The sequence below is a fragment of the Pseudomonas sp. 58 R 12 genome, from assembly GCF_900005865.1.
In the GTDB taxonomy this organism is placed as follows: Bacteria; Pseudomonadota; Gammaproteobacteria; order Pseudomonadales; family Pseudomonadaceae; genus Aquipseudomonas; species Aquipseudomonas tritici.
The window spans coordinates 167,786-224,043 of sequence record NZ_CVTP01000019.1 but is presented as its reverse complement, the minus strand read 5'-3'; the positions used below and the strand labels follow the sequence as shown (position 1 = coordinate 224,043).

General features: G+C 59.2%; 52 protein-coding genes (2 of these 52 running past the window's edge). 26 read left to right on the top strand and 26 right to left on the bottom strand.

The features are described from left to right. On the bottom strand, positions 1-496 hold the 5' portion of the coding sequence (locus tag BFP95_RS16660; RefSeq protein WP_065910449.1) for a transglycosylase SLT domain-containing protein. 1,433 nt of this gene lie to the left of the window's left edge; the window shows 496 of its 1,929 coding nt (coding positions 1-496); the start codon lies at positions 494-496; its stop codon lies off the left edge, out of view. 213 nt (positions 497-709) lie between these two features. Between BFP95_RS16660 and BFP95_RS16655 the strand changes: the two genes are divergently transcribed. Further along, entirely contained in the window at positions 710-2,629 is a 1,920-nt protein-coding gene (locus tag BFP95_RS16655; protein ID WP_065874831.1) for an ATP-binding cassette domain-containing protein, read from the top strand. 185 nt (positions 2,630-2,814) lie between these two features. Here BFP95_RS16655 and BFP95_RS16650 read toward each other — a convergent pair whose 3' ends face one another. Continuing rightward, entirely contained in the window at positions 2,815-3,255 is a 441-nt protein-coding gene (locus BFP95_RS16650; protein ID WP_065874832.1) for a universal stress protein, read from the bottom strand. Between the two features lie 105 nt (positions 3,256-3,360). On the opposite strand from BFP95_RS16650, the gene BFP95_RS16645 reads away from it, so the two are divergent. From BFP95_RS16645 to BFP95_RS16615, 7 genes are all read left to right on the top strand, one after another. Then, on the top strand, positions 3,361-3,798 hold the full coding sequence (locus BFP95_RS16645) for a hypothetical protein (RefSeq protein ID WP_049709432.1): 438 nt from the start codon (positions 3,361-3,363) through the stop codon (positions 3,796-3,798). Positions 3,799-4,280: 482 nt separating this feature from the next. Further along, positions 4,281-6,428: a fatty acid oxidation complex subunit alpha FadB gene (gene fadB, locus BFP95_RS16640; RefSeq protein ID WP_065874834.1), complete on the top strand. Its 2,148-nt coding sequence runs from the start codon at positions 4,281-4,283 to the stop codon at positions 6,426-6,428. A 29-nt stretch (positions 6,429-6,457) separates the two neighbouring features. Further along, positions 6,458-7,633 carry an acetyl-CoA C-acyltransferase FadA gene (gene fadA / locus BFP95_RS16635; protein ID WP_065874835.1) on the top strand — a complete coding sequence of 392 codons (1,176 nt, stop codon included), beginning with the start codon at positions 6,458-6,460 and terminating at the stop codon, positions 7,631-7,633. Positions 7,634-7,730: 97 nt separating this feature from the next. Then, on the top strand, positions 7,731-7,967 hold the full coding sequence (locus tag BFP95_RS16630; RefSeq protein ID WP_010563748.1) for a DUF1653 domain-containing protein: 237 nt from the start codon (positions 7,731-7,733) through the stop codon (positions 7,965-7,967). A gap of 114 nt (positions 7,968-8,081) precedes the next feature. Further along, a complete protein-coding gene (topA, locus tag BFP95_RS16625) occupies positions 8,082-10,703 on the top strand; it encodes a type I DNA topoisomerase (protein ID WP_065910448.1) in 2,622 nt (873 codons plus the stop codon). Between the two features lie 125 nt (positions 10,704-10,828). Next, positions 10,829-11,350, top strand: a complete 522-nt coding sequence (locus BFP95_RS16620) for a DUF6586 family protein (protein ID WP_065874837.1) — start codon at positions 10,829-10,831, stop codon at positions 11,348-11,350. Positions 11,351-11,526: 176 nt separating this feature from the next. Further along, the gene (locus BFP95_RS16615; RefSeq protein WP_010212068.1) at positions 11,527-11,760 is read left to right on the top strand and encodes a hypothetical protein; all 234 of its coding nucleotides are present in this window, start codon (positions 11,527-11,529) and stop codon (positions 11,758-11,760) included. A gap of 194 nt (positions 11,761-11,954) precedes the next feature. On the opposite strand, the gene sulA is transcribed toward BFP95_RS16615, so the two are convergent. Both sulA and lexA read right to left on the bottom strand, forming a co-directional pair. Beyond that, complete coding sequence (sulA, locus tag BFP95_RS16610; RefSeq protein ID WP_065874838.1) at positions 11,955-12,428, bottom strand: SOS-induced cell division inhibitor SulA; 474 nt, start codon at positions 12,426-12,428, stop codon at positions 11,955-11,957. A 10-nt stretch (positions 12,429-12,438) separates the two neighbouring features. Continuing rightward, on the bottom strand, positions 12,439-13,047 hold the full coding sequence (lexA, locus tag BFP95_RS16605; protein WP_003172575.1) for a transcriptional repressor LexA: 609 nt from the start codon (positions 13,045-13,047) through the stop codon (positions 12,439-12,441). A 263-nt stretch (positions 13,048-13,310) separates the two neighbouring features. Here lexA and BFP95_RS16600 point away from each other — a divergent pair, with 263 nt between their 5' ends. Beyond that, positions 13,311-14,018, top strand: a complete 708-nt coding sequence (locus BFP95_RS16600; RefSeq protein WP_065874839.1) for a TetR/AcrR family transcriptional regulator — start codon at positions 13,311-13,313, stop codon at positions 14,016-14,018. Between the two features lie 144 nt (positions 14,019-14,162). Next, a complete protein-coding gene (gene nagZ / locus BFP95_RS16595) occupies positions 14,163-15,173 on the top strand; it encodes a beta-N-acetylhexosaminidase (RefSeq protein WP_065882183.1) in 1,011 nt (336 codons plus the stop codon). Between the two features lie 93 nt (positions 15,174-15,266). Here nagZ and BFP95_RS16590 read toward each other — a convergent pair whose 3' ends face one another. From BFP95_RS16590 to mfd, 3 genes are read right to left on the bottom strand one after another with little or no spacing between them, the layout of a single operon-like run. Further along, on the bottom strand, positions 15,267-17,957 hold the full coding sequence (locus tag BFP95_RS16590; protein ID WP_065910447.1) for a DEAD/DEAH box helicase: 2,691 nt from the start codon (positions 17,955-17,957) through the stop codon (positions 15,267-15,269). Positions 17,958-17,966: 9 nt separating this feature from the next. Then, a complete protein-coding gene (locus BFP95_RS16585; RefSeq protein WP_065874842.1) occupies positions 17,967-18,533 on the bottom strand; it encodes a CsiV family protein in 567 nt (188 codons plus the stop codon). An 11-nt stretch (positions 18,534-18,544) separates the two neighbouring features. After that, positions 18,545-21,994, bottom strand: a complete 3,450-nt coding sequence (mfd, locus tag BFP95_RS16580; RefSeq protein WP_065874843.1) for a transcription-repair coupling factor — start codon at positions 21,992-21,994, stop codon at positions 18,545-18,547. Between the two features lie 340 nt (positions 21,995-22,334). Here mfd and BFP95_RS16575 point away from each other — a divergent pair, with 340 nt between their 5' ends. After that, positions 22,335-23,798 (top strand): glyceraldehyde-3-phosphate dehydrogenase, encoded by a 1,464-nt coding sequence (locus tag BFP95_RS16575; protein WP_065874844.1) that lies wholly within the window; start codon positions 22,335-22,337, stop codon positions 23,796-23,798. Between the two features lie 221 nt (positions 23,799-24,019). Here the strand turns inward: BFP95_RS16575 and BFP95_RS16570 are convergent, their stop codons facing one another. Further along, the gene (locus BFP95_RS16570) at positions 24,020-24,553 is read right to left on the bottom strand and encodes a chalcone isomerase family protein (RefSeq protein WP_065910446.1); all 534 of its coding nucleotides are present in this window, start codon (positions 24,551-24,553) and stop codon (positions 24,020-24,022) included. A 266-nt stretch (positions 24,554-24,819) separates the two neighbouring features. On the opposite strand from BFP95_RS16570, the gene sthA reads away from it, so the two are divergent. Continuing rightward, positions 24,820-26,214 (top strand): Si-specific NAD(P)(+) transhydrogenase, encoded by a 1,395-nt coding sequence (gene sthA / locus BFP95_RS16565; protein ID WP_049709420.1) that lies wholly within the window; start codon positions 24,820-24,822, stop codon positions 26,212-26,214. A gap of 42 nt (positions 26,215-26,256) precedes the next feature. Here sthA and BFP95_RS16560 read toward each other — a convergent pair whose 3' ends face one another. Together BFP95_RS16560 and BFP95_RS16555 are read right to left on the bottom strand one after the other, a co-directional pair. After that, entirely contained in the window at positions 26,257-26,979 is a 723-nt protein-coding gene (locus BFP95_RS16560; RefSeq protein ID WP_065882185.1) for a glycerophosphodiester phosphodiesterase, read from the bottom strand. Positions 26,980-27,023: 44 nt separating this feature from the next. Beyond that, entirely contained in the window at positions 27,024-27,602 is a 579-nt protein-coding gene (locus BFP95_RS16555; protein ID WP_065882186.1) for a PilZ domain-containing protein, read from the bottom strand. A 94-nt stretch (positions 27,603-27,696) separates the two neighbouring features. Here BFP95_RS16555 and BFP95_RS16550 point away from each other — a divergent pair, with 94 nt between their 5' ends. The 3 genes from BFP95_RS16550 to BFP95_RS16540 are packed head-to-tail and all read left to right on the top strand — an operon-like array spanning position 27,697 to position 30,943. Further along, the gene (locus BFP95_RS16550) at positions 27,697-28,947 is read left to right on the top strand and encodes a lipoprotein-releasing ABC transporter permease subunit (RefSeq protein WP_065882187.1); all 1,251 of its coding nucleotides are present in this window, start codon (positions 27,697-27,699) and stop codon (positions 28,945-28,947) included. Positions 28,948-28,954: 7 nt separating this feature from the next. Continuing rightward, entirely contained in the window at positions 28,955-29,638 is a 684-nt protein-coding gene (lolD, locus tag BFP95_RS16545; RefSeq protein WP_017477213.1) for a lipoprotein-releasing ABC transporter ATP-binding protein LolD, read from the top strand. Between the two features lie 60 nt (positions 29,639-29,698). Further along, positions 29,699-30,943, top strand: a complete 1,245-nt coding sequence (locus BFP95_RS16540; RefSeq protein WP_065874848.1) for a lipoprotein-releasing ABC transporter permease subunit — start codon at positions 29,699-29,701, stop codon at positions 30,941-30,943. Between the two features lie 100 nt (positions 30,944-31,043). On the opposite strand, the gene BFP95_RS16535 is transcribed toward BFP95_RS16540, so the two are convergent. Together BFP95_RS16535 and BFP95_RS16530 are read right to left on the bottom strand one after the other, a co-directional pair. Beyond that, positions 31,044-32,390, bottom strand: a complete 1,347-nt coding sequence (locus BFP95_RS16535) for a heavy metal sensor histidine kinase (protein ID WP_065874849.1) — start codon at positions 32,388-32,390, stop codon at positions 31,044-31,046. Further along, on the bottom strand, positions 32,387-33,067 hold the full coding sequence (locus BFP95_RS16530; RefSeq protein WP_065874850.1) for a heavy metal response regulator transcription factor: 681 nt from the start codon (positions 33,065-33,067) through the stop codon (positions 32,387-32,389). The genes BFP95_RS16535 and BFP95_RS16530 overlap by 4 nt, the downstream gene beginning before the upstream one ends. A gap of 155 nt (positions 33,068-33,222) precedes the next feature. On the opposite strand from BFP95_RS16530, the gene BFP95_RS16525 reads away from it, so the two are divergent. Both BFP95_RS16525 and queF read left to right on the top strand, forming a co-directional pair. Continuing rightward, complete coding sequence (locus BFP95_RS16525) at positions 33,223-33,735, top strand: copper-resistant cuproprotein CopI (protein WP_065910445.1); 513 nt, start codon at positions 33,223-33,225, stop codon at positions 33,733-33,735. 223 nt (positions 33,736-33,958) lie between these two features. Further along, complete coding sequence (gene queF, locus BFP95_RS16520) at positions 33,959-34,789, top strand: NADPH-dependent 7-cyano-7-deazaguanine reductase QueF (RefSeq protein WP_065874852.1); 831 nt, start codon at positions 33,959-33,961, stop codon at positions 34,787-34,789. 136 nt (positions 34,790-34,925) lie between these two features. Here queF and BFP95_RS16515 read toward each other — a convergent pair whose 3' ends face one another. Both BFP95_RS16515 and BFP95_RS16510 read right to left on the bottom strand, forming a co-directional pair. Continuing rightward, positions 34,926-35,192, bottom strand: coding sequence for a DUF4404 family protein (locus tag BFP95_RS16515; protein WP_065910444.1), 267 nt, complete (start codon positions 35,190-35,192; stop codon positions 34,926-34,928). Positions 35,193-35,303: 111 nt separating this feature from the next. Further along, positions 35,304-35,912, bottom strand: coding sequence for a phosphatase (locus BFP95_RS16510; protein ID WP_065882195.1), 609 nt, complete (start codon positions 35,910-35,912; stop codon positions 35,304-35,306). A gap of 195 nt (positions 35,913-36,107) precedes the next feature. Here BFP95_RS16510 and BFP95_RS16505 point away from each other — a divergent pair, with 195 nt between their 5' ends. Further along, positions 36,108-36,797, top strand: a complete 690-nt coding sequence (locus BFP95_RS16505; RefSeq protein ID WP_065882197.1) for an MlaA family lipoprotein — start codon at positions 36,108-36,110, stop codon at positions 36,795-36,797. Positions 36,798-36,857: 60 nt separating this feature from the next. Here the strand turns inward: BFP95_RS16505 and BFP95_RS16500 are convergent, their stop codons facing one another. Continuing rightward, entirely contained in the window at positions 36,858-37,154 is a 297-nt protein-coding gene (locus tag BFP95_RS16500) for a PilZ domain-containing protein (RefSeq protein WP_065882199.1), read from the bottom strand. Positions 37,155-37,430: 276 nt separating this feature from the next. On the opposite strand from BFP95_RS16500, the gene rssB reads away from it, so the two are divergent. Together rssB and rssC are read left to right on the top strand one after the other, a co-directional pair. After that, complete coding sequence (gene rssB, locus BFP95_RS16495; RefSeq protein ID WP_065874857.1) at positions 37,431-38,612, top strand: two-component system response regulator RssB; 1,182 nt, start codon at positions 37,431-37,433, stop codon at positions 38,610-38,612. Continuing rightward, positions 38,612-39,094, top strand: coding sequence for an anti-sigma factor antagonist RssC (rssC, locus tag BFP95_RS16490; protein WP_003172602.1), 483 nt, complete (start codon positions 38,612-38,614; stop codon positions 39,092-39,094). Before rssB ends, rssC begins: the two co-directional genes overlap by 1 nt. A gap of 105 nt (positions 39,095-39,199) precedes the next feature. Here the strand turns inward: rssC and tal are convergent, their stop codons facing one another. Both tal and dusA read right to left on the bottom strand, forming a co-directional pair. After that, positions 39,200-40,126 (bottom strand): transaldolase, encoded by a 927-nt coding sequence (gene tal, locus BFP95_RS16485; RefSeq protein WP_065874858.1) that lies wholly within the window; start codon positions 40,124-40,126, stop codon positions 39,200-39,202. 331 nt (positions 40,127-40,457) lie between these two features. Beyond that, positions 40,458-41,444 carry a tRNA dihydrouridine(20/20a) synthase DusA gene (gene dusA / locus BFP95_RS16480; protein WP_065910443.1) on the bottom strand — a complete coding sequence of 329 codons (987 nt, stop codon included), beginning with the start codon at positions 41,442-41,444 and terminating at the stop codon, positions 40,458-40,460. Positions 41,445-41,716: 272 nt separating this feature from the next. On the opposite strand from dusA, the gene BFP95_RS30060 reads away from it, so the two are divergent. After that, on the top strand, positions 41,717-41,929 hold the full coding sequence (locus tag BFP95_RS30060) for a hypothetical protein (RefSeq protein ID WP_065910442.1): 213 nt from the start codon (positions 41,717-41,719) through the stop codon (positions 41,927-41,929). A 56-nt stretch (positions 41,930-41,985) separates the two neighbouring features. Here the strand turns inward: BFP95_RS30060 and BFP95_RS16470 are convergent, their stop codons facing one another. The 3 genes from BFP95_RS16470 to BFP95_RS16460 all read right to left on the bottom strand — a co-directional run bounded on the left by BFP95_RS16470 (position 41,986) and on the right by BFP95_RS16460 (position 45,209). After that, the gene (locus tag BFP95_RS16470) at positions 41,986-42,825 is read right to left on the bottom strand and encodes a hypothetical protein (RefSeq protein ID WP_065910441.1); all 840 of its coding nucleotides are present in this window, start codon (positions 42,823-42,825) and stop codon (positions 41,986-41,988) included. A gap of 343 nt (positions 42,826-43,168) precedes the next feature. Further along, complete coding sequence (locus BFP95_RS16465; RefSeq protein WP_065910440.1) at positions 43,169-43,825, bottom strand: Wzz/FepE/Etk N-terminal domain-containing protein; 657 nt, start codon at positions 43,823-43,825, stop codon at positions 43,169-43,171. A gap of 196 nt (positions 43,826-44,021) precedes the next feature. Beyond that, the gene (locus BFP95_RS16460; protein ID WP_065910439.1) at positions 44,022-45,209 is read right to left on the bottom strand and encodes an MFS transporter; all 1,188 of its coding nucleotides are present in this window, start codon (positions 45,207-45,209) and stop codon (positions 44,022-44,024) included. Between the two features lie 425 nt (positions 45,210-45,634). On the opposite strand from BFP95_RS16460, the gene mqo reads away from it, so the two are divergent. Next, positions 45,635-47,281 carry a malate dehydrogenase (quinone) gene (gene mqo, locus BFP95_RS16455; protein WP_065874882.1) on the top strand — a complete coding sequence of 549 codons (1,647 nt, stop codon included), beginning with the start codon at positions 45,635-45,637 and terminating at the stop codon, positions 47,279-47,281. 64 nt (positions 47,282-47,345) lie between these two features. On the opposite strand, the gene BFP95_RS16450 is transcribed toward mqo, so the two are convergent. Next, complete coding sequence (locus tag BFP95_RS16450) at positions 47,346-48,017, bottom strand: NADPH-dependent F420 reductase (RefSeq protein WP_065874883.1); 672 nt, start codon at positions 48,015-48,017, stop codon at positions 47,346-47,348. Positions 48,018-48,116: 99 nt separating this feature from the next. Between BFP95_RS16450 and BFP95_RS16445 the strand changes: the two genes are divergently transcribed. Further along, positions 48,117-49,013, top strand: a complete 897-nt coding sequence (locus BFP95_RS16445) for a LysR family transcriptional regulator (protein WP_065874884.1) — start codon at positions 48,117-48,119, stop codon at positions 49,011-49,013. Positions 49,014-49,189: 176 nt separating this feature from the next. Further along, entirely contained in the window at positions 49,190-49,519 is a 330-nt protein-coding gene (locus BFP95_RS16440) for a YXWGXW repeat-containing protein (protein WP_065874885.1), read from the top strand. Positions 49,520-49,646: 127 nt separating this feature from the next. Here BFP95_RS16440 and BFP95_RS16435 read toward each other — a convergent pair whose 3' ends face one another. The 4 genes from BFP95_RS16435 to BFP95_RS16420 form a co-directional block, all read right to left on the bottom strand. Then, positions 49,647-50,042: a PIN domain-containing protein gene (locus BFP95_RS16435; protein WP_065874886.1), complete on the bottom strand. Its 396-nt coding sequence runs from the start codon at positions 50,040-50,042 to the stop codon at positions 49,647-49,649. Beyond that, positions 50,039-50,296: an AbrB/MazE/SpoVT family DNA-binding domain-containing protein gene (locus BFP95_RS16430; RefSeq protein WP_065874887.1), complete on the bottom strand. Its 258-nt coding sequence runs from the start codon at positions 50,294-50,296 to the stop codon at positions 50,039-50,041. Before BFP95_RS16430 ends, BFP95_RS16435 begins: the two co-directional genes overlap by 4 nt. 173 nt (positions 50,297-50,469) lie before the next feature. Continuing rightward, on the bottom strand, positions 50,470-51,843 hold the full coding sequence (gene ppnN, locus BFP95_RS16425; RefSeq protein WP_065874888.1) for a nucleotide 5'-monophosphate nucleosidase PpnN: 1,374 nt from the start codon (positions 51,841-51,843) through the stop codon (positions 50,470-50,472). A gap of 150 nt (positions 51,844-51,993) precedes the next feature. Continuing rightward, positions 51,994-52,818 (bottom strand): aspartyl/asparaginyl beta-hydroxylase domain-containing protein, encoded by an 825-nt coding sequence (locus BFP95_RS16420; protein ID WP_065910438.1) that lies wholly within the window; start codon positions 52,816-52,818, stop codon positions 51,994-51,996. A gap of 309 nt (positions 52,819-53,127) precedes the next feature. Between BFP95_RS16420 and fabV the strand changes: the two genes are divergently transcribed. Next, the gene (gene fabV / locus BFP95_RS16415) at positions 53,128-54,321 is read left to right on the top strand and encodes an enoyl-ACP reductase FabV (RefSeq protein WP_065910437.1); all 1,194 of its coding nucleotides are present in this window, start codon (positions 53,128-53,130) and stop codon (positions 54,319-54,321) included. Positions 54,322-54,384: 63 nt separating this feature from the next. Here the strand turns inward: fabV and BFP95_RS16410 are convergent, their stop codons facing one another. Next, positions 54,385-55,620, bottom strand: coding sequence for an anthrax toxin-like adenylyl cyclase domain-containing protein (locus BFP95_RS16410; protein ID WP_065874892.1), 1,236 nt, complete (start codon positions 55,618-55,620; stop codon positions 54,385-54,387). A gap of 297 nt (positions 55,621-55,917) precedes the next feature. Here BFP95_RS16410 and BFP95_RS16405 point away from each other — a divergent pair, with 297 nt between their 5' ends. Continuing rightward, positions 55,918-56,258, top strand: partial view of an HAD family hydrolase gene (locus BFP95_RS16405; protein WP_065910436.1) — the 5' portion only. The gene runs 283 nt beyond the window's last position; only the first 341 of its 624 coding nucleotides appear in the window; it begins with the start codon at positions 55,918-55,920; its stop codon lies beyond the right edge, outside the window.

Below are 56,258 nucleotides of genomic sequence, written 5' to 3'. Positions count from 1 at the left end.
TGACATCGCAGGCCGCGGGTTGGGACTTGCCGGTCATCCAGAGTTTTTCGGCAGTCTTGTAGCCTTCGGCTTTCAGATTGTGGGTGAGCTGGTACTGGCCGTGCAGGCAGTCCAGTTCGACAAAATTGAGCTTGGCGTCGTAGTACTTTTCAAACGTCTGCCAGTCGCCACGTTCGGCCAACCAACGCAACCAGCGCAGCTTCATCCAGTTGGCCTGGGGCAGGTCGCCGTTTTTGGCAAGGAACTGTTCGATTTCCTGGTTGCTCGCGGTTTTCAGGCGGGCGGTCAGTTCGTCGTAGGCCAGGTACGGCGTCAACGGATAGTCGGCCAGGGCCTGGCTGTATTGCATGTAGGGGCCGGTATCACCCTTGGCCAGGGCGCGTTTGGCTTCATCGTAATATTGACGTTGGGTGGTGAGGTCCACGGCCTGGGCGGATTGAACGGCGGTGGCGGAAAGAAGCAGACAAGATAAAAAGTTGAAAAGGCGACTGCGCATGAGACGTCCGTGCAGAGAAATCACGACTAGCACCGGCATCGCCGACACTGATTGCCCCTAGCTTAGCCTTTTGCCCGCGACCGGTGAAAGCTTTGCCGGCCGGTTGGTTCAAGTTCGTTGGAAATGTCCTACAGAACGTGTCGGCAGCGAAAATGCCAGCCGCATCCCACCCTCAACTCAGGTAGAATGCGCGCCCAGTTTTTGGAGAAGCGTATGACCCTGCTCAAATTCAGCGATGTGTCCCTTGCTTTCGGCGCTATGCCGTTGTTGGACAAGGTGTCCTGGCAGATCGCCCGTGGTGAGCGGGTGTGCATCATCGGCCGCAACGGCACCGGCAAATCCAGCATGATGAAGCTGGTAAAAGGCGACCAGAAGCCCGATGACGGCTCTGTTTGGCGCGCTCCGGGCCTCAAGATTGGCGAATTGCCGCAAGAATTGCCGGTGGCCGACGGACGGACAGTGTTCGACGTGGTTGCCGAAGGCCTGGATGGCGTGGGCGAGTTGCTCGCGCAATACCATCACCTGGCGCAGAACTGTGTCACCGAAGAAGACCTGGACAAGCTGATGCACGTCCAGCAAGACCTCGAAGCCCGTGACGGCTGGCGCTTGCAGCAACTGGTCGACAGCACCTTGAGCCGCCTGCAACTGCCGGCCGACAAGACCCTCGCCGAATTGTCCGGCGGCTGGCGTCGTCGCGTGTTGCTGGCCCAGGCCCTGGTGTCCGAGCCGGACCTGCTGCTGCTCGACGAACCGACCAACCACCTGGACATCGGCGCCATCGCCTGGCTGGAAGAAGCCATCAAGGATTTCCAGGGCGCCGTGCTGTTTATCACGCACGACCGTGCCTTCCTGCAGAGTCTGGCCACGCGCATCCTCGAACTGGACCGTGGCGGCCTGATCGACTGGAACGGCGACTACGCCAGCTTCCTGGTGCACAAAGAGGCCTCTCTGGCGGCTGAAGAAACCGCCAACGCGCTGTTCGACAAAAAACTGGCCCAGGAAGAAGTCTGGATTCGCCAGGGCATCAAGGCGCGCCGCACCCGTAACGAGGGCCGCGTACGCGCCCTCAAAGCCCTGCGCGTTGAGCGCAGCGAGCGTCGTGAGCGCACCGGCAAGGCCAACATCCAGCTGGACACCGCCGACAAGTCGGGCAAGCAGGTAATGGTCCTCGATAACGTGAGCTTCGCGCACCCGGGCGGCCCGTTCCTGATCAAGGACTTCTCGATGGTCCTGGCGCGCGGCGACCGTATCGGTCTGCTGGGTGCCAACGGTACCGGCAAGACCACCTTGCTCAAGTTGATGCTCAATGGTCTGCAGCCGACCAGCGGCAGCGTGGAAGAGGGCACACGCATCGACGTGGCCTACTTCGACCAGTTGCGCCACCAGTTGGACCTGGAAAAAACCGTGATCGACAACGTCGCCGAAGGTCGCGACTTTATCGACATCGACGGCCAGAGCCGCCACGTACTCAGTTACCTGGGCGACTTCCTGTTCAGCCCGCAACGTGCGCGTACGCCGGTGAAAGCCTTGTCCGGTGGTGAGCGTGCGCGCCTGCTGCTTGCCAAGCTGTTCAGCAAGCCGGCCAACCTGCTGGTACTCGACGAACCGACCAACGACCTCGATGTGGAAACCCTCGAACTGTTGGAAGAAGTGCTGCTGACCTTCAACGGCACCGTGCTGATGGTGAGCCACGACCGGGCATTCCTCGACAACGTGGTCACCAGCACCCTGGTCTTCGAAGGTGAAGGCAAGGTGCGTGAATACGTCGGTGGTTACCAGGATTGGCTGCGCCAGGGCGGTTCGCCGCGTCTGTTGGGCGTGACCGAGAGCAAGTCCGGCAAGGCCGACTTGACCTCTGCCGTCGTTGCTCCGGTGGCCGCTGCTGCACCCGCTCAGGAAGCCGCACCGGCTGCCAAGAAAAAGCTCAGCTACAAACTGCAGCGTGAGTTGGAAGCCTTGCCAGCGGATATCGAAGCCAAGGAAAAGCAGATTGCCGCAGTAGAAGCGGAAATGGCTGACGCCGGTTTCTACCTGCGCCCGGCGGCGGAAACTGCCAAGGTCATCGCTTCCCTGGAAACCTTGAACCAAGAGCTGGAGGTGTTGGTCGAGCGTTGGGCTGAGCTGGATGCCTGAGTGATTCCAATGCATTAAAAAACCCGGTGTTCATTTTCATGAGCGCCGGGTTTTTTATATGACAATGCGATCAGAAAATGTGGGAGCGGGCTTGCTCGCGAAAGCGGTAGATCAGTCGACAGATGCGTTAACTGAAAGACTGCTTTCGCGAGCAAGCCCGCTCCCACATTTGATCTGCGTTGTACTTAAGAGGATTTCACCAGTTTCACCGCCAGTACATCGCACGGCGCGCCGTGCAGCACATCATTGGCAGTAGAACCCAGCAGCAACGCCAAACCGTGACGACCATGGCTACCCACCACGATCAAGTCGCAAGCCTTTTCCTTGGCCAAGTGGTGGATTTCCTGGCGCGGTTGGCCGTATGTCAGGTGGCAGTCTTCCTTTTTCAGATGCGGGTATTTGAGAATCAAACGGTCCAGGCGCTCCTTGGCCTGGTCAAATTGTTGTTGCTGCAACTGGGAAAGGTCCATCGGCACGTCACCGCCAAAGGCCATGGCCATGGGCTCGACGATATGCACCAGCGACAGTATGGCGCCATTGGCCAATGCCGATTCCTGCGCGCGCTTGATCACCGGATCGCACTCTTCGGTCAGATCGACAGCGACCAGAATATGTGTGTAGGGCATGAGGCGTTCCTCCAAGGGACTGCAATAAATTCAGTATGGCTGCTTTCAAGCGGATGCGGTTGCGTCAGATCAAATCCGCTCATCTAGAAATTCGGGAGTACACATATGACGGTCTGGATAGTGGTGTCAATCCTTGTGGTGGTTCTGAGCCCTCTGGCATGGCTGCGCCCGTCGCGCCATCAGAGTGGGCGCATGGCCCTGCGCATGGAGGCGCGCCGCATCGGCCTGGCCATGCAACTGTCGCCCCAGGAGTGGCCGCACTGGCTCAAGCATGAGCCACCGAGCCCGTGCGCGCAGTATTGCCGGCCACGGCGCGGCAGCACGCCGGCGCTCTGGAGCTATTGGCAGTTGGAGCCGGGGGTATGGGTAAATCAATGGCGTGAAGTGTGCGTCGATGAAAAGTTGTTGCCGTATTTTGCGACGCTGCCGGACAACGTCTACAAGATCGAGGCCGACAAGCAAATGATCGCCTTGTATTGGGGCGAGAAGGGCGAGGCGAGCGTCCTGAAGGATATCGATACGCTGCTTAGAGCCCTGGCCTGATAAACAGCAGGCCATAAAAAGCCCGACATATCATCGGGCTGGAGTTGGCCAGGCAGGCCGGTAATCTGTGTTTCCCGCGTCGGATGTTCATCCAGACGCGTTACGGTTGTCGCTAGCCTAGCGGCATATCCCGTTCTGTACAGCCTTTTCCCGAATGTTTTCTATTATTGATTCAGTGAATAGCTGAATATTGACGGGTCGCGGGCGTATGACTCGGGTTCTGAAATGACTGGAAAGTCGCGTTTTCCCTAGCCTTTCGAGCGATTGACAATTGCCCGGAATTGGATGAAGGTGGCGTACCCAAATCAAACGGGCGTATGAATTGAGCGTTTGTCTGTCAGACGACTCATACAGAATCCCGACTATCGCATTGGCGGGTGTGCCTGGCGGATTGGCGTGAACATTGACGAAATCATCAATGTCCCACCAGAGGCCAGCGTTCAATGTGTACTGTTCAGCTTCCATATCGTGGAGATCAGTTGATGATTTACGAAGGTAAAGCCATCACGGTTAAGGCTCTTGAAAGTGGCATCGTCGAATTGAAATTCGACCTCAAGGGTGAGTCCGTCAACAAGTTCAACCGTCTAACCCTGAACGAACTGCGTCAGGCCGTAGACGCCATCAAGGCTGATGCATCGATCAAAGGCGTGATCGTCTCCAGCGGCAAGGACGTGTTCATCGTCGGCGCTGACATCACCGAATTCGTCGACAACTTCAAGCTGCCCGATGCCGAGCTGGTGGCTGGCAACCTCGAAGCCAACAAGATTTTCAGCGATTTCGAAGACCTCAATGTACCGACCGTCGCCGCGATCAATGGCATCGCGTTGGGCGGCGGCCTGGAAATGTGCCTGGCCGCGGACTTCCGCGTCATGTCCGCTACCGCCAAAATCGGCCTGCCTGAAGTCAAACTGGGCATTTACCCAGGTTTCGGCGGCACCGTACGCTTGCCGCGCCTGATCGGTGCCGACAACGCCATCGAGTGGATCGCCGCCGGCAAGGAAAACCGTGCTGAAGACGCGCTGAAAGTCGGTGCCGTCGATGCCGTGGTTGCCCCGGACAAACTGGCCGAAGCCGCACTGAACCTGATCAAGGGCGCCATCAGCGGCGAGTTTGACTACAAGGCCAAGCGTCAGCCGAAGCTGGAAAAACTCAAGCTCAACGCCATCGAACAAATGATGTCGTTCGAAACCGCCAAAGGTTTTGTGGCTGGCCAGGCCGGCCCGAACTACCCGGCGCCGGTTGAAGCGATCAAGACCATCCAGAAAGCCGCGAACTTCGGTCGCGACAAAGCCCTGGAAGTGGAAGCCGCTGGCTTCGTCAAACTGGCGAAAACCTCGGCGGCCCAGAGCCTGATCGGCTTGTTCCTGAACGATCAGGAACTGAAGAAAAAGGCCAAGGCCTACGACGAAATCGCCAAGGACGTGAAACAGGCTGCCGTACTCGGCGCCGGTATCATGGGCGGCGGTATCGCCTATCAATCGGCGTCCAAAGGCACGCCGATCCTGATGAAAGACATCAACGAGCACGGCATCGAGCAAGGCCTGGCGGAAGCCGCCAAGCTGCTGGTCGGCCGCGTGGACAAAGGTCGCATGACCGCAGCGAAGATGGCTGAAGTGCTTAACGGCATTCGTCCTACGCTGTCCTACGGCGATTTCGGCCACGTCGACCTGGTGGTCGAAGCCGTTGTCGAGAACCCGAAGGTCAAGCAAGCGGTACTGGCTGAAGTCGAAGCCCACGTTAAGGACGACACTATCCTGGCGTCGAACACCTCGACTATTTCCATCAGCTTGTTGGCCAAGGCCCTCAAGCGTCCGGAAAACTTCGTCGGCATGCACTTCTTCAACCCGGTGCACATGATGCCGCTGGTCGAAGTGATCCGTGGCGAGAAGTCCAGCGAGCAGGCTGTTGCCACCACCGTTGCCTACGCCAAGAAAATGGGCAAGAACCCGATCGTGGTCAATGACTGCCCGGGCTTCCTGGTCAACCGCGTGCTGTTCCCGTACTTCGGCGGTTTCGCCAAGCTGGTCAGCGCCGGGGTGGACTTTGTGCGCATCGACAAAGTCATGGAAAAATTTGGCTGGCCGATGGGTCCGGCGTACCTGATGGACGTGGTCGGTATCGACACCGGCCACCACGGTCGCGACGTCATGGCTGAAGGCTTCCCGGACCGCATGAAAGACGACCGCCGTTCGGCGATCGACGCGCTCTACGAAGCCAAGCGCCTGGGCCAGAAGAACGGCAAGGGCTTCTACGCCTACGAGGCCGACAAGAAGGGCAAGCAGAAGAAAGTGGCCGACCCGTCGGTGCACGAAGTGCTGGCTCCGGTCATCTACGAACAGCGTGAGGTGTCCGACGAAGACATCATCAACTGGATGATGATCGCCCTGTGCCTGGAAACCGTGCGTTGCCTGGAAGATGGCATCGTCGAAACCGCCGCCGAAGCCGATATGGGCCTGGTGTACGGTATTGGTTTCCCTCCATTCCGTGGTGGTGCGCTGCGTTACATCGACTCGATCGGTGTGGCCGAGTTCGTTGCCCTGGCTGATCAATACGCTGATTTGGGCCCGCTGTACCACCCGACCGCGAAGCTGCGTGAAATGGCCAAAAATGGCCAGAGCTTCTTCGGTTAAGCGCCCAGACGACTAGAGCGAGAATATTTATGAGCTTGAATCCAAGAGACGTGGTGATTGTCGACTTCGGTCGCACGCCGATGGGCCGCTCCAAGGGCGGCATGCACCGCAACACCCGTGCCGAAGACATGTCGGCGCACCTGATCAGTAAATTGCTGGAACGTAACGTCAAGGTTGACCCGAGCGAAGTCGAAGACGTGATCTGGGGCTGCGTCAACCAGACCCTGGAGCAGGGCTGGAACATCGCGCGCATGGCGTCGCTGATGACCCAGATCCCGCACACCGCGGCCGGCCAGACCGTGAGCCGCCTGTGTGGCTCGTCGATGAGCGCGCTGCACACTGCCGCCCAGGCAATCATGACCGGCAACGGTGATGTGTTCGTGGTCGGTGGCGTGGAGCACATGGGCCACGTCAGCATGATGCACGGCGTCGACCCTAACCCGCACATGTCGCTGTACGCAGCAAAAGCCTCGGGCATGATGGGTTTGACTGCGGAAATGCTTGGCAAAATGCACGGCATTACCCGTGAAGCCCAGGACGCGTTCGGCCTGCGCTCCCACCAACTCGCCCACAAGGCGACCGTGGAAGGCAAGTTCAAGGATGAAATCATCCCGATGAACGGCTACGACGAGAACGGTTTCCTGAAATTGTTCGACTACGACGAAACCATTCGTCCGGACACCACCCTGGAAAGCCTGGCGGCCCTCAAGCCTGCCTTCAATCCAAAGGGCGGCACCGTGACAGCCGGTACGTCGTCGCAAATCACCGACGGTGCTTCGTGCATGATCGTGATGTCGGCGCAGCGTGCCCAGGACCTGGGTATCCAGCCGCTGGCGGTGATCCGTTCGATGGCAGTGGCGGGTGTGGACCCGGCGATCATGGGCTATGGTCCAGTACCGGCCACACAAAAAGCCTTGAAGCGCGCGGGCCTGACTATCTCCGATATCGACTTCTTCGAGCTCAATGAAGCTTTCGCCGCACAGGCCCTGCCAGTGCTGAAAGATTTGAAAGTGCTCGACAAGATGAACGAGAAGGTTAACCTGCACGGCGGTGCGATTGCCCTGGGCCACCCATTCGGTTGCTCCGGTGCGCGTATCTCCGGCACTTTGCTTAACGTGATGAAGCAAAATGGCGGCAACCTCGGGGTTGCAACCATGTGCATTGGTCTCGGCCAAGGCATTTCGACCGTCTTCGAACGCGTTTAAGCGTTGGGTTGACGGAAGCCGGGGCCCAGTGCCCCGGTTTTTGTTTTTTGGAATTTTTAATATTTTTTTTCAACACATTTTGTAAGAGGGCCAGAGCATGAAAGTCGAACCAGGGCTCTACCAACATTATAAAGGTCCGCAGTACCGTGTTTTTAACGTGGCACGGCATTCTGAGACTGAAGAAGAAGTGGTGTTTTACCAAGCACTGTATGGCGATTACGGCTTTTGGGTGCGCCCATTGAGCATGTTCCTGGAGAGCGTCGAAGTTGACGGCGAGCAGGTCCCGCGCTTTGCTTTGGTCCAGGCCGAACCGAGTCTTTTTTCCGGGCAATAACGGCAGGTCGCGCAGAATGCTGCGCTTGACCTCATCTTGTTGCCACTATATATAGCGTTGCCGCGACAGGCGCCAACTGCCTTTCTCTTCTCGAATTCAGGAATTTTCCGATCCATGGGCAAATCGCTGGTCATTGTGGAATCCCCGGCTAAGGCCAAGACCATCAACAAGTACTTGGGCAACGAGTACGTGGTGAAGTCGAGTATCGGCCATATCCGAGACCTGCCCACCAGCGGTTCGGCTAGCGCCAGCAAGGAGCCTGCCGCCAAGCGCGGCAAGGCGGCCGCGGGCGAAGGTCCGGTGCTCACGCCTAAAGAGAAAGCGCGCAAGCAGCTGGTCTCGCGCATGGGTGTGGACCCGGATCATGGCTGGAAGGCCAAGTACGAAATCCTTCCGGGCAAGGAAAAGGTCATTGAGGAGCTGCGCCGGCTCGCCAAGGATGCTGACACCATCTATCTCGCGACGGACTTGGACCGCGAAGGGGAAGCCATTGCCTGGCACCTGCGGGAAGCCATCGGCGGTGATGACAGCCGCTACAAGCGCGTGGTGTTCAACGAAATCACCAAGAAAGCCATCCAGGAAGCCTTCTCCAAGCCGGGCGAGCTGGATATCGACCGCGTCAACGCCCAGCAAGCGCGTCGTTTCCTCGACCGCGTCGTGGGTTACATGGTCTCGCCGCTGTTGTGGGCCAAGATCGCCCGTGGCTTGTCCGCTGGCCGTGTGCAATCGGTTGCGGTAAAGCTGGTGGTGGAGCGTGAGCGCGAGATCCGTGCGTTCAACCCCGAAGAGTATTGGGAAGTCCACGCCGACCTCGGCACCGCCAAGGGCGCCAATGTGCGCTTTGACGTGGCCCGTGAGAAAGGCGAGGCCTTCAAGCCGCTGAACGAAGCCCAGGCCATGGCCGCGCTGGAAAAGCTCAAGGCTTCCAGCTACAGCATCGTCAAGCGTGAAGACAAACCGACCAGCAGCAAGCCGTCGGCACCGTTCATCACCTCCACCCTGCAGCAGGCCGCGAGCAACCGCCTGGGCTTTGGTGTGAAGAAAACCATGATGATGGCCCAGCGTCTGTACGAAGCCGGCTACATCACTTATATGCGTACGGACTCCACCAACCTGTCGCAAGACGCGGTGGCGATGGCGCGTACTTATATTGAAACGGAGTTCGGCAAGAAGTACCTGCCGGAGAAGCCGAACGTCTATAGCAGCAAGGAAGGCGCACAGGAGGCTCACGAAGCGATTCGTCCTTCCGACGCCAACACTGAGCCAAGCAAGCTGAGCGGCATGGAGCGCGACGCTGAGCGCCTCTACGAGCTGATCTGGCGCCAGTTCCTGGCGTGCCAGATGCTGCCTGCGCAATACCTGTCCACCACCGTGAGCGTGGGCGCTGGTGACTTCGAGCTGCGTGCCAAGGGGCGTATCCTCAAGTTCGACGGCTATACCCGTGTAATGCCGCAGATCGCCAAGCCTGGCGATGACGATGTGCTGCCGGATATGGCTCAGGGCGATACGCTGAAGCTGATCAAGCTCGACCCGTCCCAGCACTTCACCAAGCCGCCGGCGCGTTATTCGGAAGCCAGCCTGGTGAAAGAGATGGAGAAGCGCGGTATCGGTCGTCCTTCGACCTATGCAGCGATCATCTCGACCATCCAGGACCGTGGCTACGTTGCGCTGCATAACCGTCGTTTCTACTCGGAAAAGATGGGCGATATCGTCACTGAGCGCCTGTCCGAGAGCTTCTCGAACCTCATGGACTATGGCTTCACTGCCGGCATGGAAGAGAACCTCGATGACGTGGCCCAGGGCGAGCGCGACTGGAAAAATGTGCTGGACGAGTTTTACGGCGACTTCAAGAAGAAGCTTGAAGTAGCAGAAAGCCCTGAGAGCGGCATGCGCGCCAACCAGCCGGTGATGACCGACATCCCGTGCCTGACCTGCGGCCGCCCGATGCAAATTCGTACGGCGTCCACCGGCGTGTTCCTCGGTTGCTCGGGCTACAGCCTGCCGCCGAAAGAACGCTGCAAGGCCACCGTTAACCTGGTACCAGGTGATGAAATCGCGGCCGACGATGAGGGTGAATCCGAGTCGTTGGTACTGCGTGGCAAGCACCGTTGCCCGATCTGCAGCACGGCGATGGATGCCTACCTGCTGGACGAAAAGCACAAGCTGCACATCTGCGGTAACAACCCGGATTGCAACGGCTACGAGATCGAAGAGGGCACTTACCGCATCAAGGGCTACGAGGGTCCGAGCCTGGAATGCGACAAGTGCGGCAGCGAGATGCAGCTCAAGACCGGCCGTTTCGGCAAGTTCTTCGGTTGCACCAACCCGACCTGTAAGAACACCCGCAAACTGCTGAAAAGCGGTGACGCGGCGCCGCCGAAGATGGACCCGGTGAAGATGCCTGAGCTCAAGTGCGAGAAGGTCAACGACACCTACATCCTGCGTGACGGCGCTTCGGGGCTGTTCCTGGCTGCCAGCCAGTTCCCGAAAAACCGCGAGACCCGTGCGCCGCTGGTGCTGGAGATCGTGCCGCACAAGGATGAGATCGACCCTAAGTACCACTTCCTGTGTGAAGCGCCGAAGAAGGACCCGGATGGTCGCCCAGCCGTGATCCGCTACAGCCGCAAGACCAAGGAGCAGTATGTGCAGTCTGAAGTGGACGGCAAGCCTACCGGCTGGAAAGCGTTCTACGACGGCGGCAAGTGGAAGGTCGAAGACAAGCGCCAGGGCGCTTGATCGACTGATCCGCTAAATACCAAGGCCGCCTGCACAGGCGGCCTTTTTTTGCGCTTGCAGTGCGCTCGGCTGATCCGTAACACTGTTAAGCCAGCATCACGCTTATTCGTTGTGGAGACTGCCGCATGGCCAACGAACTCTATACCCGTACCAATCAGAAAATTTACTTTGCGGGTTTGTCCCTGGAAGCCCTTGGCCGCGCCGAGGAAGGGAAGGAGATGAATGCCATTGCGCTCGTTCAGGCGGGGCGTGAAGCCGCGTTGTTCCACCTGTACGGTGCCTTGTTGGGTCTGTGCCATGAAATCGCCGGGTTTTACCGTCTGCCCCAGGCCGGTTCGCCGCGCGCAGAAATGATCATTAACCGCGACGTGCTCGACACAATGGCGATTCCTGAACTGGCTGAGCTGGTGGAAATGGCGCAAAGCCCCGACAGCTGGATCGCGCGTTTGCTCAAGGCGCATGCCGACATGTTCCAGCCGCCGCGTGTTCCCCACGTGCCCAAGGGTGACGTGACCCAGCCGCTGATCGTGGCAGTGGCGGTTGAAGACGACGAACCCAAGCCGTTGAGCCGGGAAGAGTTGGAAGGCTGGCGCCAGGAGCTGAAAAAACTGGCGCTGCGCTATCGCGAAGGCCTGAACGAGTGCTGAGAGGACGTTGCTGAAGTATGCCGATCAAAATATGGGAGCGTTGAACCGCCGTTCCCACATTCGAATCGAGTCAGCTGCGCACCGTTCATCAAGCCGTAAAGAAACCTGTCCAGATCGTCAGCGGGGTTGGGTGGATGACTGATATAATTCCCGTCTTTCGTGGAGAACAGACTTTTATGCCGACGTCCTTTCTGGAAATTGTTGAGTTGCCTGACGGCCGAATCGAGCTGCGCCGGGCTGAGGACGAAGGTTCTCTGGTTATTCTGGATTTTTCCGAGGACGCCAAGGTGTTCCTGCAGGGCCAGCATGTGGAAGTGGCTAAAGCCATGTTGAGCGTGGGTGTACAGATGGCAGGTCGCTTGGCTGAAGGTGAACCGGAGAAAGAAGATGGGCCGCGGGTGCTTCACTGAGTTGTAGTGAGCGGGCTTGTCGAATCGTCGCACCGCCCGCGCCGGGCTGCGAAGCGGCCCTAACTAGATTGATGCGGTACATCAGGCAAACCACGATGCCTGGTTTTGGGACTGCTTCGCAGCCCAGCCCAGCCCAGCGCGAGCAGGCTCGCTCGCCACAGTAAGCTCGATCTCCACAGGCCAGGCCTGTGGTTTTATCCCAGTCGAATATTCAAGCTCTGCGCATCGCCAACGCGTGCCGCACTGATCAACTGTTGCTTGGCGGTAGCGTTCAACGGATTCAACCAGCTCACCACCGTATGGCTACGGCCCAGGCGCAAGGCTTCGCAGGTCAACTGCTGGGCACTTTGCGCACCGCGCGGTTGCAGTAACAGGATGCGCTCGCGGTTGAGGCCGGCGTCCCGCAACCAGGCCTGGGTCAGGCTGGCCGGCGGAGCGATCAGCGTCAGCCAGCGGGCATCCTGCTCTTCGCTCAATTCGCGCAGGATCGGCGCCAGCAGGCTCAGGCAACTCCCCGCCGCACCGCGCAACGACAATTCACTGAACGCCTCAGGCTCTGCGCTCCAAGGCGCCTCGACCGTTTCCTTGAGGATGGGCGCAAGGGGTTGGGCCATGAAGGCCTCGAACAGCGACAGTTGTGTGTGTTGTGGGGTGTGAATGAGCTGCATGATGCCTCCTTTAGCGGCGAATGACGCCGACGCTCAAGCCTTCAATCACCAGGTCCTGATCTTTCAGGTTCACTTCAATCGGGGCGAACTCAGGGTTCTCGGCCAGGAGCCAGACCTTGCTGCCTTCGCGCTTGAAGCGTTTGACGGTGACTTCATCGCCGATACGGGCGACGACGATCTGGCCATTACGGGCTTCGCGGGTGGTGTGAACGGCCAGCAGATCGCCGTCGAAGATGCCCACGTCCTTCATGCTCATGCCATGGACCCGCAACAGGTAATCGGCGCGAGGATGGAAGAAGGTCGGGTTGATGTTGCAGGATTCCTCGACGTGCTGCTGCGCCAGGATTGGCGCGCCGGCGGCGACGCGACCGATGATCGGCAGGGTCGATTCGTCGGCCTTGGCTTCGAAGCCAGGGATACGAATACCGCGCGAGGCACCGGGGGTCATCTCGATCGCGCCTTTGCGAGCGAGGGCCTTAAGGTGTTCTTCGGCGGCGTTGGGGGACTTGAACCCCAGTTCCAGCGCAATTTCCGCTCGTGTCGGCGGGTAGCCGTTGTCATCGAGGCAGCGCTTGATAAAAGCCAGAATCTCAGCTTGGCGTGGCGTCAGTTTTAGCATGTTGATCGCTCTGTCTTTTTATACAGTGACTGGGATTATATACAGTGGACTGCGCTTGGCAATCATCCTTTTCTATCACTCCGCTGGACGGTCATCGGACATGCTTCCTACAAAGCAGAGATAGCGCTGCCTACAGACCGATAGGGATGTGATTAAATAGCGATGAAAGACATGACTGCCCGGCCGGAAAGCGAACCCGCAGGCTTGACAAGACACAATCTGAAACGTATGTTTCAAACAAGTGTTTGTCAGGCGGAGTAGCCATGGCCCAGTCGGAAACCGTTGAACGCATTCTCGATGCTGCCGAGCAATTGTTCGCGGAAAAAGGATTTGCTGAAACTTCATTGCGGCTGATTACCAGCAAGGCCGGGGTCAACCTCGCTGCAGTGAATTACCATTTCGGCTCGAAAAAGGCCCTGATCCAGGCGGTGTTCTCACGCTTCCTGGGGCCGTTCTGCGCCAGCCTCGACCGTGAGCTGGAGCGCCGCCAGGCCAAGGCTGATCACAAGCCTACCCTCGAAGACCTGCTGGAAATCCTGGTTGAACAAGCCCTGGTGGTTCAACCGCGCAGCGGCAACGACCTGTCGATCTTCATGCGGCTGCTGGGCCTGGCGTTCAGCCAGAGCCAGGGTCACTTGCGGCGTTATCTGGAAGACATGTACGGCAAGGTATTTCGTCGCTATATGTTGCTGGTCAACGAGGCCGCCCCGCGCATTCCGCCCATCGAACTGTTCTGGCGCGTGCACTTCATGCTCGGTGCCGCAGCGTTCAGCATGTCCGGGATCAAGGCATTGCGGGCTATTGCCGAGACCGATTTCGGCGTCAACACCTCCATCGAACAGGTCATGCGCCTGATGGTGCCATTTCTCGCTGCCGGCATGCGTGCCGAAACCGGCGTGACCGACCCGACCATGGCCGCCGCCCAATTGCGTCCGCGCAGTAAAACCACGCCGGCTGTCGCCAAGGTTTGACCGCCCCGGGTGTGCGAGGCCGCTTGCATCCGCTAAGCTAGCCGCCATGCCGATTTCAGCTATTTATTCGCAACCCGTTGTGCTCAACGCGCCATTCGCGCCGCGTGAGGGCAACGGGTTGCGCGCGTTATTTAAGGAAGGTTTATGACTGCTGCCCTGCAAGGTTCTTTGATGGTCGACGTTGCCGGTACCTGGCTGACGGCCGAGGACCGCCACCTGCTGCGCCAGCCTGAAGTGGGCGGCCTGATCATTTTCGCGCGCAATATCGAGCATCCGCGCCAGGTGCGTGAGTTGAGCGAGGCAATTCGTGCCGTGCGCCCGGATCTGCTGCTGGCAGTCGATCAGGAAGGCGGTCGTGTACAGCGCCTGCGCCAGGGTTTTGTGCGCCTGCCGGCCATGCGTGCGTTGGCGGATAACCCGAATGCCGAGTACCTGGCCGAGCAGTGCGGCTGGGTCATGGCGACTGAAGTACTGGCCGTGGGCCTGGACCTGAGCTTCGCCCCGGTGCTCGACCTGGACTACCAACGCAGCGCCGTCGTCGGCACCCGTTCCTTCGAAGGCGACCCCGAGCGCGCCGCCGTGCTGGCCGGTGCCTTTATCCGTGGCATGAACAGCGCCGGCATGGCTGCCACAGGCAAACACTTCCCGGGCCACGGTTGGGCTGAGGCCGATTCACACGTGGCGATTCCCAATGACGAACGTAGCTTGGAAGAGATTCGCGCGAATGACCTAGTGCCGTTCGCGCGCCTGAGCACGCAGTTGGCGGCGGTGATGCCGGCGCATGTTATTTACCCGCAGGTTGACGCTCAGCCAGCTGGCTTTTCGCGTCGATGGTTGCAGGATATTCTGCGCGGTGAATTGCAGTTCGATGGGGTGATTTTCAGCGATGACCTGTCGATGGCCGGTGCACATGTGGTCGGTGACGCGGCCAGCCGGATTGAAGCCGCGTTGACGGCTGGTTGTGATATGGGGCTGGTGTGCAATGATCGGGCGGCGGCTGAGTTGGCACTGACCGCTGCTCAGCGGATGAAGGTCACCCCATCGGCGCGCATTGCGCGGATGCGGGGGCAGGCGATTGCTTCGACGGATTACAAGCAGGATCCGCGGTGGTTGGCGGCGCTTACCGCGTTGCGGGATGCTCAGTTGGTCGGCTGAAAACCGCGTCGCGGCTATCGCAGGCAAGCCAGCTCCCACATGGGAATGCGTTCCAAGGTGGGAGCTGGCTTGCCTGCGATAGCGGTCTAACCGTCAACGCTTCTCTTGCTTATGCGGCAACGGCGCAAACAACGCTTCAATATCCTCATTGCCCAACTGCCAATCCCCGGTCGTGCGCCCATCCAGCACACCCGCCGCCAAGTCTGACTTTTCCTTCTGCAGGTGCTGGATTTTTTCCTCCACCGTACCCCGCGCAATCATCTTGTAGACGAACACCGGCTTCTCCTGCCCGATCCGGTACGCCCGGTCAGTCGCCTGATTCTCCGTAGCCGGGTTCCACCAAGGGTCGTAGTGGATCACCGTGTCGGCTTCGGTCAGATTCAGGCCTACACCGCCGGCCTTCAGGCTGATCAGAAAAATCTGCAGCTTGCCACTCTGGAAGTCCTTTACCGGCGTACGCCGATCGCGGGTCTGGCCGGTCAATAGCGCGTAGGCCACGCCACGCTTTTTAAGCTCCACTTCGATCAGGCTCAGCATCGAGGTGAACTGGGAGAACAGCAAAATTCGCCGCCCTTCGGCAAACAGTTCTTCGAGCATGTCCATCAAGCTATCGAGCTTGCCCGAGCTGCTGCCCCGTGCGGGCAGGGCGGCGTCGTTGACCAAGCGCAAATCGCAGCACACCTGACGTAACTTCAGCAGCGCTTCAAGAATGATGATCTGGCTGCGCGCCACGCCCTTGCGGGTAATCTCGTCGCGCACCTTCTTGTCCATGGCCAGGCGCATGGTTTCGTACACATCGCGCTGCGCCTCGTTGAGGTCGACCCAGTGGATGATCTCGGTCTTGGGTGGCAACTCCGTGGCCACCTGTTCCTTGGTGCGGCGCAGCAGGAAGGGTTTGATCCGACCGTTGAGGTGCTGCAATCGCACTTCGCTGGCGCGCTTTTCGATGGGCACGCGGTAATCGCGGTTGAAACTTTTTACATCGCCCAGCCAGCCCGGCAACAGGAAGTGGAACAGCGACCACAGTTCACCCAGGTGGTTTTCCAGCGGTGTACCACTCAGGCACAAGCGCTGCCGCGCATTCAGCTCACGCGCCGCCTGGGCGGCTTTGCTATTAGGGTTCTTGATGTACTGCGCTTCATCGAGGATCAGCACATGCAAGGGCAAGGCCGCGAGCTGGTCGATGTCCTTGGGCAGCAGGGCGTAGGTGGTCAGCAGCAGGTCATAGTCCTGCAGGTTGGCGAAGTGTTTCTTGCGCGTTGCGCCATACAACGCCAGCACCTTGAGCTGAGGCGTGAAGTGCGCCGCTTCATCAAGCCAGTTGGGAATCAGGCTGGTGGGCATCACCACCATGCACGGCCGGTCCAGGCGCCCGGCGGCTTTCTCGGTGAGAATATGCGCCAGCGTCTGCAGGGTTTTGCCCAGGCCCATGTCATCCGCAAGTATGCCGCCGACATCGAGCTGACGCAGCGACTGCATCCAGCTCAAGCCTTCCAATTGATAAGGCCGCAAGGTCGCGTTCAACCCTTCGGGCGCCACGCAGGTGAAATCCTTGATGTCCCGCAGGCGTTGGGCGAAGTTGCGGATCTTTTCGCCACCTTCCCATTGCAGCGGCAGGTCTTCCAGCGGGTTCAGGCGAATCGCATCGGCCTTGGCCAGGCGCAGCGTGGTGCTGCCGGCTTCCTGCAGGTAGAACTCGCCGAGGGTGGCCAGCACGGGTTTAAGCCGGCCGTAAGGCAGGGCCACTTGCAGCGGACCATGGCCATTGGGCAAGCCGGGAATGTTCACCAGGATCAGCTCATCATCGCGGCGTCGCGCGAGTTTTTCCGGATTCAGGATCTCGGTGTGTGAGCGCATCAGGTTCAGCAGGATCGGCAGCAGGCTCAGCCGTTCGCCATTGACGATAATCCCCAGCTCCAGGTCGAACCAGTCACGTTCCGGCCCTTCATCGACGGTGGCGTACCAATCATCGACGGCGCTCAGGTCGAAACCGAAATCTTCTTCGATCTGCAGCTCCCAACCCTCGGCCCGCAAGGTCGGCGAGGCATTGAGGGTGAAGTTCAGCCAGGCGCTGTCATTGACCAGTTCGAATAGGTCACCGGCGCTTTCCGGCAGGGCTTTGCTCTGACGCGTGGCGATCTTGAAACCGAGCAAGCGAAGTTGCTCGCGATAGGGTTGCTCAAGTTCTGGGTGTCGCTTGATGCGCAGGCTCTGGGTGTCCTGGCGCACGATGATGTCGGCGTTTTTTTGCCCGCTGACATAGTTACCCAAGTAGTTGAACGACAACGCCGCGCGGTGCTGGATGTAGCGCTGCATCTTGCCGTTGCGCGGTTCAAATGCACTGAACTCGACACTGGCCAGCCACAAGCGCGGCACGGGCAGCACGTCCTCCATCACCACCTGCGGCAACGCCACGCGGTTATCCAGTACGGATTGGAGCTTTTCCAGCAACTCGGCATCCTGGGCCGCAGCCGGGTAGGCCAGGGTTTCCTGAACCTTGAGCAGCACCGCCGCGATGTGTTTGCAGTTGGTGTGCACCGGGCAGGTACAGCGGCTGTCCACCAGGATCAGCGTGCCTTTGGCCGATTCGCGCAGCGAGATGGTCTGCCGATAAACGTTGCCGCCCGAGCCTTCGCAACTGGCGACGATGGTGCTGTCGCCGGACTCGACGATGCGCACCCGGTTCTCCAGGGCATAACGTCGCCCGCGCTCCAGGCTCTGCTCTTTGAAGCGATTGGCCCACGAAGGGGCCAGGGGTTTAGTCAGCGACGACGTCAGGGGCATGGCGCTGGATCAGTCCTGGATGTCAGGCGGTGGTGCGCTGGGTGGTTTGGCGGTCAGCGAGGTGATCTTGATCAGCAGCGCCAGATGGCCGCCATCCAGGTAGTTGAGTTGGTTGTTCTTGGTGCGCACGTCGGTCTGGCTCAAGTGTTCGCTGGCGATCACGCTGCCGTTGCTGTCGAACTGGTTGATCCAGAAGTTCGCATCGATATCGGTAAACCGGCCCAGTTGCAGGCTCAATACGCCTTCGATAGGAAACTGACCGAACTGCTCCTGGCCGTCGGAAATGGCGACTTTGACCGGCTGCTCGCCCAGGTTCTGTTCCCACGCCTTGTGTAACAGCACCGTGTAGGTGGAGTCAGCGCGCAGCTTATCGACAATGTTGGACAGCCGCGGCGGGCTCAGTTTATCGCCCAGGCGCGCTGCGCCGGCATCCCAGTTTTCCGGCGCGGCGCGGCTGTTGAGCACCGGCTCCGCGTTCTGGCGCACCAGGATCATTTCCACCTGGTACGGGCTGTCGGCGAATGCCGCAGGTGCCACTACCACCAACAACAAGCTCAAAATGCGGAACAAGCGCATTGGGGCGTCCTTCAAGCAGATTTCGGGATGAGGCGCTCGAACAACGCCTCCAGTGTATTAAAGCGTTCTTCAGCGCGTTCCATCGGCACCATGAACTTGAACAGCGTAGCCCCTTCGAACTTGTAGCGGTTGGGCTGGCCCTGAATCAACTTGATCAGCACCAACGGGTCAACCGGCGTCTGCGCTTCAAATTCGATGCGCCCGCCTTGCGGCCCGGCGTCGACTTTCTTGATGCCCAACTGCTCGGCCTGCAATTTGAGCAAGGTCAGGCGCACCAGGTTCTTGGTCGGTTCCGGCAGCAGGCCGAAGCGGTCGATCATCTCCACCTGCAGGTCCTTGAGGCCTTCTTCGTCGGTGGCCGAGGCGATGCGTTTGTACAGGATCAACCGCGCATGCACGTCCGGCAGATAGTCTTCGGGAATCAACGCCGGCAAGCGCAGGTTGATTTCCGGACCGCCGCCCAGCGGTTGATCGAGGTTCGGTTGCTCGCCCTTGCGGATGGCTTTCACCGCGCGCTCAAGCATCTCCATATACAGGGTGAAGCCCACCGCCTGGATCTGCCCGCTCTGGCCGTCGCCCAGCAGTTCGCCGGCGCCACGGATTTCCAGGTCGTTGGTGGCCAGTACAAAACCGGCGCCCAGGTCCTGAGTGTTGGCGATGGCTTCCAGGCGCTTTTCCGCGTCGGAAGTGATCTGCTGGCGCGGCGGCGTGAGCAAATAGGCATACGCCTGGTGGTGACTGCGACCCACCCGGCCGCGCAGTTGGTGCAACTGCGCCAGGCCGAATTTGTCGGCGCGCTCGATGATGATGGTGTTAGCGCTCGGCACGTCGATACCGGTCTCGATGATGGTCGAGGCGATCAGCACGTTGAAGCGCTTGTGGTAGAAGTCGCTCATCACCTGTTCGAGTTCGCGTTCGCGCATCTGCCCGTGGCCGATGGCGATGCGCGCTTCCGGTACCAATTCGGCGAGGTCGGCAGCGCATTTCTCGATGGTCTTCACATCGTTGTGCAAGTAGTAAACCTGCCCGCCGCGCAGCAATTCCCGTAGCAGTGCTTCCTTGACCGTGCTTTTGTTCTGCTCCATCACAAAGGTGCGTACCGACAAGCGCCGCGCCGGTGGCGTGGCGATGATCGACAGGTCGCGCATGCCCGACACCGCCATGTTCAGCGTGCGCGGAATCGGCGTGGCGGTGAGGGTGAGGATGTCGACTTCGCTGCGCAGGGCCTTGAGTTGTTCCTTCTGACGTACCCCAAAACGGTGTTCTTCGTCGATGATCACCAGGCCGAGGTTCTTGATCTTCACATCGTCCGACAACAGCTTGTGGGTGCCGATCACGATGTCGATCTTGCCTTCCGCCAGGTCAGCGATGGCGGCATTCACTTCCTTGGCCGACTTGAAGCGGCTCATCACTTCCACGGTCACCGGCCAGTCGGCAAAGCGGTCGCGGAAGCTGTTGTAGTGCTGCTGGGCGAGCAGGGTGGTCGGTACCAGGATCGCCACCTGGCGGCCGCCGTGCACGGCGATGAAGGCGGCGCGCATCGCCACTTCGGTCTTGCCGAAGCCCACGTCGCCACACACCAGGCGGTCCATCGGCTTGGGCGCGAGCATGTCGGCGCGCACGGCTTCGATGGTGGTTTGCTGGTCCGGGGTTTCTTCGAAAGCAAAGCCGGCGCTGAAGGTGGCGTAGTCGGCTTTCGGGTCGGCGAACGCGTAACCTTCGCGCGCAGCACGGCGGGCATAGATGTCGAGCAGTTCGGCGGCGACGTCGCGCACTTGCTCGGCGGCCTTGCGCTTGGCTTTCTGCCAGGTCTCGGAACCCAGGCGATGCAACGGCGCCAGGGCGTCGTCGCTGCCGGTGTAACGGGCGATCAAATGCAGGCTGGCCACCGGCACGTAGAGCTTGGCGCCCTCGGCGTATTCCATGGTGAGGAATTCGGCAGCCTGGTTGTCGATTTCCAGGGTTTGCAGGCCGAGGTAGCGGCCGACGCCGTGGTCGATATGCACCACCGGCGCGCCTTCGCGCAACTCGGTGAGGTTTTTGATCACCGCGTCGTTGTTGGCGTCGGCGCGTTTTTCGCGGCGTCGACGTTGCATCACGCGCTGGCCGAACAGCGGGCTCTCGGCGATCAGCGCCAGGGCCGGGTCGTCCAGCAACAGGCCTTCGTCCAGCGGTGCGATGGTGATCGCCAGGCGTTCTTTGCTTTTTAAAAAGTCCGGCCAGCTGTCGACGGTTTTCGGTCGCAGCTTCAGGCGTTCCAACAGCTCCAGCAGGACTTCCCGACGCCCGGCGGACTCTGCGGTAAACAGCACGCGGCCTGGGAAGTCGCCCAGGAAGTTGGACAGCGCTTCCAGCGGTTGTGTGGCTTTGGCCTGGATCGCCAGATCCGGCAGCGTCCCCGCCGGGAAGCGCTCGCGGCCGCTGCCGGCGTCCACATCCTGTTGGCTGGCGACCACGCGGGGCCAGTTTTTAAGACGGGCAAAGCAGTCTTCCACCGGCAGGAACAGCTCGGCGGGCGGCAATAAAGGCCGGGACGGATCAACGCGGCGCTCTTCATAGCGGTTACGCACGTCGTTCCAGAAGTTTTCCGCTGCTTGCTCGATACCCGGCAGCGAGAACACTTGGGTGTCCTGTGGCAGGTAGTCGAACAAGGTAGACGTTTCGTCGAAGAACAGCGGCAGGTAGTACTCGATACCCGCGGGTGTAATCCCGCTGCTCAAGTCCTGAAAGATCGGGCAACGACGGAAGTCGACGTCGAAGCGCTCGCGGAAGCGCGCCTTGAAGCGCGTGACCGCATCTTTCTGTAATGGAAATTCCCGCGCCGGCAGCAGCTTGATCGACTCGACTTTGTCGATGGAACGCTGGTTTTCCGGATCGAAGGTGCGCAGGGTCTCGATTTCGTCATCGAACAGGTCGATGCGATAGGGCAGTTTGCTGCCCATCGGGAACAGGTCGATCAGCGCACCGCGCACCGCAAACTCACCGTGCTCGTACACCGTGTCGACGCAGCGGTAGCCGCTGGCCTCCAGGCGCGTGCGCATCTGTTCCACATCGAGCTTCTGGCCGATATCCAGGACCAGGCTGCTGCCCAGCAGGAACTTGGTCGGTGCCAGGCGATGCAGTGCCGTGGTGATCGGCACCACCAGCACACCGTGGGCCAGTTCCGGCAAGCGGTACAGGCTGGCGATGCGCTGCGAGATGATGTCCTGATGCGGCGAGAACAGGTCGTAGGGCAGGGTTTCCCAATCGGGAAAATGCAGCACCGGCAAATCGGGGGCGAAGAAGCTCAGCTCCTGCTCCAACCGTTCGGCACTTTGGCTGTCGGCGGTGAGCAGCAGGGTAAAGCGCTTGGCTGCGCTGGCAGCTTCGGCGATGGCCAGGCTCAGGGCGGCACCGGGCAGGTTGCCCCAGTGCTGTTTACCTGCCGCGGCAGGGAGAAGCGGTAGACGCAGAACGGGCACGGAAGGTTGAGCTCCAAGCGTTGCGACAAAGTCGGTAATTGTAACGGCCAGAGGTGCCGCCTGTCAGTTTCTGACTGAGCCTATTACGGTTTGTAGGAAATGTAGTGGCTAAGACAAACAATGGCGTGTTTTGACTCAATATGTAGTGCCGAAATGCGCGATTGTTTTGGAGTGTTACGGACAAGTCGGCGTTGTTGCCCATCGGTCGGCCTTCTGGAACCCGCGTATTTACTGGGCTCCAGCGGGGTGGCTTTTTTGCGCAAGGCTTTTTTGTTGTAGGACGCGCATTGCTCCGAGGACAGTCGGGCGGCATAATGTAGCCCCTTTTTTCAGCCCCTACATGTGGAAGGTTACCGTGACTCAGAAGCCCGACCAGTGTCTTGGTGAATGGATCGACCGTGAAGCACTCGCAGAAGCGATGATCCCGCTAATCGGTCAGCTGTACCGCAATAACAATGTGGTGAGCTCGATCTATGGCCGCAGCCTGATCAACCAGTCTGTCATCGCGATTCTCAAAGCCCACCGCTTTGCGCGTCACCGTTCCGCCGACGACAGCGAACTCTCCGTCCACGAAACATTCCCACTGCTCAAGGCCATGAGCGAGCTCAAGCTCGGCGCGGCTTCGGTAGACCTGGGCAAGCTGGCCTATAAATTCCGCAAAGAAGGCGCTGGCCGTACCGCCGAGCAGTTCGTGCGTGAAGAAATGGCCGATGTGGTTGGCCAGCAGAACGCCGCCGCCCGCAAAGGCACCGACGTTGTGCTGTACGGCTTCGGTCGTATCGGCCGCCTGCTGGCGCGCATCCTGATCGAAAAAACCGGTGGTGGCGACGGCCTGCGCCTGCGTGCCATCGTGGTGCGCAAAGGCGCCGAGAACGACCTGACCAAACGCGCCAGCCTGCTGCGCCGCGACTCGGTACACGGTTCGTTCAACGGCACCATCACCATCGACGAAGAAAACAACACGATCACCGCCAACGGTAACCTGATCCAGGTGATCTACGCGAAAAACCCGTCCGAGGTGGATTACACCCAGTACGGCATCAAGGACGCCCTGCTGGTGGACAACACCGGCGTATGGCGTGACGCCGAAGGCCTGGGCCAGCACCTGGCCTGCCCAGGTATCGACCGCGTTGTCCTGACTGCGCCTGGCAAGGGCAAGCTGAAGAACATCGTTCACGGCATCAACCACGCTGAAATCACGGCTGACGACAAGATCGTGTCCGCCGCTTCCTGCACCACCAACGCCATCGTGCCGGTGCTGAAGGCGGTGAATGACAAGTTCGGTATCGTCAATGGCCACGTTGAGACGGTTCACTCGTACACCAACGACCAGAACCTGATCGACAACTTCCACAAGGGCGATCGCCGTGGGCGTAGCGCCGCGTTGAACATGGTGATCACCGAGACCGGTGCTGCCACTGCTGCTGCCAAGGCCCTGCCTGAGCTGGCCGGCAAGCTGACCGGTAACGCGATCCGCGTGCCGACGCCTAACGTGTCGATGGCGATTCTCAACCTGAACCTTGAGAAAGCCGCTACCCGTGAAGAGATGAACGAGTACCTGCGCTACATGGCGCTGCACTCCGATCTGCATAAGCAAATCGACTACGTCAACTCGCAGGAAGTGGTCTCCACTGACTTCGTTGGCTCGCGCCACGCCGGTGTGGTGGATGCTGAGGCGACCATTACCCAGGACAACCGCGTTGTACTGTACGTCTGGTACGACAACGAGTTCGGTTACAGCTGCCAGGTGGTTCGCGTGATGGAAGACATGGCTGGGGTCAACCCGCCTGCGTTTCCGCGCTAAGCATTAGCGGTCAGTGAAAGAGCCCCGACTGGTTCGGGGCTTTTTTGTGGCTGGGTTTTGTGTTGTCTGCAAGGGTCTCATCGCAGCATAGGTATCTACATCTCGTGAGCGAGCCCAGTACGTAGCAGCTGTCGAGCCCCGGCGAGGCTGTGTCAGCGGTGTGTCAGACAGGCCGCCAACGCAGCCTCGCCGGGGCTCGACAGCTGCTACGCACTCCTCCCTCAATTCAGCAATTTGCTGCGCAACTCCTCGGACAACCCCTGGGGCGCCAACCAGATCCCGAGGTAGGCCCTCGCCAGCGCGTCATCGCGACTGTTGAACACCACTTGCCCATTGATCTCGAGGTTCAAGCCACGCCCTGGTCGATAATCCAGGGCATATCGATCACCGGCTTGAATGTTACGAAAGCGGGCATGCAGTTTTTCCAGCTCGGGCTTCAAGCTCGCGCTGGCTTGCTGGCGTTCCAGGGTCGTATTGGCCGCCTTGATCACATCATTACGGTCGATGTCGCGAAAGTAATACAGGGTCAGGCGCAGCGCCTTTTTCTGCTCCCAGGCCTGTTTGGCGCTCACGTCCGAAGGGGTATACAGCGCGGCCGCGTACACGTCCGCCCAGAGGTAGGTGAGCACAGCCTGGTTTTTCAGGGTCAGTTCCTGTGACTGTGTCGGGAAGTTGGCCTGCTTTAGCCGATCCGCCTCATTGGCGTGTGCTGTGATCGACAGCATCAGTAATAAACAGAAAACTATATGCCGCATAATGGCCCGTCCCGAAAAGATGCGTGGCTACAGGGTAATTCATTTTCCGGCAGCGGCAGCGGCAGGGTTCAGGGATAATCTGCGCTGTGTAGTAAAGGCATTACTGGCCTACGACGCGACCAAGGGTTAATGTGCGCGGCGTTACGCCTTATATAGACTGTGCCCCGGTTCACACACTTGAGCCAAATTGTCCTTCATGACCGCTGGCCGCGGCATGATTTAGCCCGGCGTCCAACCGTACGCCTGGCCTGTTCTGAGGAGTACGCATGGCTGTCTACAACTACGACGTGGTGGTACTGGGTTCCGGCCCAGCTGGAGAAGGTGCGGCGATGAACGCCGCGAAGGCAGGGCGCAAGGTGGCGATGGTCGATAGCCGTCGCCAGGTCGGCGGTAACTGCACCCACCTGGGCACCATCCCGTCCAAGGCCTTGCGTCACTCGGTGCGCCAGATCATGCAGTTCAACACCAACCCGATGTTCCGGGCCATTGGTGAGCCGCGTTGGTTCTCGTTTCCGGACGTGCTGAAAAGCGCCGAGAAAGTCATCTCCAAGCAGGTTGCTTCGCGTACGGGCTACTACGCCCGTAACCGTGTCGACCTGTTCTTCGGCACCGGCAGCTTCGCCGACGAGCAAACCGTCGAAGTGGTCTGCCCCAACGGCGTGGTCGAGAAACTGGTGGCCAAGCACATCATCATCGCCACCGGTTCACGCCCGTATCGTCCGGCGGATATCGATTTCCACCACCCGCGTATCTACGATAGCGACACCATCCTGAGCCTGGGTCACACCCCGCGCAAACTGATCATCTACGGCGCCGGCGTGATCGGCTGTGAATACGCCTCGATCTTCAGCGGCCTGGGTGTGCTGGTGGAACTGGTCGACAACCGCGACCAGTTGCTGAGCTTCCTCGACTCGGAAATTTCCCAGGCGTTGAGCTACCACTTCAGCAACAACAACATCACCGTGCGCCATAACGAAGAGTATGAGCGGGTCGAAGGCCTGGATAACGGTGTGATCCTGCACCTCAAATCCGGCAAAAAGATCAAGGCTGACGCTTTGCTGTGGTGCAACGGCCGTACCGGCAACACCGACAAGCTCGGCATGGAAAACATCGGGGTCAAGGTTAACAGCCGTGGCCAGATCGAAGTGGACGAGAACTACCGCACCTGCGTGACCAATATCTACGGCGCCGGTGACGTGATCGGCTGGCCGAGCCTGGCCAGTGCGGCGCATGACCAGGGCCGTTCGGCGGCGGGCAGCATCGTCGACAATGGCAGCTGGCGCTACGTGAATGACGTGCCGACCGGGATCTACACGATTCCCGAGATCAGCTCGATCGGCAAGAACGAGCACGAACTGACCAAGGCCAAGGTGCCTTATGAAGTGGGCAAGGCGTTCTTCAAGAGCATGGCGCGTGCGCAGATCGCCGGTGAGCCGCAAGGCATGCTGAAGATCCTGTTCCACCGTGAAACCCTGGAAGTGCTCGGCGTGCATTGCTTCGGCTACCAGGCGTCGGAGATCGTGCACATCGGCCAGGCGATCATGAACCAGCCGGGTGAACTCAATACCCTCAAGTATTTCGTCAACACCACGTTCAACTACCCGACCATGGCCGAAGCCTATCGGGTAGCTGCTTACGACGGGCTCAACCGGCTTTTTTGAGCGGCTCCGGCCGGTGGCCTGAGCCGGCCGGGGAGACCGATTTCAGTAATTCCCGAGGGTGGCAGTGGCCAAACCGGGAAAGTCTGTAATCAGGCTATCTACGCCGAAGTCGGCGAGCCTGCGCATTAGCGCAGGTTCGTTGACTGTCCACACGGACACGTGCAAACCCTGGCGCTGGGCTTTTTCCAGACGCTCAGGGGTGCACAACGTCCAGTTCAACGCCAGATACTCACAACCGTAGTTTTGCGCGACCTTCAGCGGGTCGAGCCAGGCGTATTCGGCCACCAGGCCGCGTGACAGGTCGGGGGTGAGGTCAACCGCTGCTTTCAACACTTCCCGTGAACTTGAAGTGACGGTGACTTTGTCCATCAGGCCAAAGCGCACGGCCATCTCGCGGATCGCCAGTACCGTGGTGGTGGCGCGGGTGCGTGAGGCGCTTTTGACTTCCAGTTGCCAGTGATCGAAGTCGCACTTTTCGAACAGCTCCTCCAGGCGCGGGATCGGGCACGGCTGAATCCAGCCCGGGCCGCCTTTGCGCGCATCCATCTTCACCAGGTCCGCCGCCGAATACTCGACGACCTTGCCACGCCGGTCGGCGGTGCGTTTGAGGGTCGGGTCGTGGATGACCATCAACTCGCCGTCCATGGACAGGTGCAAGTCCAGTTCGCAACGGCGTACGCCGTGCTTGAGGCACTCCTGAAAGCTGGTCAGGGTGTTTTCCGGTGCTTCGCCTTTGGCACCGCGATGGCCGTAGATCAGGGTCACAGTTGCTCCTTCGCGCCAGGATGACTGGCGTAGTGAATACAAATTCAGATGTCGTCGCTTTGTTCCCGCGCCAGGCGCCGTTCCTGGGCCTGTTTCTGCAGGATGTAGCGCGCCAGCAGTTGGCGTTGGGCATCGGTCATGGATTCGAATTCCGTGCCGACGTCAAAGCCATCGCCTTTGGGATCGCAATGGGTGACCCGCGCGCGCAGCAGCAAGCCGAGCGCCTGGGGCATCAGCACCAGTTTGACCGCGAGGTGTGCGTCAGTCGCCAGGGGAGTGGGGTGTTGGAAGTCGATACCGCCTTCGGAAATGATCACCGGTTGCGGTGCGCCGACCTCATCCAGCAGGCCGCGCGCCATGATCTGGCTGAGCAGGTCCACGCGTTTGTTCTGCACGCGGAGGAAGGCGGCGAGGGTGCGATCCTTCTCGCTGAGCTGACGCAACAGGTGCTGGGCTTCGAATTCACTCAGGTGCAACTCGCTGAGCAGGTTGAACAGCGGCGAATCATCCAGCAACACTTCCTTGCTCGCCGCTTCGGGGGCAGACAGGCTTTTGATTTGGAGTGCGATCATGTCGTCGATACGGTAGTATTCGCGGCGCTCTTCTTCATCTAATGTCGACATGGCGAACCCCAGGTAACGGTAATGGTCTGAGTGTAAAGCTGCTTACCAGACCCCGCCACCGGGACGTCTTCTTTTCCTCCGAACAAGCCCCGACATGTTCAGACCTCTCTTCGTATTTATCGGCACGCGTTATACCCGTGCAAAGCGTCGCAATCATTTTGTGTCGTTCATTTCCCTAACCTCGATGATCGGGCTCGCCTTGGGCGTGGTCGTGATGATCGTGGTGCTTTCGGTGATGAACGGCTTCGATCATGAGATGCGCACCCGCGTGCTGGGCATGGTGCCCCACGCGACCATTGAGGGCGATGCGCCCATCAGTGACTGGCAAAGCCTGGCCGACAAGGTCAAGCAGAACCCCAAGGTACTGGCCGTTGCGCCGTTTACCCAGATGCAGGGGTTGCTGACCAACGACGGCAAGGTGCAGAAGATCCTGCTCAATGCCATCGATCCGACCCAGGAACGCAACGTCTCGATCATCGACAAGTTCATGCTGCAGGGCAAACTCGATGACTTGGCGCCGGGCAGCTTTGGCATCGTGATCGGCGACAAGGCAGCGGCCAAGCTCGGCGTGGGCCTCGGCGACAAGCTGACCTTCGTCGCGCCGGAAGTCACCGTGACCCCGGCCGGCATGTTTCCGCGCATGAAGCGCTTTACCGTGGTGGGCACCTTCCACGTGGGTGCCGGCGAGATCGACGGCTACCTCGGCCTGACCAACCTCACCGACCTGGCTCGCCTGCATCGCTGGCAGCCGGACCAGGTGCAGGGCTTGCGCCTGAAGTTCAACGACCTGTTCGACGCGCCGCGCGGTGCCTGGGAAATCGCCCAGCATTTGGGTGAGAGCCAATACTACGCCCGCGACTGGACCCGTACCCACGGCAACCTGTACCAGGCCATCCGCATGGAAAAAGCCATGATCGGCCTGCTGTTGCTGCTGATCGTCGCCGTGGCGGCCTTCAATATCATCTCCACGCTGGTGATGGTGGTGAATGACAAGAAGGGCGATATCGCCATCCTGCGCACGCTTGGCGCCACGCCGGGGCAGATCATGGCGATCTTCATGGTGCAAGGCACGGTGATTGGCGTGGTCGGCACCTTGATCGGCACCGCCGTCGGGATTCTGGCTGCGTTGAATGTGAGCGCTGCCATTGCCGCACTGGAAAACGTGCTCGGCCACAAGTTTCTCAACGCTGACGTCTACTTCATCGACTACTTGCCGTCCCAGGTGCAGACCCAGGACGTGTTGATGGTGGGCGGCGCTGCGTTGGTCCTGAGTTTCCTTGCCACCCTGTATCCAGCCTGGCGCGCGGCACGTACCCAGCCAGCACAGGCCTTACGTTATGAGTGAATCGGGCATGAGTGAAAAAGCAATCCTGAGCTGCCGGAACCTGGGCAAATCCTACGAGGAGGGCCCGGAATCGGTAGTCGTGTTGTCCAACCTGCAACTTGAGCTGCACCCCGGCGAGCGCGTGGCGATCGTCGGCAGTTCGGGTTCCGGCAAAAGTACCTTGTTGAACCTGCTGGGCGGGCTCGATACGCCGTCCCAGGGCAGCGTGTGGCTGGCCGGCGAAGAGTTGTCGGCCCTCGGTGAAAAGGCCCGTGGGCAACTGCGCAACCGTTCGCTCGGTTTTGTGTACCAGTTCCACCACCTGTTGCCGGAATTCACTGCGCTGGAAAACGTGTGCATGCCGCTGCTGATCGGCAAGACCGCGATCCCGGAAGCCCGCCAGCGCGCCAAGGCCTTGCTGGAGCGCGTCGGCCTCGGCCATCGCCTGGAGCACAAACCGGCCGAACTGTCCGGCGGCGAGCGCCAGCGTGTGGCGATTGCCCGTGCCCTGGTGAACAACCCGGGCCTGGTGATGCTCGACGAGCCCACCGGCAACCTCGACTCCCACACTGCCCAAGGCATCAAGGATTTGATGCTGGAACTGAGCACCCAGATGCGCACCGCGTTCCTCGTGGTGACCCATGACATGAGCATGGCCCGGCAGATGGACCGCGTGTTGCACCTGCAGGAAGGTCATCTGGTCGCCATCTGACCCGTTTCAAGCCCGGCGCCTTAAGCGCTGGGCTTTTTCATTTTTCAACGGTGCCCACGAATGTTCAGACCGTTATCGATTTTCATCGGCACGCGCTATACCCGCGCCAAGCGCCGCAACCGTTTTGTCTCGTTTATCTCGATGACCTCGATGATCGGCCTCGCCCTGGGCGTATTGGCGATGATCGTGGTGCTGTCGGTGATGAACGGCTTCCAGCGCGAAATGAGCTCGCGCATCCTCGGCATGGTGCCTCACGCCACCATCGTCGGTGTGAACCCGATTGACGATTGGCAGCCAGTGGCCGCCGCCGCGATGAAGAATCCGGAAGTGACTGCTGCAGTACCCTTCACGCAGATGGACGGCATGTTCTCCTACAAGGGCGCGATGCAGCCGATCGAGATCAGCGGCGTCGACCCGGCCCAGGAAGGCAAGGTGTCGATCGTGGCCCAGCACATTGTGCGCGGCAAACTGGATGACCTGAAGCCCGGTGAGTTCGGCGTGGTAGTCGGCGAAATCACCGCCCGGCGCTTTCGCTTGAATGTGGGCGACAAGCTGACCCTGATCGTGCCGGAAATCAGCACCGCACCGGGTGGCATCACCCCGCGTATGCAGCGCTTGAACGTTGTGGGCATCTTCAAGGTCGGCGCCGAGCTGGATGGTTCGATGGCCTTGATCCACATGGCCGACGCCGCGGAAATTCAACATTGGCAGCCGAACCAGGTACAGAGCGTGCGCCTGGCGGTGAAAGACCTGTATGCGGCGCCAAAAGTCTCGGCGGATATCGCCGCCAGCCTGGGCGCGGGCTATAAGCCTGATGACTGGACGCACACCCAAGGCAGCCTGTTCAGCGCAATGAAAATGGAAAAGACCATGATCGGCCTGCTGTTGCTGATGATCGTCGCCGTGGCGGCGTTCAACATCATTGCGACCTTGATCATGGTGGTGAACGACAAAGGCGCGGACATTGCGATCCTGCGCACCATCGGCGCCACGCCACGGCAGATCATGGCGATCTTCATGGTGCAGGGCACGGTGATCGGTATCGTCGGCACCTTGATCGGTGGTGTGCTGGGCGTGATTGCGGCGCTGAACGTGAGTGAGCTGGTGGGCTGGGTCGAGCGGGTGACCGGGCAGCATATCTTCAGTTCGGATGTGTACTTTGTCAGCAACTTGCCTTCGGAACTGCAAGGTGGGGATGTGCTGCTGATTTGCACGGCGGGGTTTGTGTTGAGCTTTTTGGCGACGCTGTATCCGGCGTATCGGGCGGCGAAGATTGAGCCGGCGCATGCGCTGAGGTATTCCTAAGCCTTTAGACCGCTATCGCAGGCGAGCCAGCTCCCACATTTGGAATGCATTTCAAAATGTGGGAGCTGGCTTGCCTGCGATAGGGCCGGCCCAGCTTGCATCAATCCCCCTTGGGCAACTCAATCACAAACCGCGTCAACCCGGCCTCAGACTCACAAAAAATCCTCCCCCCATGTGCCCGCACGATCGATTGGGTAATCGCCAACCCTAGCCCCGCATGCTCGCTGCTGCCCTCGTGCCGTGCCGGATCCGCCCGATAGAAGCGGTCAAACAACTTCGGTAACAGCTCCGGTGGAACGCCTTCCCCGGTGTTCTCAACCGTCAACCTCACGCCATCCGTCATCCGTACCCGTACTTCGCCACCCGCTGGCGTAAACCGCAGCGCGTTATCCAGCAAGTTCGACAGGGCGCGACGCAACATGCCGCGATCACCCAGCGTATGGGCAGTACCTTCGCGAATCAGGCTGACTTGGGCGTCTTCCGCCAGCAACGCGAAAAACTCAAGCAAAGCATCCACTTCATCTGCCAGCGCCAAAGGCTCGCGTTTGGGCATGAGCAAGCCATGATCCGCTTTGGCCAGGTACAGCATGTCGTTTACCAGCTGCGCCATCCATTGCAGCTCTTCCAGGTTGCTGTGCAGCGCCTCGCGGTAATCCTCCAGCGGGCGCGGCTGGGTCAGGATGACTTGGGTATGGGTCAGCAGGTTCGACAGCGGCGTACGCAGTTCATGGGCGATATCGGCGGAGAACGCTGAGAGACGCTGGAACGCATCGTCCAGTCGACCCAGCATGGCGTTGAAGGCCTGGGCCAGTTCGGCCAGTTCCACCGGCATGTGTTGCTGGGGCAGGCGCTGGGTCAGGGAGTGCGCGGACACACCTGCGGCCACTTCACCCATGCGTCGCAACGGCCGCAACCCACTGCGCGCGGCCCAGGCGCCGAGCAGGGCGGTGGCCAGGGCCGACAGGCCGACGGTGAGCCAGATCAGGTGCTGCATGCGCTGCAGGAAATGCTGGTGGTGGGTGATGTCGAGCATCAGCGTCAGTTGGGGGGAGTCGGGTGGGTCTGCCCTCAGCGGTGCGTTGTACACCCGATAGTCGGTGCCGGCATTTTGCAGGCTGTGCAGGCCGGGCGCGTCGGGCAAGCTCACGCCTGGCGCATCGTCCAGCCAGCGCTGGCCGGCGGCGGTGATGCGCAGCCTCAGCTCGGGTTGGCGATTGAGTTCGGCACGCAGTTGCGCTTCATGTCTGGCGAATGCGTCTGGCGAATCGACACCCTGCAAGGTGCTGCGCAGCGCCACCAGTTGGCTGTCGAGCTGTTGCTGGTCCAACTCAATGAAGTGCGCCTCGCTGGCGTGGTTGAACAGTACGCCGGCGATCAGCGACACCACCGCCGTGCAGGCGGCAAACAGCAGCGCCAGGCGGCTGGCCAGGGACAGGCGCTTGATCAATTGGCGCGCTCCTCCAGCACGTAACCCATGCCGCGTACGGTGTGGATCAGTTTGGTGGGGAAGTTATCGTCGACTTTCAGGCGCAGGCGGCGGATCGCTACTTCGATGATGTTGGTGTCACTGTCGAAATTCATGTCCCAGACCTGGGAGGCGATCAGCGATTTGGGCAGCACTTCGCCCTGGCGGCGCAGCAGCAGTTCCAACAGGGAGAATTCCTTGGCAGTCAGGTCGATGCGCTGGCCGTGCCGTTCGACGCGACGGCGGATCAGGTCCAGGCGCAGGTCGGCCAGTTGCAGTGCGGTTTCCTGAGGCGAGCTGCTGCCACGGCGCAACAGGCTGCGTACGCGGGCCAGCAGTTCGGAAAAGGCGAAGGGCTTGACCAGGTAATCGTCGGCGCCCAGCTCAAGACCGTGCACTCGGTCTTCCACCGCGTCGCGGGCGGTGAGGAACAGCACCGGGATGTCCAGGCCGGCGCTGCGCACGGCTTGGAGGATTTGCCAGCCATCACGGCCGGGCAGCATCACGTCGAGGATCAGCAAGTCGTAGTCGCCGGTCAGTGCCAGGTGCTGGCCGCTGGTACCGTCGGCCACCAATTCGGTTGTAAAGCCCGCCTCGGCCAGGCCCTGGCGCAGATACTGGCCGGTTTTGGGTTGGTCTTCGACGATCAGCAGTTTCATGGGCGGCTCTTGGCAACGGTTCACGACGGCTTTATACCTTGGGTGCCAGGGCAGGGGGCCAAGCTGACAAAGTTGTAATCTAGCAGTCAGCTGGCTGGCAGCGGCGTCATCTTAGAGTGCTGCCCAAGCTCGTTGCACATTTTTGGAGAATAGACATGGCGTTGCGTACACCCCTGGTGTTGGCGGGTTGCCTGCTGGCGTTGAGTTTCGATGCGGTGGCTGATGCGGCGCACGCCTATGCGTTCGGCCAGGCAGCCCCTGCGAGCAAAGCCACTCGCACCGTGGAAGTGACGCTGCAGGACATTTCCTTTTCGCCCAAGTCCATTGACGTAAAAGCCGGTGAGACGGTGCGCTTTGTACTGGTCAACAAGGGCCAGTTGCTCCACGAATTCAACCTGGGCGATGCAGCGATGCATGCCGAGCATCAGAAGGAAATGTTACAGATGCAGGCCAGTGGCATGCTCACCGCCACCGGTATGAGCGAAATGGACCACAGCGCCATGGGCCATGGCGCGATGAAGCACGATGACCCCAATAGCGTATTGGTTGAACCCGGTAAAACTGCGGAGCTGACTTGGACGTTCACCAAAGCCACGGGCCTGGAGTTTGCCTGCAACCTGCCGGGGCATTATCAAGCGGGGATGGTCGGCAAGCTTAACGTCAACTAATTCGCAGATGGCGTCTTTAAGCTGGTCGGGTGAAGAGCTTGCCTGAGCTTTGCGTAGCAGCTGTCGAGCCTTGGCGAGGCTGCGTTTGCGGAGTTTCAGGCGCACCGCTGACGCAGCCTCGCCAAGGCTCGACAGCTGCTACGGGGCGGGGCGGTGCTGTGTTTCTTAAGGGTAGGAGCAAAGGCTGGTAGACTGGCGCGGTTTATTTAGCCAGGTTTCCGCCATGCATCCCGCAGCCGAACATTCGCCGCTGGGCAAGTCCAGTGAATACATCTCCACCTATACACCTTCGTTGTTGTTCCCGATCCCGCGCGCGGCCAAATGGGCCGAGCTGGGCCTGAGCGCCGAGACCTTGCCTTACAAGGGCGTGGATTTCTGGAACTGCTTCGAACTGTCCTGGCTGCTGCCGTCCGGCAAGCCGGTGGTGGCCATCGGTGAATTCAGCATTCCGGCCGATTCGCCGAACATCATCGAGTCCAAGTCGTTCAAGCTGTACCTCAACTCGTTGAATCAGACCGCGTTCGCCGATACGGCCAGCCTTGAAGCGACCCTGCGTACCGACCTCAGCGCAGCCGCAGGTAAACCTGTGAGCGTGCGCATCCGCAGCTTGGCCGAAATCGAGGCTGAAGGCGTGATGGCGTTGCCGGGTGTGTGCATTGATGAGCTGGATATCAGCGTCAGCAACTACGAGCACCCCCGTCCGGAATTGCTGCGTTGCGATGATTCGCGCACGGTGGAGGAGAGCGTGCACAGCCATCTACTCAAATCCAACTGCCCGGTGACCAGCCAGCCTGACTGGGGCAGTGTGGTGGTGGAGTACCGTGGCTCGGCGCTGGATCACGCCAGTCTGCTGGAATACCTCGTGAGCTTTCGCCAGCACTCGGACTTCCATGAGCAGTGTGTAGAGCGCATCTTTCTCGACCTGCAGCGTTTGCTCAAGCCTGAGAAGTTGACCGTATATGCGCGGTATGTGCGGCGTGGCGGGTTGGATATCAACCCGTATCGCAGCACGGAAGAGGTGGCGTTCCAGAACGTGCGCCTGGCTCGTCAGTAGCCTTCATATAAAGCAAATGTGGGAGCTGGCTGGCTTGCGATGGCGGTGTATCAGTCGACTGAAGAATGACTGAGAGATCGCTATCGCAGGCCAGCCAGCTCCCACATTAGGTTCTGCGTTTGGCTTGGGGCAGGGATCAGATCCCCATGTTGCCCAAGGTGATCATGATATTGCGCAAAGTCCCGGAAATGACCGGGTGTTCGGCGTCGAACTCGATAGCAGCTTGATTCACATCGTCAGAAATACTGGGTGTCTGTGTGGCCGGTTCCAGTTCAAGTTGTAATTCAAACTTGGCAATCAAGGCCTCCAGCGCTTCACGTTTCTCTTCCGACAGCGGCGGTTCCTGTTCCAACTGCCCGCGCAGGATCTCGATCTGTTCTTCCAGTTTTTTGCGATCAGGCATGACATGTTTCCTTTTATTCGATAGGCACTGGCATAGACCGCGGCACGCCGAGAAAGGTCTACGGGCTGACCTGTAGATTAATCCACCGGCGGCGACTGTGCATGATCCGTGTCAGGGCTTCTCGCCTTTGAGCTGGCGCAGGCTGATGTCGGCCAAGCAGGTGCCGAGTTCGCCCAGGTGATCAATGACCGAGTGCACGCCCAACCCGTACAGAGCGACGGTGGCCTTGCCGCGCTTGTGTTCGCGTTCCTGTTCGCTCAGCGCTTGCCATTGTTCCGGTGCCATGCCGCACAGCGAGCCGCAGGAGGCCAGGCCGATGGTCCACAATCCGGCATTGAGCCCAGATTGCAGTAGGCGCGGTTCGCCGCTGACCAACACGCAGCCTCCCAGGCGTTCGATGTTCAGCGCCATCAAGGCTTGCCAGCAGGCATGCGGCGCCGGCCAGCGGATCGAGGAAGGTGGCGTCGCCTTGACCCAGTCTGGCAGCGTGACGGCCAGGGGCGTAGTGACAGAGGGAGGGAGTTCATCCAGCCAGGCGCAGGGGACGCCTTGTTCCTTGAGGCTGCGCAGGATTTTCAGCGCGCCAGGTGTGGCTTGGGAATCGGGGGAGGTCGAATCGGTGCGCGCCCGGGAACCGAAGTCCACCAGGCAGCCACTCAAGCCAAACAAGACGGCAGTCAAGGCGGGAGCACTGGCGATGGCTATTTCAGCGTGAGGCATGTCGACATCCCTGAAATAGCTCTAACGCTATCGAGGCTGGATGACAAGTCGATGACAAGATTGTTAATTGTAGGAATTTTGTCCATTTTGCGTGCGACAGATCCCGGAAGCTGCCTAATTGGACACTTCCGTCATATACTGAACGCCTTATTCAGGGCATAGCGCCCATGACAGACCATTCAAGGAGCAAAAGCTATGCGCTGGAGCCACTACTTCGCTCAGCTGTCGGTGTGTGCCACTGTCTTGCTGGCCCCGTTCGCCGCACACGCGGCGTCGGAAGATGATCCATGGGAAAGTATCAACCGCCCGATCTTCACGTTCAACGACACGGTTGATACTTATGCCCTCAAGCCACTGGCTCAGGGCTATGAGTGGATTACCCCACAATTTGTCGAAGACGGTATCCACAACTTCTTCCGCAATATCGGGGATGTCGGCAACCTGGCCAACAACGTGCTGCAGCTCAAACCTCACAATGCCGGTGTCGACACTGCCCGTTTGCTGGTCAACACCACTTTCGGCGTGCTGGGCTTTATTGATGTGGGCACCAAAATGGGGCTGCAACGCAGCGATGAAGACTTCGGCCAGACCCTCGGCTACTGGGGTGTTGGCAGCGGTCCATACGTAATGATTCCGCTGCTGGGCCCAAGCACACTGCGCGATGCGCCGTCCAAGTACGTGGACAGCTACACGCAGCCGTACCGCTACATGGATGATGTTTCCCTGCGTAACAGTGTCATGGGCCTGGGCATTGTTGACACCCGCGCCAGCCTGCTCGACAGCGAAAAACTGATCACAGGTGACAAGTACACCTTCATCCGCAACGCCTACCTGCAGAATCGCGAGTTCAAGGTCAAGGATGGCAAGGTTGTCGACGACTTCTAAGCTGTGACGTTTTGAAATGAAAAAAGGCGACCCAGCGGTCGCCTTTTTTGTGCGCGTCTTTCAGCGCATCTTCAGGATTTTAAGACCAAGGTGCTGGTCTTCACCTGTGGCTTTGGCCCACACCACCTCGGTATCCGCCTCCAGTCCTTTCAGTGCGGCGTGCTCCGAATCGATGCGCACGGTCAGCAGGTCGCCGACGTTGAACTGGCGAGGTGCCTGTACCTGCATACCAGAGCTGGAAAGGTCCACGCACACCCCCGCAATCTCTTGCCCCGCGTGGATCAGAGACACATCGGCATCCACACGCATGCGGATGAAATCGCGTTTTTCAGCGTAGTCGCGCTCGTGCTCGCTCATAGGTTTCATCCTTACTTTGTGTTGTGGTCGTGCCTGTTCTTATAACTCTCGGTGATTTGCGGTGTAAAGACGTCCGGCGACCATCGGCATGAGCTTGAAACCCCTGTCGGATGGGAGTACCGTCTGCGCCTTAGAAGGGCACCTCTGCTTTACCTTTGTGCATGGGCAAAATCCCAATGCTTTGTAGGACAGAGAGGCTAGAAAGCGAATCCAGTACGTGAGCCCGGCCATTGCCGAGCCGCCTACGCCAACCTAATTCTGGCGCCGTTTGCCCACATGCAAAAAACCAGTGCCACGCTGCTGATAATCGATGACGACGAAGTAGTGCGCGCGAGCCTAGCGGCCTATTTGGAAGACAGTGGCTTCAGCGTCCTGCAGGCCAGTAATGGCCAACAGGGTCTCCAGGTATTCGAGCGCGAACAGCCTGACCTCGTGATCTGCGATCTGCGCATGCCCCAGATGGGCGGCCTCGAGCTGATTCGCCAGGTGACTGAGCTCGCCCCGCAGACGCCGGTGATTGTCGTGTCCGGTGCCGGCGTGATGAACGATGCCGTCGAAGCCCTGCGCCTGGGGGCTGCCGATTACCTGATCAAGCCCCTGGAAGACCTGGCGGTGCTGGAGCACTCGGTGCGCCGTGCCCTGGATCGTGCACGCCTTCTGGTGGAAAACCAGCGCTACCGCGAAAAGCTCGAAACCGCCAACCGCGAACTAGAAGCCAGCCTTAACCTGCTTCAGGAAGACCAGAACGCCGGTCGCCAGGTGCAGATGAACATGCTGCCAGTCAGCCCCTGGACCATCGACGAATTCCAGTTTGCACACCAGATCATCCCTTCGCTGTACCTGTCGGGTGATTTTGTCGATTACTTCCGCGTTGACGAGCGGCGTGTCGCGTTCTACCTGGCCGACGTCTCTGGCCATGGTGCTTCCTCGGCTTTTGTCACCGTGTTGTTGAAGTTCATGACCACACGGCTGCTGTTCGAATCCAAACGCAATGGCACCTTGCCGGAGTTCACCCCCTCCGAGGTGCTGGGCCACATCAACCGGGGCTTGATCAGCTGCAAGCTGGGCAAGCACGTGACGATGGTCGGCGGCGTTATTGACGAAGAAACCGGTCTTTTGACCTACAGCATCGGCGGTCACCTGCCGATGCCAGTGTTATACACTCCGGACAGTGTGCGTTACCTGGAAGGGCGTGGTCTGCCCGTAGGCTTGTTCAATGAAGCCACCTACGAAGACCACATCCTGGAACTGCCGCCGACGTTCAGCCTTACGCTGATGTCCGACGGCATCCTGGACCTCCTTCCAGAGCCTACACTCAAAGAGAAAGAAGCCGCCTTGCCCCAGAAGGTCAAGTCGGCGGGCGGCAGCCTGGATGGCCTGCGGCAGGTTTTTGGATTGGCCACGCTAGGGGAGATGCCGGATGATATCGCCCTATTGGTGTTGAGCAGGAATCTTTGATGAGTACCGGAAGAATCCAATTCGCCGAGCAAGACGGGACCTTCGTCCTGAAATTTGTCGGTGAAGTGCGCCTGACCTTGTGTTCGGCGCTGGATGCGACGATTGAGCGGATTTTCACAGCACTGAATTTCTCGGCGATCGTGATCGATCTGACCGAAACCCGCAGCATCGATAGCACCACCCTTGGGCTGTTGGCCAAGTTATCCATTCTGTCTCGGCAGAAGGTCGGCCTGTTGCCTACGGTCGTCACCACCCACGAAGACATTACCCGGCTGCTGCAGTCCATGGGCTTTGACCAGGTGTTCAACATTGTTGATCGCCCGATCCCCTGCCCGGAATGCCTGACTGACCTGCCGTCGCAGGACCAGTCCGAGGAAGTGGTGCGTGTGAAAGTGCTGGAGGCACACAAGATCCTGATGGGCCTCAACGAGTCCAATCGCGAAGCCTTCCACGACCTCGTCAACGCGCTGGAACGCCACTGATCCCCAATTGCTGAAATACAGTCAAATGTGGGAGCTGGCTTGAGACAGTGGGCACAAAAAAGGGCGGTACCCGCGAGGGTACCGCCCTTTTTGCCGTCGCCGCGTTTACAGCTTGGCCGACAACAGCGCCTCCAGCTTCTCCTGATCCCGAGCAAACTGACGAATCCCTTCCGCCAACTTCTCAGTCGCCATCGCATCCTCGTTGGACTCCCAACGGAACTGCGCTTCAGTCAGGTGCACACGCGCTTCACCGGCATGGCCTGGCGACAATTTACGTTCCAGCTTGCCTTCATCCGCCGCCAGCTTCTCCAGCAGGTCAGGGCTGATGGTCAGGCGATCACACCCAGCCAACTCTTCGATCTGGCTCAGGTTACGGAAGCTCGCACCCATCACCACCGTCTTGTAGCCATTGGCCTTGTAGTAGTTGTAGATACGCGTCACCGACTGCACGCCCGGATCTTCGGAGCCGGTGTAGTCGTTGCCGTTGGCCTTCTTGTACCAATCGTAGATACGGCCCACGAACGGCGAAATCAGGAACACACCAGCCTCTGCACACGCCACGGCCTGGGCGAACGAGAACAGCAGGGTCAGGTTGGTCTGGATGCCTTCTTTTTCCAGCTGTTCGGCGGCGCGGATGCCTTCCCAGGTGGAAGCGATCTTGATCAGCACGCGATCGCGGCCAACGCCAGCTTTGTCGTACAGGTCGATCAGACGGTGCGCACGCTTGAGTACGGCGTCAGTGTCGAACGACAGACGGGCATCCACCTCGGTGGAAATGCGGCCCGGTACCACTTTGAGGATCTCTTGACCCACCGCCACCGCAAAGCGATCGCTGGCCAGGCCCACGTCGCCGTTGCAGTCCTGTACGCACTCATCCAGCAGCTTGGCATAGCCCGGAATCGAGGCCGCCTTGAGCAGCAGGGAAGGGTTGGTGGTGGCGTCTTGCGGCTTGAGCTTGGCGAGGGTAGAAAAATCGCCGGTATCGGCTACGACGGTGGTGAACTGCTTGAGTTGTTCCAGCTTGGAAGTCATGGGCGTGCTCTGTCCTATGGGTCTGATGACATTACCCGAGCGCCGGCAGGCGCTCAAGGGCGCAAATGCGTTCGATCGTTTGCGAGGGCAACAACCTGAAAACAGCCGTTTGAATGGCAGGTCTGGCTGCTAAATAGGAGGGCAAAACGGCCAGCAGGTTCAACCGAAGTAGCGCATGAACACCACGATTAAATGTGGGAGCTGGCTTGCCTGCGATAGCGGCACCACAGCCGCCGATATCTACCAGGGGTACGCTAATCCAGCTGTGGGAGCGGGCTTGCTCGCGAAAGCGCCAGTCCAGTCACCTCCTGCCCCGACTGGCACACCCTCATCACCGTCCTTCCAACAGTTCTCCCGCCTGATCCAACAACGCCAACGGATCACTCGCCTTATGGATATCCACCGACAGCAGCTGCCTGAACCTGCGAGCCCCCGGGAAACCCGTCCCCAAGCCCAACACATGCCGAGTAATGTGATGCATCGTCCCACCCCCGGCCAAATGCTCAGCAATATAAGGCCGCAACTGCGCCAACGCCTCAGCCCTACTGATCACCGGCAGCGTGCTACCAAACAACTGCTGATCCACCTCCGCCAGCAAATAAGGATTGTGATAAGCCTCGCGCCCCAGCATCACCCCATCAAACGTCTGCAGATGCTCATGGCACTGCTCCAACGTCTTGATCCCGCCGTTGAGAATAATCTCTAACTCCGGAAAGTCCTGCTTCAACTGGGCCGCCACGTCATAGCGCAACGGCGGAATGTCGCGATTCTCCTTCGGCGACAACCCTTCGAGAATCGCAATCCGCGCATGCACGGTAAAACTGGTGCAGCCTGCCTCGTTAACCTGGCCGACGAAATCACACAGCTCGGCATAACTGTCCCGCCCGTTGATCCCGATCCGATGCTTCACGGTCACCGGAATCGACACCGCATCGCGCATCGCCTTCACGCAATCGGCTACCAGGGCAGGGTGCGCCATCAAAATCGCCCCAATCATATTGTTCTGCACCCGGTCGCTGGGGCAGCCGACGTTCAGGTTTACTTCGTCGTAGCCCGCGGCTTCGGCCATACGTGCGCAGGCGGCCAGGTCGGCGGGCACGCTACCCCCCAATTGCAGTGCAAGCGGGTGCTCGGCTTCGTTGTGGCGCAGGAAACGGTCGTGATCGCCGTGGAGGATCGCGCCCGTGGTGACCATCTCGGTGTAGAGCAGCGCGTGCTTGGAGAGCAGGCGCAGGAAGAACCGGCAGTGGCGGTCGGTCCAGTCCATCATGGGGGCGACGGAGAAGCGGCGGGAGAGGGGAGCGGTTTGTAGGGGCATTGGGAATCTGAGTCAACGTGGCGAATGGGGCGCAGTTTATCAGGGATGCCTGTCAGCTGTCGGGGATGCTGTTTCCGGAAACAGCGTTTGTCGACAGCCGTTAATTGAGTTCGCATCTGCCGCCTAACATTCTATCTCGCCGCCTTACCTCAAACCGGCAACCTGAACCCACACTGTCACTGCGCAAAGTTTCATCATCCTCTGCGCCCTTGAGGTCTACGATCCTCCTTAAGAGACGACTCCCGCGCCTCCAGCCCACAGGGAATTGAAATATGATCTCGAACCTTGTCAAAGTCGTGATGATTGCTGGCACGTTGCTTTTGGGCGCTTGTTCGTCAGGCGTGAGCAGCGATCCTTGTTTTACCGGGGGCTGCCAAGCGTTCGGCGACCACAGCCCCAACAAGGCCGCCAGAATGAGTTTTGGAGGTGGTGGGCTTGGAAGCAGTTATGGCGAGTACGGTTCGGGGCTACTTCACGACGATTGATGCAGCAATGGTGGTGCTGGGCAGCCCAGCCGGCGCAGCGACTGTCGCCACAAGCGTTAGCTCGTCACGACGGTCCCTTTATGGAAAATTTCGCGCCGTGCTCGGCGGCTGATATTTTCATGTTTGCTTGCCGCGTACACCTCGTCAAAACGCTCCCGATCAACCCCCGCATAGTTGGCCAACTCGTCCACTACCCTCCGGTCGTAATCCTCCTCGATCACAAATCGAAAGATTTCCCGTCGATAAAAGAATGCGAATTGAAAGGCCAGCACCTCGCTCAGGAAATCCGAAGGGGTGAGGAAGCAGTTTTCCAGGTCGATGGCCTTGGCGAGTGTGGGCTGTTCTAAGTTGACCATCACGTTGTTGGCCCAGAAATCCATATGCACCACGCCTTTGTCGTGCAGGCAGTGCAGCAGTTTGAAAGAAGCGCTGATCAGGCTCTGGATGTCGCGCTCTTGCTTGAGCCATTCCAGTCCGTTGAGGTAGCCATCCAGCATCTGGGTGAAGATGAAGAACTCCTGGATCAAACCCAGTGCCGACTTTCTGTAGCCGAAGCCATACAGGCCGGCAACCGGCGCACCGCGTTTCTGTGCGCCGAGGGTGTTGATGACTTCTTCAACTGGCCAATCGAATGTGCCGTCGCGCTTTGAGCGGCCGAACGTCACTCTCAGTTTTGGTTTGAGGCTGTCGAGTGGTTGGGACTTGGCGAACAGATCATTCTCCATCCCTTTCAGAGGAGCGCTGACGCGATCTTTGAGCTGATAGCGAGTGTCGATCAGGTCTTGAATCGCCTGCTGGGCGCTGTCGTCGGCACTCTGCGTAATGAAGATCGTGGCGTTGCGGTGGTTGAGCGTAGAGGGGAAGTTCTGCAGCACGCTGCTGTCGGGAAAGCTCAAAACACGTCCTTGTCATTCATGAATATGACAAGAATGTTACAGGCTGGCGCCATTGGATCCAACCTGAACGTTACCTGAACAGAGTTTAAATGACCGTTGATGCTGGCTTTTTTGCCTTGACGTGCGTTTGTGGGTTGTGAGTTTTTTCGCAGATTCGTCAAGAAATTGTTGTGAAATAAAGCGGGTACGGTGCAATAATGGCTTAAGGCTACTATTCCACTTCCTTGAAGTATCGTTGATGAAAACAACTTTTCCCGCGAAATTGTTTATTGTTTTTATTGCTTCCCTGCTGGTCTGCGCTGTCTATTTCCTGATCGAGGAGTTTCTGCAGTACAGTCTTCCATCAGTTTGACTGCTTGTACTGCCGAATAAAAAACCTGCCGAGTACAAAGACGCTTCCGAGTATCAGCCCTAAAAAGGCACCCAGGAAGGCATACTTCTTGGTGTTCTTAGTGGTGGACGTTTTGATTTCATCCAGGGTATTGAATGCCTTTAGCGTGTTGCCCGCAGCCAATGTCGGCAGGTTCAGCGCTATGGCTTGAGTGTTGGCGTTATCCATGGCGGATTTTAGCTGGGATGAAGCCAGCGCTGCCGTGGTCGCAGTGGTGGAGACGATATACAGAACGGGCTCACTTCCACCTGACTTGGGTGGGGTGTCTTTCAGGGTAATGGAATTGGCTGCCATGACACCCATGGCGGAAAAGAAAATATCGTTTTGTATGGTGCTGTACAGCTTGGTTTCCAGCGACAGCGGGCTTGTTTTGGCTGGAGCGTTCTTTTCGTTCACTTCTTTATATAAATCGTACAAGGATGACTTGGTAATGTAAGTGCTGGCCGTCCATTGTTCAGGTGATGAGGCGTAAAGCGCTAATGAAGCAGCGACGCCCACGAGGGTTGTGGCGATAATCGTAATCTTGCTTGCCCACAATGCTTGGATAAGTGGGATCAAATCAATTTCATCATCGTTGGGACGGTTGTTTGGATGCGTTGGACTGCTCACGAAAAATTCCTTTGTTTACGTTCCGCAATTGTAGAGAAAAAAGCAAAATACGCCCACGAAATAGTATGGCAAACGCAAGATGGGAATGACTCTTGCCTGGCGGGTTCGGAGCGGCGCTACACTGGGTCGCTCCAAGCTGCTGCGACCCTAACCTAAGCTATCGGCCATAGGATCAGCCAAGCTACGAGATCGTTCCTCAATGCCCACCCTGCATGCGTCGCGCAATCAGGTAGATTCCCAGGCCGACCAATGCGGTGACCGCGCCGATATACCCGGTGCTCGTCCACCCCAACCCAGCCGTGATCGCCATCCCACCCAACCACGGCCCCAGCGCATTCGCCAGGTTGAACGCCGCATGGTTGGACGCCGCCGCCAGGCTCGGGGCTTCGTGGGCGATGTCCATCAGGCGGATTTGCAGCGGCGCAGCCAGGGCCACCATGGTGCCGACGAGGCCCATGCTCAGCAGCACGCCCCATAGCGAGGACGCCGCGAAGGGGAAGAACAGCAGCACGGCCATCGACCACACCAATATCAACCCCACCGCCCGGAACTGCATGCGGTCGAACAGCTTGCCGCCGGCGATATTGCCGATAATCCCACCCACGCCAAACGCGGCGAGGCCGAACGGAATCCACTGTGGCGACACCTTGGTCACTTCGAGCATGGTCGGCGCCAGGTAGCTGAACACGCAGAACATCCCGGCAAACCCAATCGCGCCGATGGACAGGGCCATCCACACCTGAGGCTTGGTGAAGGCGCGCAGTTCTTTGCGCGGGTCGCTGCGTTGTTCGTCGTGGCGGTGCGGCACGAACTGCCAGACCAGGGCGATGGTGAAGAGGGCGATCACGCTGACCAGCGCAAACGCCGAGCGCCAGCCCAGGTGTTGGCCGAGGAAGGTGGCGATGGGGTTGCCGAGCAGCATGGCCAGGGTCAGGCCCATCATTACGCGGGCGACTGCGCCGGCGCGTTTGTCGTTGGGCACCATGCTTGAAGCCACCACGGCGGCAATGCCGAAGTAGGCACCGTGGGGCAGGCCGCTGATAAAGCGGAAGGCTACCAGCGAACCAAAGGTGGGGGTAAACGCGGTCGCCAGGTTACCCAGGGCATACAGCCCCATGAGCAACAGCAGCATGTGTTTGCGCAGCAGCTTGGCGCCAAGGATGGCCAGCAACGGCGCGCCGACCATCACGCCGAGGGCGTAGGCGCTGATGGCGTGGCCGACCTGGGGTTCGCTTAGACCCAGGTTCTGGGCGATGTCGGGCATCAGGCCCATGATGGCGAATTCGCCAGTACCGATAGCGAAAGCGCCCACGGCCATGGCCGCTTCCATTTTGGCGGCACTGCGCGCGGGCAGCACGTGCCCGGGTGTTTGCTGGGTAGTCATGGGTAACTCTGTTTGGATGGATCGCACGAAGGACAGCCGCCGATGCTACGCAAGCAGCGACAAAGGTGTCTAGAACAGCCTTTTGCGTGAGAGTTCCTGCCCTGTGACCCCACGTCGCGCCTGCCACGCTTGACACCAGTGCGTTAAAACCCTCGATTTAGAGCCGTCAATTGGCCAAACGGCGCATAAACGCTGTTTGCCGTGATATTCTGCGCGCCGTCTTGGTCTAGTCTTTCCTGGGTACGTACATCCGTATACGTCCCAGCGATTGGCTGTCGCCCAGGTAGCTGAAGCCAATAATGATAAGAAGTCAGCGCAGAAGGGACATAAAAGTGAGGTCGATACGTCGGTCTTGTGTGCCCACCCTGCGGCCTTGAAGATTCAAGGGCGGTAGGGCGGATGGCGTTTTATCATAGGTGCTACTGATGTTTAAAAAAGTAAACACTGCCCTGCTGGGGCTGGCTTTGTCGATGGGGATCACGTCCGTTCACGCGGAAGAGGCAAAGAAAGTCGATGTGCTGCTGATCGGCGGCGGCATCATGAGTGCGACCCTGGGTGTCTGGCTCAATGAGCTGGAGCCGGGCTGGTCGATGGAAATGGTCGAGCGCCTTGATGGCGTTGCCGAAGAAAGCTCCAACGGCTGGAACAACGCCGGTACCGGTCACTCGGCCCTGGCTGAGTTGAACTACACCCCGGAAGACAAGAACGGCAACGTTGAGATCCCTAAAGCGGTCGAGATCAACGAAGCGTTCCAGATCTCCCGTCAGTTCTGGTCCTGGCAGGTCCAGCAGGGTGTGTTGAAGAACCCGCGTTCATTCATCAACTCCACACCGCACATGAGCTTTGTGTGGGGCGATGACAACATCAAATTCCTGAAGAAGCGTTATGAAGCGCTGAAGGCGAGCCCGCTGTTCGCCGGCATGCAGTACTCCGAAGACCCGGCGCAGATCGCCAAGTGGGTTCCGTTGATGATGGAAGGGCGTGACCCAAACCAGAAAATCGCGGCCACCTGGAGCCCGCTGGGTACTGACATGAACTTCGGCGAGATCACCCGCCAGTTCGTCGCTCACCTGCAAACCACCCCTAAGTTCGACCTGAAACTGTCGAGCGAAGTGCAGGACATCACCCGCAACGACGACGGTTCGTGGCGCGTGAGCTACAAAAATCTGAAAGACGGCACCAAGACCGAAACCGACGCCAAGTTCGTGTTCATCGGCGCCGGCGGCGGTGCCCTGCATCTGCTGCAAAAGTCGGGCATTCCTGAAGCCAAGGAATACGCCGGCTTCCCGGTGGGTGGTTCGTTCCTGGTGACCGACAACCCAACTGTCGCCGAGCAGCACCTGGCCAAGGCCTACGGCAAGGCTTCGGTGGGCTCGCCACCGATGTCGGTTCCGCACCTGGACACCCGTGTGCTGGATGGCAAGCGCGTGATCCTGTTTGGCCCATTCGCGACCTTCTCCACCAAGTTCCTCAAAGAAGGCTCGTACCTGGACCTGCTGACCAGCACCACCACCCACAACATCTGGCCGATGACCAAAGTCGGTATTCGTGAATACCCGCTGGTCGAGTACCTCGCTGGTCAACTGATGCTGTCGGATGACGACCGCTTCAAGGCATTGCAAGAGTACTTCCCGAACGCCAAGCAATCCGACTGGCGCCTGTGGCAGGCCGGTCAGCGCGTGCAGATCATCAAGCGTGACGAAGAGCAGGGCGGCGTCCTGAAACTCGGTACCGAAGTGGTCAGCTCCGCCGACAACACCATCGCAGGCCTGTTGGGTGCATCGCCAGGCGCGTCGACCGCGGCTCCGATCATGCTGACCGTGCTGCAAAAAGTGTTCAAGGATAAGGTAGCGACCCCTGAGTGGCAGGCCAAACTGCACCAGATCGTACCGAGCTACGGCACCAAGCTGAACGACAGCCCAGAAGCGGTTGCCAAGGAATGGGCCTACACTGCCGGCGTCCTGCAGCTGCCTACACCGCCTGTGATTCCGCAAGCGGCTGCTCCAAAGGCGACCGAGGCTGCCAAGCCTGCGGCTGAGCCGAGCAAGCCAGCGTCTGACCTGGCGCTGTAAGTAACGGCTAAGAAAAAGCCCGCTGAACCGGTAACGGTCAGCGGGCTTTTTTGTGCGCGGGTGTTTATGCGTGGCTGTGGTTTCGCTCAACGGCCGGCAGTTCAACTGTACGCTCAGCCGCCGCCAACGCTGCTTTCAATCCAGCCTGGTCCAGCGGGACGCAATACGCCGGCTTGGCTCGCTCAAACCGCCAGCTATCGTCCAGCCCACCTGCGTCTACGGCATCGAAACCCAGCTCATCGAGCAACGTGATCACGCGTGCCTTGGCCGTCGCGTCATCTGCTGCCACCGGCAGTGCGCGACGGTCAGGTGCGCCGTGAGGGCGGGCATCCTGCGTCAGGTCTGGCGCGAAGATCGCGTTGAACACTTTCACCACGTGTGAATGCGGCAAATGGTCAGCAAGCAGCCGGCTGGTGGTGGTTTCAAAACGGTCCAGTGCCGGGATATGCCCATCGCGGTTGGGATAGTAATTGTTGGCGTCCATCACCGTTTTACCCTCCAGCCACTGCGCAGGCACACTGCGGTAATGCTCCAGGGGAATCGCCACGAGCACCACATCGCCAAATTGTGCGGCATCATCTGCGCTGCCCACTTGAACCCCCAGTATGCCGCTCAACACACTGCTCATGGTCTGTGGGCCGCGGGAATTGCTCAACATCACTTCGTGCCCGGCCGCCAATGCCAGTTGCGCGACAGCGCGCCCGATAAAACCTGCTCCAATCACGCCAATCTTCATGTGCTTGCTCCAGTGAAGGTATGAAGTGGCTATGATGATTGGCAACCATCAGGCGATAAATGACGGTTATGGCGTGGATGTTGTTACTGGGAGTGGGCAATGATGGACCGTTTATCAAGCATGAACGCCTTTGTGATGGCTGCTGAGCTGGGTTCCTACGCCCGCGCCGCCGAGCGTTTGGGCATGTCCGCGCAGATGGTGGCCAAGCATGTCACTGCGTTGGAACAACGCCTGGGCGCGCGCTTGCTCAACCGCACTACGCGAAGGCAAAGCCTTACGGAGTTGGGTAGCGCGTATTACGAGCGTTGCAAGCACATCCTGACGGAGGCCGAGGCTGCCGACTCTCTCGCGCAGATCATGAATGACACGCCGCGTGGCAAGCTGAAAATCACCGCCCCGGTGACCTTCGGCTCCTACAGCCTGATGCCGTTGATTACCGGTTTTTTGCGCGACAACCCGGATGTGCACATTGACCTGCACCTCACGGATCGTTTCGTCGACTTGGTGGAGGAGGGTTATGAAGCGGCCTTTCGCATCGGTCCCTTGGCGACCACCGGCCTGACAGCTCGGCCGCTGGCACCCTATCGCCTGGTGGTCTGTGCAGCGCCGGCGTACCTGAAGGCCAGCGGCACACCGTTGAAACCGGCAGACCTTGAGCATCACGAGTGCCTGGGCTATGCCTTCTGGTCGCGTCCGGCAGATCGGGAATGGGTGTTTTACGAAGGCGCGGTGCCGCATAAGGTGCAGGTAAGCAGCCGCTTGCAGATCAACGAAAGCAGGGCGCTGATGTCGGCTGCACTGGATGGGTTCGGCATTGTGCTCGGTCCGCAAGACTTCCTGCGTACGGCGTTAGCGAAGGGCGACTTGGTGCGGGTGCTGCCGGATTTCGACGCGCCGAGCCGGGCGATGCATTTGGTCTACACCGCTAATCGGCAACGTACGGCTAAGTTGCGACGTTTCGTCGAGGCCGTGTTGCAGCGTTTTGGCCCGGCTTGAGGGGATAAATGCGCACTGTACCTTTCGTCTGCGCTTATAAGCGCAACGCCCTCAGGTTCAGCAACCTGACAGACACTTCCTGTTAAAAAATACCCATGGCCGATCAGGAGAGCGGCTGGGAAAGGGGGCATTTTCAATTTTGCAGGTGTTTGGGCGTCAGCGTCCGAGGGGTTTGTATGTTGCTACGTTATGCAGCATTGGCGGCCGTGGTCGTCGCCGCATCCGGATGTGTACAAGAGCGCGTCGTGCATGAGCGCAGGCCGGTTCAACGTGAGTATGTGGAAGTCGTTGCGCCGCAACCGCCGCCGGTGCAGGTGATCGAAGTCGAACCGCCCGTGCGCTACGGCTATGTATGGTCACGTGGTTACTGGCGCTGGGACGGTGGGCGCTATGTCGCGGTCCATGGTCATTGGGAGCCGGTGCGCGAGGGTTACCGTTATGTGCATCCACACTGGGTGCAACGTAATGATGGGTATCACTGGCAGGGCGGTGGCTGGGTTCGCTGAGCCTTGGCTGGGTCGGCTTCCTGGTGCCAGGCAGCCGAACCTCGCGCAACGGCGCCGAGCCCAGTTGATCGGTGCCCAGCGCTTTACAGCATCCGCTTTGACCTGAGTGGCGCTGCAACGGCAAGCCTCAGGTCAGTCGCTTCATGCCTGCCGCCTTCGCAGCATTCAGGTCAAAGGTGGCGGTATATTCGCAGCCAGCGGCATGGGCACAGCGTTCTATCAGGCAGTCCGCAAAATCGGCCTTGCTCGCCGTGAAGCGTCGCAGGGCCTGCCAAATGATCTCGGCGTGCTCAATGGTCAATTCACGGGTGCGCAACAGCGTTTCCAGAACGGTTACCACCTCACTCTTGGCTGACTGGTAACAACTTTGTAAAACCCACACCAGTTCCACCACGGACACCAGGCTGACAAAACCCGGTGAAACGCTGGTGAGTGATTCGATCAATTCGGAGGCCTTGGACGATTGGACGGGATCATCCTGGGTGACATAGCGAACCAGCACATTGGTATCCAGCCCGATCATCCAGCTTTCGCTCCTTGTGCCGCGATGGCGCGGTTCATTTCATCCAGGGAGACGGCGTTGGCGGGTTTTCGGATCAGGCCTTTGAGGTCATGTACGGTTTTACTCGCTGCCATGATGGAAAATTTACCGTCCTCCATTTCAACGAATTCAACGCGGTCTCCTGTTTCCAGGCCCAAGGCGGTTCTGACCTGAACGGGAATGGTGATTTGCCCTTTCGACGTAAGCGTGGCGGTAGCCATATTGAAGATCTCCATCGTGATACTCCTTACCTTAGGGTAAGGAATGATGGAGGACAAGATCCGTTGGTCCATAGGTTGCTCTCTGGTGTGTGTGAGTCGGGACAAGTAAAAACCTTAGTCCGACTCACGCCACCTGCACGCTTTAAAACGGCGTTAAAGCGCTACAACGTATGACTGAAACCGACGGTTTATTGCACCACGCGATAGCACGGCACATACGCCGCACCGCCTGGAAGCTTCATGCGGTGCTGGGCCACGAACGCCTTCAACAGTTCGTCCAGCGGTTTCATGATGGCCGGGTCGCCATGGATTTCGTAAGGGCCGTTCTGCTCGATCAGGCGGATGCCCTTGTCTTTCACGTTACCCGCCACAATCCCCGAGAATGCACGGCGCAAATTGGCGGCGAGTTCGTGGGGTGGCAGCGCGTGGCTTAGTTGCAGGCTGGCCATATTTTCGTGGGTCGGGTCGAACGGGCGCTGGAAGCCCTCATCGATTTTCAGCAGCCAGTTGAAGTGGAAGGCGTCGTTGCGTTCGCGACGGAACTGCTTCACCGCCTTGAGGCCAATGGTCATCTGGCGGGCCACTTCGGCCGGGTCGTCGATGATGATCTGGTAGTGCGCCTGGGCCGCCTCGCCGAGGGTGGCGCCGACAAATGCATGCAGTTGTTGCAGGTACGGGGCCGCGTGTTTTGGCCCGGTGAGGATGACCGGGAACGGCAGGTCGCGGTTGTCCGGGTGCATCAGGATGCCCAGCAGGTACAGGAACTCTTCAGCCGTGCCGGCGCCGCCCGGGAAGATGATGATGCCGTGGCCTACACGGACGAAGGCTTCCAGGCGCTTTTCGATATCCGGCAGGATCACCAGCTCGTTGACGATCGGGTTCGGCGCTTCAGCGGCGATGATGCCCGGCTCGGTCAGCCCTAGATAGCGCCCGACGGTAATGCGTTGCTTGGCGTGGGCAATGGTCGCGCCTTTCATCGGGCCTTTCATCACGCCAGGGCCGCAGCCGGTGCACACGTCGAGACTGCGCAGGCCCAGTTCGTGGCCGACCTTCTTGGTGTATTTGTATTCTTCGGTATTGATCGAGTGCCCGCCCCAGCACACGACAATCTTCGGCTCGACACCCGGGCGCAGCGTACGGGCGTTGCGCAGCAGGTGGAACACGTAATCGGTGATGCCCTGGGAATTGCTCAGGTCGATGCGCTGGCTGTCCAGTTCATTCTCGGTATAGACGATGTCACGCAGGGCGCTGAACAGCATTTCGCGGGTGCTGGCGATCATTTCGCCATCGACGAATGCGTCGGCAGGGGCATTCAGCAGTTCAAGGCGCACACCGCGGTCTTGCTGGTGGATACGGACTTCAAAATCCTTGTAGGCGTCGAGAATGGTCTTGGCGTTGTCGATGTGCGCGCCAGTGTTGAGGATGGCCAGGGCGCACTGGCGGAACAGGGTGTAGATGCTACCGGAACCGGCTTCGCTCAGTTGCTGCACTTCACGTTGGGACAGGGTTTCGAGGCTGCCCTTGGGGCTGACGGAAGCATTGATGACTTGACGTTGGGGCATTCTTAATCCTTGAAAGCACAGCCACCGCACCCGCACAGGGCCGCGATGGCTTGAGAATGGTGGGCGCCGAATTCGGACGCACGAGACGGATGTTTACCTCAGGCGCGAGGCCGAGCGCAAACACCGTCCAGCACCATAATGCCGCAGAACTTACTGAATCAGCTTCCAGTTTTTGTAGAAAACCCGACGCAGGGTAAAGACCATCCCGGCAAACCCAGCGATTACGGCGTTGAGAACCAAGGGCAGCGGGGTCGGCCGCACGATATCGATAAACAGGCAGTAACGCTTTGCATCGTTTTTGTTGAAAGACGCATGCATCAACGTGTCATCGAAGATAAACAGCGGGTCGTCGTGCCAGTAATGCTTTTGCTTGCCCACTTGGATGTATACGCCCTCGTGATGCGCTGCCGGTGCCATGTTGTAGAGCACGCGGAACATCATGCGCAAGGGGCCGAAGTGAAACGAGGTCGAGCGGTTTTCATTGAACACCGACACGCCGATGGTCTTCACGAACGGCAATTTTTCGCGCAGTTTCGGAATGTCCAGCGCGGTCTCGATCGGCCGGCCGTACCACTGGAAAAACAACATGCCGCGCTTCTTCTCGGCCATGCGTTCGTCCAGGTAGCCGATGATTTCGTCCTTATGGGCCATGGCTTCGTTGATGACCTGTTGCAGGTCTTCACGCCAGGCCGGGGGCAGGTCGTCCATCCTGTAGACGTGTCGGTTACCCGAGCTCAACAGGTCGAACAGGGTGTTGAACGGCGCCAGCAGCCAGGTGTTTCGACCGCTGCCAATAAAGTATTTTTTGAAGGTCGGCGCGTCATACAAGCCATTACGCAGGAAATCGTAAAAGCCGCAGATCACGACTAGGCCGAGAAATACCAGGGTGGTCTCGGGGAAAATATCAATAATCAGCAGCACGCCGAATACCCAGGCGACCGATACTGCCTTTTTACGCAAAGCAGGCTTGTTCATCTAACTCAGCTCCAGCAGGACGCCATTCGACAGGTCCGGATCCGTGGCCGCGAGTGGTGAGGTTTTGAAATATATTGAAACAACTTCGTCATGATAAGGCGTTCAGCGTCTGTTAGGCGTTTTAAATAGTGCGAAATTGTGAAGGCTTTACACAGGTTTTAACCCTGGCTGGGCTGTGTGGATTGGATTTTGTAAACGGAAGATTTGCGACTATCGTGACGCTTCGGTTTTTTGGACGTCATAGACCGGTACGATTGAAGTTGAATGGCCACCACTGGCCTTCGGCACCTTGGAAGAGGCAGAAATTTTATGATCATCAAACCGCGGGTTCGTGGCTTTATCTGTGTGACCGCTCACCCTGTTGGCTGTGAAGCGAACGTCAAGGAACAGATTGACTACGTCACTGAGCACGGCGCCATCGAAGGCGGCCCGAAGAAGGTGCTGGTTCTCGGCGCATCCACCGGCTATGGCCTGGCAGCGCGTATCAGTGCTGCGTTTGGCTGTGGCGCCGACACCCTGGGCGTGTTTTTTGAAAAAGAAGGCGAAGAAGGCAAGCTGAGCTCCGCTGGCTGGTACAACAGTGCCGCGTTTGAGAAGTTTGCTGTCGAAAAAGGTCTGTACGCCAAGAGCATCAACGGCGACGCGTTCTCCAACGAGATCAAGCGCCTGACCATCGAAACCATCAAGAAAGACCTCGGTAAGATCGACCTGGTCGTCTACAGCCTGGCCGCGCCACGCCGTACCGACCCGCAAGGCGTGGTGCACACCTCCACCCTCAAGCCGATTGGCAAAGCCGTGACCCTGCGCGGTATCAACACCGACAAGGGCGTTGTGGTCGACACCACCCTGGAGCCTGCGACCCAGGAAGAAATCGACGGCACCGTCAAAGTGATGGGTGGCGAAGACTGGCAGCTGTGGATCGACGCCCTGCGTGACGCCGACGTCCTGGCCGAAGGCGCCAAGACCACCGCGTTCACCTACCTCGGCGAGAAGCTGACCCAGGATATCTACTGGAACGGCTCCATCGGCGAAGCCAAGAAAGACTTGGATAAAAAAGTCCTGACCCTGCGCGACAACCTTGCGGCACTCAAGGGCGACGCCCGTGTGTCGGTGCTCAAGGCTGTGGTGACCCAGGCCAGTTCGGCCATCCCGATCATGCCGCTGTACCTGTCGTTGCTGTTCAAAGTGATGAAAGAGCAGGGCACCCACGAAGGTTGTATCGAACAAGTCTACGGTCTGTTCAAGGACAGCCTGTACGGCAGCCAGCCGAAACTCGACGCCGACGGCCGCCTGCGTGCCGATCTTTCCGAGCTGGAACCTAAAGTCCAGGACGCCGTTGCTGCACTGTGGAACCAGGTCACCGACGACAACGTCAACGAGATCAGCGATTTTGCCGGCTACAAGGCTGAATTCCTGCGCTTGTTCGGCTTTGAAATCGACGGCGTGGATTACGACGCTGACGTCAATCCGACCGTGAAGATCAACGGTCTCATCTCGGCATAAGACGGCTTAGACAGCAGCCTCGATAACCCTGTTATGAGGCTGCTGTTTGAAGCGCACAGAGCATCAGCCTTGGCGAAAGGCTGAGGCCAGCCGCTCTTGGGCATGGATGAAACCAGAGCGCTTGATGCCGACCACTTCTCTCTCCCAAAGCGGATTCAGTGGCACGTGATAGCCACTGTCCTTGGCCGTCTTTATCAGTTCCGCCATTTCCTTGCCGTCGTTGATGATGCTGATTTCATCGAAGCGCCCGAGCTTGGTCGGCAGGAAAAACGTAGCCGGGTAGTTAGCGGCGACTTCCGCTGCCGGGCTGCCCGAATCCGCATTATGGTGGACCACCCGCTCTCCGTTGCCGACCAACCTGTGATTGATCAGTTCTATCATTTGCCTTATTCGCGGCGTGGCGTTGCCCAGGTCGGGATCTTCCTTATGATAGAAATGCGCGGCGCTTTCATAGTCTGCGCGTAACGCTTGCGGCACCTGAAACGCCTTGGCGTCTGGATGATGCTGCCTGTAGCGATCAATTCGTCCCTTGAACACACTGTGCGCAATATCGGGCACCGGGAGTACATCCTGGGGGCCGAAGTCACTGAGGTGCGGCGCCACCATGTGCAGGTCATAGTCGGCCGTCAGTGCCTTGCCATCGGCCTTTTTCGCGAGCACTTCAACGGGCTTGCCCTCATGGGTAATGAGGTAGTCGTCTTCCAAAGGTGACGTTCGCTGGCCTTCGAATGCATACAGCTGCTGACTTGGCCCCTTCGCGCTGAAACGCAGCGTGCCTTCCTGCTCGTTCGATGCCAGTTGAGTGATCTGGCCGAGTTTCATCAATTCGCCAAGACGGCTGCCCGAGAGCTTCAAGGGAATTGCGACGGCATGCCCGTCGCTGATGCATTCCTGGATTTGCTCATTGGCGCGGCTGACTTTGCCGGGTGCATCGCTTTTGAATTTTTCGAGCTTGCTGAAGGCCTGGTCCGTGCAGATCAAGCCGGCTTGTGGTCCCCAATTGGCGCTTTTACCCTTGATATGAAAGTCCTTGGTGGGATGACCGGCTTCTATCAGCCCGGTTGCGACGGTTTCCACGGGACGTACGCCAATGATGGAGTTGGTCGCCAGCGCAATTTCATGCAAGGGAATGAGGTGGCTCGACACTATTCCGGTTTTTTCGCGTGCGCGCGCAAATGCGACGTCTATCGAATTCGTTGTCTCTTGAGCGGCGTCAGTCGGCTGGCTGGGTTGAGCGTGTTGCAAGGTATCCAGGCTGAGTGCGGAAGGTGAGATAGCAGGGGTAATTACGTCTTTCATTGAATATCTCCAAGCCATGTTTCATAGGCACGTTGGATGATCCCTTCCAGACCAAAGCATTCCTTCCATTGCACAGGGCACACTAAAGAAGTCTTCTTTTTTGTGGGCAAGAACAAGTATTGCGAGCTGTTTTAAGCACCGTCGGAAAAAGAGCGCGCAAGGCGGGGATACACGGAGGCGGCGCTCTTTTTGCAGTGCGCGACCCATGAAATTATCAGAGCGGTCCTACGCCTGTTTACGTGCGGCGTGCTTTCGCTGGCATGCGAGACTGGCGCATCACACTCAGGGGAGGGGCGTATGACAATTCGCGCAGTGGTTTTTGATTTCGGCGGTGTCCTGTTCGATTGGAGCCCGCAGCACCTGTACCGCAAGTTGATTACCGACGATCACGAACGGCAATGGTTTCTCGAGCACGTTTGCACTCAGGCCTGGAACACCGAGCAAGATGCCGGTCGCCCCCTGGCTGAAGGCACACGCAGCCTGATCGAGCAGTACCCGCATCATGAGCGTTTGATCCAAGCCTATTACGACCGTTGGCACGAGATGCTGCGCGGCCCGCTACCGGAAGGCGTGGCGATCCTCAAGGCGTTGCACCATGTTGATATGCCGCTGTTCGGGCTCACTAATTGGTCCGCCGA

Excerpts from the sequence above, each read along its gene's own strand:
- BFP95_RS16655 (WP_065874831.1), top strand. The coding sequence starts at position 710 with ATGACCCTGCTCAAATTCAGCGATGTGTCCCTTGCTTTCGGCGCTATG.
- BFP95_RS16650 (WP_065874832.1), bottom strand. The coding sequence starts at position 3,255 with ATGCCCTACACACATATTCTGGTCGCTGTCGATCTGACCGAAGAGTGC.
- BFP95_RS16645 (WP_049709432.1), top strand. The coding sequence starts at position 3,361 with ATGACGGTCTGGATAGTGGTGTCAATCCTTGTGGTGGTTCTGAGCCCT.
- fadB (WP_065874834.1), top strand. The coding sequence starts at position 4,281 with ATGATTTACGAAGGTAAAGCCATCACGGTTAAGGCTCTTGAAAGTGGC.
- fadA (WP_065874835.1), top strand. The coding sequence starts at position 6,458 with ATGAGCTTGAATCCAAGAGACGTGGTGATTGTCGACTTCGGTCGCACG.
- BFP95_RS16630 (WP_010563748.1), top strand. The coding sequence starts at position 7,731 with ATGAAAGTCGAACCAGGGCTCTACCAACATTATAAAGGTCCGCAGTAC.
- topA (WP_065910448.1), top strand. The coding sequence starts at position 8,082 with ATGGGCAAATCGCTGGTCATTGTGGAATCCCCGGCTAAGGCCAAGACC.
- BFP95_RS16620 (WP_065874837.1), top strand. The coding sequence starts at position 10,829 with ATGGCCAACGAACTCTATACCCGTACCAATCAGAAAATTTACTTTGCG.
- BFP95_RS16615 (WP_010212068.1), top strand. The coding sequence starts at position 11,527 with ATGCCGACGTCCTTTCTGGAAATTGTTGAGTTGCCTGACGGCCGAATC.
- sulA (WP_065874838.1), bottom strand. The coding sequence starts at position 12,428 with ATGCAGCTCATTCACACCCCACAACACACACAACTGTCGCTGTTCGAG.
- lexA (WP_003172575.1), bottom strand. The coding sequence starts at position 13,047 with ATGCTAAAACTGACGCCACGCCAAGCTGAGATTCTGGCTTTTATCAAG.
- BFP95_RS16600 (WP_065874839.1), top strand. The coding sequence starts at position 13,311 with ATGGCCCAGTCGGAAACCGTTGAACGCATTCTCGATGCTGCCGAGCAA.
- nagZ (WP_065882183.1), top strand. The coding sequence starts at position 14,163 with ATGACTGCTGCCCTGCAAGGTTCTTTGATGGTCGACGTTGCCGGTACC.
- BFP95_RS16590 (WP_065910447.1), bottom strand. The coding sequence starts at position 17,957 with ATGCCCCTGACGTCGTCGCTGACTAAACCCCTGGCCCCTTCGTGGGCC.
- BFP95_RS16585 (WP_065874842.1), bottom strand. The coding sequence starts at position 18,533 with ATGCGCTTGTTCCGCATTTTGAGCTTGTTGTTGGTGGTAGTGGCACCT.
- BFP95_RS16575 (WP_065874844.1), top strand. The coding sequence starts at position 22,335 with ATGTGGAAGGTTACCGTGACTCAGAAGCCCGACCAGTGTCTTGGTGAA.
- BFP95_RS16570 (WP_065910446.1), bottom strand. The coding sequence starts at position 24,553 with ATGCGGCATATAGTTTTCTGTTTATTACTGATGCTGTCGATCACAGCA.
- sthA (WP_049709420.1), top strand. The coding sequence starts at position 24,820 with ATGGCTGTCTACAACTACGACGTGGTGGTACTGGGTTCCGGCCCAGCT.
- BFP95_RS16555 (WP_065882186.1), bottom strand. The coding sequence starts at position 27,602 with ATGTCGACATTAGATGAAGAAGAGCGCCGCGAATACTACCGTATCGAC.
- BFP95_RS16550 (WP_065882187.1), top strand. The coding sequence starts at position 27,697 with ATGTTCAGACCTCTCTTCGTATTTATCGGCACGCGTTATACCCGTGCA.
- lolD (WP_017477213.1), top strand. The coding sequence starts at position 28,955 with ATGAGTGAAAAAGCAATCCTGAGCTGCCGGAACCTGGGCAAATCCTAC.
- BFP95_RS16540 (WP_065874848.1), top strand. The coding sequence starts at position 29,699 with ATGTTCAGACCGTTATCGATTTTCATCGGCACGCGCTATACCCGCGCC.
- BFP95_RS16530 (WP_065874850.1), bottom strand. The coding sequence starts at position 33,067 with ATGAAACTGCTGATCGTCGAAGACCAACCCAAAACCGGCCAGTATCTG.
- BFP95_RS16525 (WP_065910445.1), top strand. The coding sequence starts at position 33,223 with ATGGCGTTGCGTACACCCCTGGTGTTGGCGGGTTGCCTGCTGGCGTTG.
- queF (WP_065874852.1), top strand. The coding sequence starts at position 33,959 with ATGCATCCCGCAGCCGAACATTCGCCGCTGGGCAAGTCCAGTGAATAC.
- BFP95_RS16515 (WP_065910444.1), bottom strand. The coding sequence starts at position 35,192 with ATGCCTGATCGCAAAAAACTGGAAGAACAGATCGAGATCCTGCGCGGG.
- BFP95_RS16510 (WP_065882195.1), bottom strand. The coding sequence starts at position 35,912 with ATGCCTCACGCTGAAATAGCCATCGCCAGTGCTCCCGCCTTGACTGCC.
- BFP95_RS16505 (WP_065882197.1), top strand. The coding sequence starts at position 36,108 with ATGCGCTGGAGCCACTACTTCGCTCAGCTGTCGGTGTGTGCCACTGTC.
- BFP95_RS16500 (WP_065882199.1), bottom strand. The coding sequence starts at position 37,154 with ATGAGCGAGCACGAGCGCGACTACGCTGAAAAACGCGATTTCATCCGC.
- rssB (WP_065874857.1), top strand. The coding sequence starts at position 37,431 with ATGCAAAAAACCAGTGCCACGCTGCTGATAATCGATGACGACGAAGTA.
- rssC (WP_003172602.1), top strand. The coding sequence starts at position 38,612 with ATGAGTACCGGAAGAATCCAATTCGCCGAGCAAGACGGGACCTTCGTC.
- tal (WP_065874858.1), bottom strand. The coding sequence starts at position 40,126 with ATGACTTCCAAGCTGGAACAACTCAAGCAGTTCACCACCGTCGTAGCC.
- dusA (WP_065910443.1), bottom strand. The coding sequence starts at position 41,444 with ATGCCCCTACAAACCGCTCCCCTCTCCCGCCGCTTCTCCGTCGCCCCC.
- BFP95_RS30060 (WP_065910442.1), top strand. The coding sequence starts at position 41,717 with ATGATCTCGAACCTTGTCAAAGTCGTGATGATTGCTGGCACGTTGCTT.
- BFP95_RS16460 (WP_065910439.1), bottom strand. The coding sequence starts at position 45,209 with ATGACTACCCAGCAAACACCCGGGCACGTGCTGCCCGCGCGCAGTGCC.
- mqo (WP_065874882.1), top strand. The coding sequence starts at position 45,635 with ATGTTTAAAAAAGTAAACACTGCCCTGCTGGGGCTGGCTTTGTCGATG.
- BFP95_RS16450 (WP_065874883.1), bottom strand. The coding sequence starts at position 48,017 with ATGAAGATTGGCGTGATTGGAGCAGGTTTTATCGGGCGCGCTGTCGCG.
- BFP95_RS16445 (WP_065874884.1), top strand. The coding sequence starts at position 48,117 with ATGATGGACCGTTTATCAAGCATGAACGCCTTTGTGATGGCTGCTGAG.
- BFP95_RS16440 (WP_065874885.1), top strand. The coding sequence starts at position 49,190 with ATGTTGCTACGTTATGCAGCATTGGCGGCCGTGGTCGTCGCCGCATCC.
- BFP95_RS16435 (WP_065874886.1), bottom strand. The coding sequence starts at position 50,042 with ATGATCGGGCTGGATACCAATGTGCTGGTTCGCTATGTCACCCAGGAT.
- BFP95_RS16430 (WP_065874887.1), bottom strand. The coding sequence starts at position 50,296 with ATGGAGATCTTCAATATGGCTACCGCCACGCTTACGTCGAAAGGGCAA.
- ppnN (WP_065874888.1), bottom strand. The coding sequence starts at position 51,843 with ATGCCCCAACGTCAAGTCATCAATGCTTCCGTCAGCCCCAAGGGCAGC.
- BFP95_RS16420 (WP_065910438.1), bottom strand. The coding sequence starts at position 52,818 with ATGAACAAGCCTGCTTTGCGTAAAAAGGCAGTATCGGTCGCCTGGGTA.
- fabV (WP_065910437.1), top strand. The coding sequence starts at position 53,128 with ATGATCATCAAACCGCGGGTTCGTGGCTTTATCTGTGTGACCGCTCAC.
- BFP95_RS16410 (WP_065874892.1), bottom strand. The coding sequence starts at position 55,620 with ATGAAAGACGTAATTACCCCTGCTATCTCACCTTCCGCACTCAGCCTG.